Origin of the sequence: Haloquadratum walsbyi J07HQW2 (assembly GCF_000415985.1) — an archaeon.
In the GTDB taxonomy this organism is placed as follows: Archaea; Halobacteriota; Halobacteria; order Halobacteriales; family Haloferacaceae; genus Haloquadratum; species Haloquadratum walsbyi_B.
This window is the reverse complement of the sequence record NZ_KE356561.1, coordinates 2,118,000-2,175,670: the sequence shown is the minus strand read 5'-3', so window position 1 is coordinate 2,175,670 and position 57,671 is coordinate 2,118,000. Positions and strand designations below refer to the sequence as shown.

Annotated in this window: 50 protein-coding genes, 1 tRNA gene and 2 pseudogenes (1 of these 53 only partly in view); 25 read left to right on the top strand and 28 right to left on the bottom strand. The window is 46.7% G+C overall.

Annotated elements, in window-relative coordinates; translation table 11 throughout:
* The 3 genes from J07HQW2_RS10195 to J07HQW2_RS10185 all read right to left on the bottom strand — a co-directional run.
* Positions 1 to 1,513, bottom strand: partial view of a DEAD/DEAH box helicase gene (locus tag J07HQW2_RS10195; RefSeq protein WP_021055416.1) — the 5' portion only. It extends 1,013 nt beyond the left edge of the window; the window shows 1,513 of its 2,526 coding nt (coding positions 1–1,513); its start codon is at positions 1,511 to 1,513; its stop codon lies off the left edge, out of view.
* An 85-nt stretch (positions 1,514 to 1,598) separates the two neighbouring features.
* The gene (locus tag J07HQW2_RS10190) at positions 1,599 to 2,636 is read right to left on the bottom strand and encodes a Brp/Blh family beta-carotene 15,15'-dioxygenase (RefSeq protein WP_021055415.1); all 1,038 of its coding nucleotides are present in this window, start codon (positions 2,634 to 2,636) and stop codon (positions 1,599 to 1,601) included.
* Complete coding sequence (locus J07HQW2_RS10185) at positions 2,627 to 3,385, bottom strand: lycopene cyclase domain-containing protein (protein ID WP_021055414.1); 759 nt, start codon at positions 3,383 to 3,385, stop codon at positions 2,627 to 2,629. Before J07HQW2_RS10185 ends, J07HQW2_RS10190 begins: the two co-directional genes overlap by 10 nt.
* A 425-nt stretch (positions 3,386 to 3,810) precedes the next feature.
* On the opposite strand from J07HQW2_RS10185, the gene J07HQW2_RS10180 reads away from it, so the two are divergent.
* Positions 3,811 to 4,551, top strand: coding sequence for a bacteriorhodopsin (locus J07HQW2_RS10180; RefSeq protein WP_021055413.1), 741 nt, complete (start codon positions 3,811 to 3,813; stop codon positions 4,549 to 4,551).
* A gap of 170 nt (positions 4,552 to 4,721) precedes the next feature.
* Here J07HQW2_RS10180 and J07HQW2_RS10175 read toward each other — a convergent pair whose 3' ends face one another.
* Together J07HQW2_RS10175 and J07HQW2_RS10170 are read right to left on the bottom strand one after the other, a co-directional pair.
* The gene (locus J07HQW2_RS10175; RefSeq protein ID WP_021055412.1) at positions 4,722 to 4,964 is read right to left on the bottom strand and encodes a ferredoxin; all 243 of its coding nucleotides are present in this window, start codon (positions 4,962 to 4,964) and stop codon (positions 4,722 to 4,724) included.
* A 361-nt stretch (positions 4,965 to 5,325) separates the two neighbouring features.
* Complete coding sequence (locus J07HQW2_RS10170; protein WP_021055411.1) at positions 5,326 to 5,682, bottom strand: hypothetical protein; 357 nt, start codon at positions 5,680 to 5,682, stop codon at positions 5,326 to 5,328.
* Positions 5,683 to 5,893: 211 nt separating this feature from the next.
* Between J07HQW2_RS10170 and J07HQW2_RS10165 the strand changes: the two genes are divergently transcribed.
* A complete protein-coding gene (locus tag J07HQW2_RS10165) occupies positions 5,894 to 6,658 on the top strand; it encodes a bacteriorhodopsin (protein WP_394324612.1) in 765 nt (254 codons plus the stop codon).
* 330 nt (positions 6,659 to 6,988) lie between these two features.
* Entirely contained in the window at positions 6,989 to 7,243 is a 255-nt protein-coding gene (locus tag J07HQW2_RS10160) for a hypothetical protein (RefSeq protein ID WP_303704072.1), read from the top strand.
* 44 nt (positions 7,244 to 7,287) lie between these two features.
* Here the strand turns inward: J07HQW2_RS10160 and J07HQW2_RS10155 are convergent, their stop codons facing one another.
* Positions 7,288 to 9,546, bottom strand: coding sequence for an AAA family ATPase (locus J07HQW2_RS10155; protein ID WP_021055408.1), 2,259 nt, complete (start codon positions 9,544 to 9,546; stop codon positions 7,288 to 7,290).
* The gene (locus tag J07HQW2_RS10150) at positions 9,546 to 9,692 is read right to left on the bottom strand and encodes a hypothetical protein (protein WP_303704071.1); all 147 of its coding nucleotides are present in this window, start codon (positions 9,690 to 9,692) and stop codon (positions 9,546 to 9,548) included. The genes J07HQW2_RS10155 and J07HQW2_RS10150 overlap by 1 nt, the downstream gene beginning before the upstream one ends.
* Positions 9,693 to 9,934: 242 nt before the next feature.
* On the opposite strand from J07HQW2_RS10150, the gene J07HQW2_RS10145 reads away from it, so the two are divergent.
* The 6 genes from J07HQW2_RS10145 (at position 9,935) to cgi121 (ending at position 14,813) form a co-directional block, all read left to right on the top strand.
* A complete protein-coding gene (locus J07HQW2_RS10145; RefSeq protein WP_021055406.1) occupies positions 9,935 to 10,177 on the top strand; it encodes a hypothetical protein in 243 nt (80 codons plus the stop codon).
* A 220-nt stretch (positions 10,178 to 10,397) separates the two neighbouring features.
* Positions 10,398 to 10,595, top strand: a complete 198-nt coding sequence (locus tag J07HQW2_RS18455) for a hypothetical protein (protein WP_303704070.1) — start codon at positions 10,398 to 10,400, stop codon at positions 10,593 to 10,595.
* 124 nt (positions 10,596 to 10,719) lie between these two features.
* A complete protein-coding gene (locus J07HQW2_RS18450; protein WP_021055405.1) occupies positions 10,720 to 11,268 on the top strand; it encodes a transposase in 549 nt (182 codons plus the stop codon).
* 54 nt (positions 11,269 to 11,322) lie between these two features.
* The gene (locus J07HQW2_RS20015; RefSeq protein ID WP_021055404.1) at positions 11,323 to 11,556 is read left to right on the top strand and encodes a zinc ribbon domain-containing protein; all 234 of its coding nucleotides are present in this window, start codon (positions 11,323 to 11,325) and stop codon (positions 11,554 to 11,556) included.
* 312 nt (positions 11,557 to 11,868) lie between these two features.
* Entirely contained in the window at positions 11,869 to 14,319 is a 2,451-nt protein-coding gene (locus J07HQW2_RS10135; protein WP_021055403.1) for an ATP-dependent DNA helicase, read from the top strand.
* The gene (cgi121, locus tag J07HQW2_RS10130; RefSeq protein ID WP_021055402.1) at positions 14,316 to 14,813 is read left to right on the top strand and encodes a KEOPS complex subunit Cgi121; all 498 of its coding nucleotides are present in this window, start codon (positions 14,316 to 14,318) and stop codon (positions 14,811 to 14,813) included. Before J07HQW2_RS10135 ends, cgi121 begins: the two co-directional genes overlap by 4 nt.
* Positions 14,814 to 15,022: 209 nt before the next feature.
* Here cgi121 and J07HQW2_RS10125 read toward each other — a convergent pair.
* A tRNA-Gln gene (locus J07HQW2_RS10125) sits at positions 15,023 to 15,095 on the bottom strand.
* Between the two features lie 111 nt (positions 15,096 to 15,206).
* On the opposite strand from J07HQW2_RS10125, the gene J07HQW2_RS10120 reads away from it, so the two are divergent.
* Together J07HQW2_RS10120 and J07HQW2_RS10115 are read left to right on the top strand one after the other, a co-directional pair.
* Positions 15,207 to 15,788 (top strand): IMP cyclohydrolase, encoded by a 582-nt coding sequence (locus J07HQW2_RS10120; protein WP_021055401.1) that lies wholly within the window; start codon positions 15,207 to 15,209, stop codon positions 15,786 to 15,788.
* A 250-nt stretch (positions 15,789 to 16,038) separates the two neighbouring features.
* Positions 16,039 to 16,698: a metallophosphoesterase family protein gene (locus tag J07HQW2_RS10115; protein ID WP_021055400.1), complete on the top strand. Its 660-nt coding sequence runs from the start codon at positions 16,039 to 16,041 to the stop codon at positions 16,696 to 16,698.
* A 72-nt stretch (positions 16,699 to 16,770) separates the two neighbouring features.
* Here J07HQW2_RS10115 and J07HQW2_RS10110 read toward each other — a convergent pair whose 3' ends face one another.
* On the bottom strand, positions 16,771 to 17,949 hold the full coding sequence (locus J07HQW2_RS10110) for an aspartate kinase (RefSeq protein WP_021055399.1): 1,179 nt from the start codon (positions 17,947 to 17,949) through the stop codon (positions 16,771 to 16,773).
* A 535-nt stretch (positions 17,950 to 18,484) separates the two neighbouring features.
* Between J07HQW2_RS10110 and J07HQW2_RS10105 the strand changes: the two genes are divergently transcribed.
* Positions 18,485 to 19,033 carry a hypothetical protein gene (locus J07HQW2_RS10105; protein WP_021055397.1) on the top strand — a complete coding sequence of 183 codons (549 nt, stop codon included), beginning with the start codon at positions 18,485 to 18,487 and terminating at the stop codon, positions 19,031 to 19,033.
* 60 nt (positions 19,034 to 19,093) lie between these two features.
* Here the strand turns inward: J07HQW2_RS10105 and J07HQW2_RS10100 are convergent, their stop codons facing one another.
* Positions 19,094 to 20,707 (bottom strand): DNA-directed DNA polymerase II small subunit, encoded by a 1,614-nt coding sequence (locus J07HQW2_RS10100; protein WP_394324611.1) that lies wholly within the window; start codon positions 20,705 to 20,707, stop codon positions 19,094 to 19,096.
* A gap of 204 nt (positions 20,708 to 20,911) precedes the next feature.
* On the opposite strand from J07HQW2_RS10100, the gene J07HQW2_RS10095 reads away from it, so the two are divergent.
* Entirely contained in the window at positions 20,912 to 21,886 is a 975-nt protein-coding gene (locus J07HQW2_RS10095; RefSeq protein ID WP_021055395.1) for a S24/S26 family peptidase, read from the top strand.
* A gap of 138 nt (positions 21,887 to 22,024) precedes the next feature.
* On the opposite strand, the gene J07HQW2_RS10090 is transcribed toward J07HQW2_RS10095, so the two are convergent.
* The gene (locus J07HQW2_RS10090) at positions 22,025 to 23,605 is read right to left on the bottom strand and encodes a Cdc6/Cdc18 family protein (RefSeq protein WP_021055394.1); all 1,581 of its coding nucleotides are present in this window, start codon (positions 23,603 to 23,605) and stop codon (positions 22,025 to 22,027) included.
* Between the two features lie 1,064 nt (positions 23,606 to 24,669).
* On the opposite strand from J07HQW2_RS10090, the gene J07HQW2_RS10085 reads away from it, so the two are divergent.
* The 5 genes and pseudogenes from J07HQW2_RS10085 to J07HQW2_RS19600 all read left to right on the top strand — a co-directional run.
* On the top strand, positions 24,670 to 25,311 hold the full coding sequence (locus tag J07HQW2_RS10085; protein ID WP_021055392.1) for an Era-like GTP-binding protein: 642 nt from the start codon (positions 24,670 to 24,672) through the stop codon (positions 25,309 to 25,311).
* A 5-nt stretch (positions 25,312 to 25,316) separates the two neighbouring features.
* Positions 25,317 to 25,718, top strand: coding sequence for a DUF2073 domain-containing protein (locus J07HQW2_RS10080; protein ID WP_048075619.1), 402 nt, complete (start codon positions 25,317 to 25,319; stop codon positions 25,716 to 25,718).
* Positions 25,719 to 25,814: 96 nt separating this feature from the next.
* Positions 25,815 to 26,795 (top strand): OapC/ArvC family zinc-ribbon domain-containing protein, encoded by a 981-nt coding sequence (locus J07HQW2_RS10075; protein WP_021055390.1) that lies wholly within the window; start codon positions 25,815 to 25,817, stop codon positions 26,793 to 26,795.
* Between the two features lie 313 nt (positions 26,796 to 27,108).
* On the top strand, positions 27,109 to 27,906 hold the full coding sequence (locus J07HQW2_RS10070; RefSeq protein WP_021055389.1) for a DUF7089 family protein: 798 nt from the start codon (positions 27,109 to 27,111) through the stop codon (positions 27,904 to 27,906).
* 323 nt (positions 27,907 to 28,229) lie between these two features.
* Positions 28,230 to 29,338, top strand: a pseudogene (locus J07HQW2_RS19600) (IS200/IS605 family accessory protein TnpB-related protein); the annotation flags it as partial.
* Positions 29,339 to 29,476: 138 nt separating this feature from the next.
* On the opposite strand, the gene J07HQW2_RS10060 reads toward J07HQW2_RS19600, so the two are convergent.
* The gene (locus J07HQW2_RS10060) at positions 29,477 to 30,055 is read right to left on the bottom strand and encodes a DUF7090 family protein (RefSeq protein WP_021055387.1); all 579 of its coding nucleotides are present in this window, start codon (positions 30,053 to 30,055) and stop codon (positions 29,477 to 29,479) included.
* Between the two features lie 192 nt (positions 30,056 to 30,247).
* On the opposite strand from J07HQW2_RS10060, the gene J07HQW2_RS10055 reads away from it, so the two are divergent.
* Positions 30,248 to 30,928 carry a class I SAM-dependent methyltransferase gene (locus J07HQW2_RS10055; RefSeq protein WP_021055386.1) on the top strand — a complete coding sequence of 227 codons (681 nt, stop codon included), beginning with the start codon at positions 30,248 to 30,250 and terminating at the stop codon, positions 30,926 to 30,928.
* 47 nt (positions 30,929 to 30,975) lie between these two features.
* Here the strand turns inward: J07HQW2_RS10055 and J07HQW2_RS10050 are convergent, their stop codons facing one another.
* Entirely contained in the window at positions 30,976 to 31,902 is a 927-nt protein-coding gene (locus J07HQW2_RS10050) for a sulfurtransferase (protein ID WP_303704065.1), read from the bottom strand.
* A gap of 254 nt (positions 31,903 to 32,156) precedes the next feature.
* Here J07HQW2_RS10050 and J07HQW2_RS10045 point away from each other — a divergent pair, with 254 nt between their 5' ends.
* Positions 32,157 to 33,023 (top strand): sulfurtransferase, encoded by an 867-nt coding sequence (locus J07HQW2_RS10045; RefSeq protein WP_021055384.1) that lies wholly within the window; start codon positions 32,157 to 32,159, stop codon positions 33,021 to 33,023.
* Between the two features lie 547 nt (positions 33,024 to 33,570).
* Positions 33,571 to 34,230: a hypothetical protein gene (locus tag J07HQW2_RS10035; protein ID WP_021055382.1), complete on the top strand. Its 660-nt coding sequence runs from the start codon at positions 33,571 to 33,573 to the stop codon at positions 34,228 to 34,230.
* Between the two features lie 76 nt (positions 34,231 to 34,306).
* On the opposite strand, the pseudogene J07HQW2_RS10030 reads toward J07HQW2_RS10035, so the two are convergent.
* Positions 34,307 to 35,599: pseudogene (locus tag J07HQW2_RS10030) on the bottom strand (RNA-guided endonuclease InsQ/TnpB family protein).
* Between the two features lie 248 nt (positions 35,600 to 35,847).
* Complete coding sequence (locus J07HQW2_RS10025; RefSeq protein ID WP_021055379.1) at positions 35,848 to 36,141, bottom strand: DUF7553 family protein; 294 nt, start codon at positions 36,139 to 36,141, stop codon at positions 35,848 to 35,850.
* Positions 36,142 to 36,310: 169 nt separating this feature from the next.
* Between J07HQW2_RS10025 and uvrB the strand changes: the two genes are divergently transcribed.
* The 4 genes from uvrB to J07HQW2_RS10005 all read left to right on the top strand — a co-directional run bounded on the left by uvrB (position 36,311) and on the right by J07HQW2_RS10005 (position 41,290).
* Positions 36,311 to 38,413, top strand: a complete 2,103-nt coding sequence (uvrB, locus tag J07HQW2_RS10020; RefSeq protein ID WP_021055378.1) for an excinuclease ABC subunit UvrB — start codon at positions 36,311 to 36,313, stop codon at positions 38,411 to 38,413.
* A gap of 394 nt (positions 38,414 to 38,807) precedes the next feature.
* Positions 38,808 to 39,914 carry a sulfite exporter TauE/SafE family protein gene (locus tag J07HQW2_RS10015; RefSeq protein ID WP_021055377.1) on the top strand — a complete coding sequence of 369 codons (1,107 nt, stop codon included), beginning with the start codon at positions 38,808 to 38,810 and terminating at the stop codon, positions 39,912 to 39,914.
* 3 nt (positions 39,915 to 39,917) lie between these two features.
* On the top strand, positions 39,918 to 40,355 hold the full coding sequence (locus tag J07HQW2_RS10010; RefSeq protein WP_021055376.1) for a universal stress protein: 438 nt from the start codon (positions 39,918 to 39,920) through the stop codon (positions 40,353 to 40,355).
* Between the two features lie 383 nt (positions 40,356 to 40,738).
* Positions 40,739 to 41,290, top strand: coding sequence for a 2'-5' RNA ligase family protein (locus tag J07HQW2_RS10005; protein WP_021055375.1), 552 nt, complete (start codon positions 40,739 to 40,741; stop codon positions 41,288 to 41,290).
* Here J07HQW2_RS10005 and J07HQW2_RS10000 read toward each other — a convergent pair.
* The 13 genes from J07HQW2_RS10000 to glyS form a co-directional block, all read right to left on the bottom strand.
* Positions 41,277 to 42,638, bottom strand: coding sequence for a cytochrome P450 (locus tag J07HQW2_RS10000; protein WP_021055374.1), 1,362 nt, complete (start codon positions 42,636 to 42,638; stop codon positions 41,277 to 41,279). The genes J07HQW2_RS10005 and J07HQW2_RS10000 overlap by 14 nt on opposite strands.
* A gap of 39 nt (positions 42,639 to 42,677) precedes the next feature.
* Complete coding sequence (locus tag J07HQW2_RS09995; RefSeq protein WP_021055373.1) at positions 42,678 to 44,873, bottom strand: ATP-dependent DNA helicase; 2,196 nt, start codon at positions 44,871 to 44,873, stop codon at positions 42,678 to 42,680.
* Between the two features lie 290 nt (positions 44,874 to 45,163).
* Positions 45,164 to 46,066 (bottom strand): ornithine carbamoyltransferase, encoded by a 903-nt coding sequence (gene argF, locus J07HQW2_RS09990; protein WP_021055372.1) that lies wholly within the window; start codon positions 46,064 to 46,066, stop codon positions 45,164 to 45,166.
* 166 nt (positions 46,067 to 46,232) lie between these two features.
* On the bottom strand, positions 46,233 to 47,534 hold the full coding sequence (locus J07HQW2_RS09985; protein ID WP_021055371.1) for a [LysW]-lysine hydrolase: 1,302 nt from the start codon (positions 47,532 to 47,534) through the stop codon (positions 46,233 to 46,235).
* Positions 47,531 to 48,670 (bottom strand): aspartate aminotransferase family protein, encoded by a 1,140-nt coding sequence (locus tag J07HQW2_RS09980; RefSeq protein WP_021055370.1) that lies wholly within the window; start codon positions 48,668 to 48,670, stop codon positions 47,531 to 47,533. The genes J07HQW2_RS09985 and J07HQW2_RS09980 overlap by 4 nt, the downstream gene beginning before the upstream one ends.
* Positions 48,667 to 49,566 carry an acetylglutamate/acetylaminoadipate kinase gene (locus J07HQW2_RS09975; protein WP_021055369.1) on the bottom strand — a complete coding sequence of 300 codons (900 nt, stop codon included), beginning with the start codon at positions 49,564 to 49,566 and terminating at the stop codon, positions 48,667 to 48,669. Before J07HQW2_RS09975 ends, J07HQW2_RS09980 begins: the two co-directional genes overlap by 4 nt.
* 2 nt (positions 49,567 to 49,568) lie before the next feature.
* A complete protein-coding gene (argC, locus tag J07HQW2_RS09970) occupies positions 49,569 to 50,624 on the bottom strand; it encodes an N-acetyl-gamma-glutamyl-phosphate reductase (protein WP_021055368.1) in 1,056 nt (351 codons plus the stop codon).
* A 2-nt stretch (positions 50,625 to 50,626) separates the two neighbouring features.
* Positions 50,627 to 51,538 carry a lysine biosynthesis protein LysX gene (gene lysX, locus J07HQW2_RS09965; protein WP_021055367.1) on the bottom strand — a complete coding sequence of 304 codons (912 nt, stop codon included), beginning with the start codon at positions 51,536 to 51,538 and terminating at the stop codon, positions 50,627 to 50,629.
* Position 51,539: 1 nt separating this feature from the next.
* The gene (gene lysW / locus J07HQW2_RS09960) at positions 51,540 to 51,719 is read right to left on the bottom strand and encodes a lysine biosynthesis protein LysW (RefSeq protein ID WP_021055366.1); all 180 of its coding nucleotides are present in this window, start codon (positions 51,717 to 51,719) and stop codon (positions 51,540 to 51,542) included.
* A 218-nt stretch (positions 51,720 to 51,937) separates the two neighbouring features.
* Complete coding sequence (argH, locus tag J07HQW2_RS09955; RefSeq protein WP_021055365.1) at positions 51,938 to 53,446, bottom strand: argininosuccinate lyase; 1,509 nt, start codon at positions 53,444 to 53,446, stop codon at positions 51,938 to 51,940.
* A 6-nt stretch (positions 53,447 to 53,452) separates the two neighbouring features.
* Positions 53,453 to 54,646, bottom strand: a complete 1,194-nt coding sequence (locus J07HQW2_RS09950) for an argininosuccinate synthase (protein ID WP_021055364.1) — start codon at positions 54,644 to 54,646, stop codon at positions 53,453 to 53,455.
* Positions 54,647 to 54,957: 311 nt separating this feature from the next.
* Positions 54,958 to 55,776, bottom strand: a complete 819-nt coding sequence (locus tag J07HQW2_RS09945) for a diacylglycerol/polyprenol kinase family protein (protein ID WP_021055363.1) — start codon at positions 55,774 to 55,776, stop codon at positions 54,958 to 54,960.
* A 6-nt stretch (positions 55,777 to 55,782) separates the two neighbouring features.
* Positions 55,783 to 57,591 (bottom strand): glycine--tRNA ligase, encoded by a 1,809-nt coding sequence (gene glyS, locus J07HQW2_RS09940; RefSeq protein WP_021055362.1) that lies wholly within the window; start codon positions 57,589 to 57,591, stop codon positions 55,783 to 55,785.
* Positions 57,592 to 57,671 lie beyond the last annotated feature (80 nt).

Here is a 57,671-nt window from a genome sequence, read left to right as displayed (position 1 = left end):
ATTCAGATTCCATCTTCTTTTCGCGTCGCCGTGAAATCCAAAAGTATGCTTCATCCCGCGTGTCCTCAGCAAGAAGAACAACGACGCGTCCCTCGGTCTGTCGACCTGTTCGACCCTTTCGCTGTATTGATCGGATCGCCGTTGGAACTGGTTCAAAAAAGAGTACAAGGTCGACCTCAGGAACGTCAAGTCCCTCTTCGGCGACTGACGTTGAGACGAGTACCTCAAATTCACCTGCACGAAATGCTTCAAGTGTTTCCTGTTGTTGACGTTGGGTCATGCCGTCAGAACGACCGGTGTCATTCTGTCCAACGAATCGTTGAACATCAAATGAAGCTGAAAGGAATTCTGTGAGTGCCTCAACTGTATCTCGTGATTCGGTAAATATAATTACGCGTTCACCGCCCTCAATACCGAGTGTTTGTGCAAGAAGGATTCGGGTGTGAGAAAACTTTGGATGCGTCCCATCAAATGACTCTGCAAGTTGCATTGATTGGCGAACCTTCGGTTCAGCAACAAGTCGCTGACTAGCTTTTGAGGCCCCTGATGACTGTGCCGCATTGCGTTGGCGTTCGAAATACTGACGAACGGATTCAACTGATTGCGTCTCAACGAGTTCGACAGCGCGGCGTAATTTCATGACCTCTGCATGTGTCGACATCCCAGCATAGCCATCTGAGTTGTCGGCGTCGATCAGTTTCTGCAACTTCCCTCTTATTTTATTCAATTGTTTTTGTGAGACATCAGGCTGAGTTGTGCTTGAGACACCAAGAGATTTCAGTTGTTGAAGTCGGTCACGAATAACATCATTGAGTGCATCTCGAATCTGGATGATATCATCAGGAAGTTCAATACGCTCCCACTCAACGTCGGTGGTGTATGTATATTCATCCACATCCGCATCACCTTCTGTCATCACCTCAACGGCTGAGACTCCGATATTGTTACATACGGTCACGATTTCTTCCTTATCGCCACCTGGAGAGGCGCTCATGCCTGTCACACGTGGATTAGTGGCATCATCGTGATATCGTCCTGCGATGTATACGTATGCATACTTACCGGTTGCTCGATGACACTCATCAAACGTCAAATGTGTGACTGAGTCGAGCGAAATCCGATTGCCAATAAGGTCATTTTCAATCACCTGTGGGGTTGCAATAACAATTTGTGCATCATCCCAGAGTGTTTCTCTTTTATGAGGAGGTATCTCTCCCGTGAATACAACAATATCCTCATCAGGAATGGTAAGCGCATTGCGATAAAATTCGATATGTTGACGGACAAGCGGTTTTGTCGGGGCAAGGAATAGTGCAGTGCCACCGACAGAGTTGAGTCGACTCGCTGTGACAAGTAGGCTGACAGTTGTTTTGCCAAGCCCTGTCGGGAGACAGACAAGAGTATCCGTTTCGCGAGCAGTTTCTGCGAGTTGAAGTTGATACAGTCGTTGCTCGATAAACGACGAAACAAGAAGCGGATGGTCCACATACGCGGGATCATCGGTGGCAGCCATCAATAGGGTATATATCAAGGAACAATTAACAGTTATCGGTTAAACGTATATTCGATGCTAATTGATATAGTCGGAGCTGAACATCTCACCAGATTGCCTGCACCCGGTCCATCCACGACACAATGACGACATGTGGAGCAGTAAGTGCTGCAATGCCAACTAAGTACAACGCAGCAAGGGATTCAATATCATCTGGTGGGCGCGGGACGAGAATGTATAATCCAAGGAAAAACAGGAGCGCAACGGCAGTGAGGGGTGCTGCATCACGAGTAAACCGCCGGATGGCAGGGCTAATTTGCGCTGAGTTGAGCGCTTGCCGGGATGGTTGATCAACAATCGCAACTCGGGCGATGTGACGAAGTGAGTGCCAGACACAGAAATAAACACCAACGGCGAAAATAGGTGGGAGAGTGATGAAGAAGACCCACAATAATCCGAGTTCACCGGCATCAATAAGATATGGACGAACGGTCGCCCCAGTGTAAACACGCCATGCACCGACCACAATAGTCGTCGCAGTGAGACCGACGAGAATAGCGGTAACGCCGCTACGAACCGGCGATGAGAACAGGAATCCAATTGATATGATGTCTATGCTGAAAAGCTCGATAAAGGCAACGAGGACGCGTTGATATGATGCTGGATGTGTAATAAGTGGAACGAGCATCGGCATCGCTCCTCGAGTGATAACCGAGAGTGCTCGTTCAGATCGAGTTGGAAGATGATCAGCATCAAGAAATGATAAAAGTGCATAGATGTCACCCTGTCCCCAGTGAAATAATGTCATGAATACAAATACAATGGCAGCACTGGTCGGGGCAAGGAACCACCAGCCAAGGTATATACCACCAATGATGAAGTATAATCCACCAACGGACAGCATCGATCTAATCGTAACTGTTGCATTAGCTGTTCGTGCCGGAACAAGATGATCAACGGCACCATGTGGTAATCCGAATAGAAGAAGACTCAGAGCAAATGGAAGATAACGCAACTGCGGCGAGAGAGCCGTAATAAGCGGTGCAAGGAGAATGCATCCTATCAGCATGAGCCAGACGGGAATGAAGATACTGCGCCCAAGTGTTTGCCGAGCGGTATTCGAGAGTGATTCAGTTACAGCCACTCACTGGACACCTCCGGTCCAATAGCATTTGGATGATGATGCCAGTAATCAATAATCCACTCAAATAGAATTAATCCATATGCGATGAGTATATTTGTTATAAGAAAGAATATGGCTTCTTCAATGGGGAGATCAAAAAGATCAATACCACTTGAGTATTGATCAGAGATTGTCCAGACACCAAGCGCAATGGCGATGCTATCAATCATCCATAAATATACTGTCGGGACGGCAACAGCAAGCGACCACTCACGCCATCGTCGAGCAAGATATCCACCACCAACAGCCCACTGAAGTGCCACAACCGGGCAAGCCCACACGAGAATTGCACCCAAATAAAATCCAGATTCGACTGTGAGAAGCATGGCACCAACGATAGCAAATCCAAGCCATCCAAGAGCACCGATTATTCGAGGTTTGCGATGAAAATCCCCATGACGGTATGTGGCATCAGGGGCAAGTGTTGTGACCCAAAGTCCGGTTAAAATCGGCTGAAGAATGAAGAATAGGTACTCACCAACCGGTGCCTTCCAGATGCGGGCAAATATATCATCCTGACCATACCACCACACGCCACGTTGGATTAGATAATTATCCCACGGTGTTGTGTATATCAGCGCGACGATAGTCATGAGTACGATTCCGACACGGACGGCTCGACGAGTCGGGATCGTCCCGAAGGCAAGGAGATACGCAAGTGGCGGGAATGTAAATAGAACATGAAATCCCGCATACGAGAGTCCGCTCACAGGTGGGTAATATAGTAACGGCAATTACGGATATGATGCATGAGTAAAATGTGAGTGGTTTGGACATAAATGTAGTGTTACCTGATGAGTCCGATTGAAATATATAAAATGATATTACTGATGTGCGCAGCATATATTAGTTAATATATTGAAATTGGGAGTTTCCTTCCGGTATACTAGAATACGCTTACCAGAGTATGCTGATTCCACTGATGTGGCTTTTATATCGCAATTAGTGAACAATCGTTATGTCAAATCTTTTATTATTTAGATATTCATCAGAGCAGGATTGCCGAAAGACGAATAATCAACGATTGATAGAATGGTATTTCTCATAATTTCACAATACTGAGGGATCAATCCTGACGAAGCATAGCGATCCGCCATAGCATATAAATCATGAGAGAATAGAATAGTATGTGGGTATGGCGACACCAGGCTCAGAAGCGACCTGGCTGTGGGTTGGATTCATCGGAATGCTACTCGGAACAGTATACTTTGCCGTACAAGGTCGAGGATCAACTGATCCGGAGCAACAAACTTATTATATTATCACAACGATAATTCCAGCGATTGCAGCGGCTGCATATCTTGCGATGGCGACAGGACTAGGTGTCATCTCGATGCCTATAAGAGGAGCTGCGGGCGTTGATATTTATTGGGCACGATATGCCGACTGGCTATTGACAACTCCACTTTTGATAATTGATCTAGCATTGGTTGCAGGTGTAAGAAAGCGGATGATTTACAAGCTGCTCGTCATCGATGTGATCATGATCCTCGGTGGACTCGCCGGTTCGATGATGCAACAGGGTGCTGTTATCAGAATTGCATGGTGGGCGGTGAGCACTGCGGCATTTATCATTTTGTTATATTACCTACTCGGTGAGTTTTCAAGACGTGCGAGAAACCGATCAACTGCGACTGGTGTAGTATTTAGGCGACTTCGTAATATTACACTCGGGCTGTGGGCATTGTATCCGCTTGTGTGGATTCTCGGAACGGGCGGTGGCTTTGGGATGATTACTATCACGACAGAAATAATGCTATATGTTGTCCTCGATATTGGGACAAAAGTCGGGTTCGGTGCTGTCTTACTTAATAGTCAGGACATTCTTCAGACCGCCGATCATCCTACATCAAAGGGCGATATCAAGTCACAGTGACGTTCGCGTCGGATGCAAGCCATAACTCACTTCAGTTTTATTATCATAGGCTAACTATTGTGACCCCAGATTAGCTACATGTGTTTAATAAACGTGAGCAGTGAACATGCAGCCTCAGTCGCACCACCAATCATGGCATGATTAATCATATCCCCTATATGCGATAATATTTAGACGATCTGTTCGCCGTCATCGTCGTACACTTCAATTGCATCAACTGGACAGACACGAGCAGCAAACTTTGCTTCGAATTCCGCATCCTCAGGAACCTCACGCTCAAATATTCCATCTTCAACTTCCTCAGCCTCAACTAGATCAGCTTTTCCAGCGTTCATATTTTTCTCGAATGCGTCCCACTCATTGACGCATTGAAACATCCCGATACACGTTTCGCGATTGTATCTGATTCGCATATATCCTATCGGCGATGTAGTAGTATAGTGATAACGCTGTCAGGCACGTGAGAAAACGAACTCAACATACTGATCTCTTTCTAAATCCTGTTTCATTCGAATCAAGGATCAGTGTTCATGTTATATATTGCATTTGTAATGAATGATTCGCATACTACCAATCTATCAAAAATAGAGAGTAGAGTACAAACAGCACGGTTCGATGTGCGAAAATCACATCAAAACTATCAGTAGTCTGTCAGCGACCATCTCAACAGGACTATCTAAGATATCATCAATCATAGATACCGAATTGAAAGAATAGTCGCTAGTCACGCTGTGACGTGAAATAATATAAGATACCAGGCCGATACTGACAGCGCTAGTATTTGTGGAAAATACGTCCACAATCAGCGCATTTTATTTTTGCACTGCGGAAGAATGGATTTGATTTGATAACTGGACCATGACAATCTGGACAAACACCGGTCGCATCGCCACTTGCAACTCGTGCTGAAAGATCTAATACGAGGTCTTCAAGCTCCTCAATCCGGTCACCTTGTTCTTTAACAGTGTCCTGAAGCGCCTCGACAGATGCCTCTTGTTCAGCCGCCGCTTCGATATCAAGCGTTGTTTCCGGTTCAGCTTCAGCTTCGGCTTCATCTTCAGCCTCTACTGTAGTGTCTGTCTGTGTCGTTTCCTCTTCGGATTCAATTTCTGTCGTCTCATCTCCGCTCATAATTCTTTCATGATTGATAACTGACCGCGGGTTCAGCCTCGATATTTGATAGTGCTCACTTTATTCCACATATGTGAGTTGTTTCAGTCTCGTAGTTTCAGTCTGCAACTTTATTGTGTGTATCAATCAAATTTGGTGTGTACTAGACTTAAAATTTGTTGCTGGGTCGGCGAATATTGTTAAGTGTGAGGAGCACATACTGACTATTGCAATGTCTCAGCTGGCGCTACAGATGAGCAGTCTCGGAGTAGAAGGCGAGGGCATATGGTTAGCCCTCGGAACGATCGGAATGTTGCTTGGGATGCTTTACTTCATGGCTGACGGATGGGATGTGCAGGATCCCCGTCAGAAGGAGTTTTATGTCATCACAATCCTCATTCCGGGAATCGCAGCTGCATCGTATCTATCGATGTTCTTTGGCTTCGGATTGACCGAAGTGACACTAGAAACCGGTCGTGTTGTTGACGTGTATTGGGCACGATATGCCGATTGGCTATTCACAACACCACTGCTTCTGCTTGACGTCGGTCTTCTCGCTGGTGCAAGTCAGCGTGATATCGGTGCGCTTGTTGGTATCGACGCGTTCATGATCGTAACCGGTCTTACCGCAACACTAGTTAAACTCCCTGTTGCTCGGTACGCCTTCTGGACGATCAGCACCGTCGCGATGGTGTTCCTCCTGTACTACCTAGTTGCCGTCTTCGGTGAGGCAGTTAATGATGCAGATGAGGATACGCAATCAACATTCAATGCACTTCGGAATATCATTCTTGTAACGTGGGCAATATACCCGGTTGCATGGCTTGTTGGAACTGAAGGGCTTGCACTCACCGGTCTTTATGGTGAAACGCTTCTCTTCATGGTTCTTGATCTGGTCTCAAAGATTGGATTTGGATTTATCCTCCTACGCAGTCGAGCCATTATTGGCGGTGGCAGCGAGCCAACGCCGTCTGCACAAGAAACTGCTGCAGACTAGCGACAGGCTGACGCTAATAATCCGCGAGTGCAAATATTGGTGGTGCCACATGTTTTCGTGGCTTTCACTGATACGAAGTCTCGATTCACTCCGAGTATAGCTTTTCAATTTTTTTATATCCGTTGTATAATCATATAAACAGCACAGCCTAACTAGATAAGATAGTGATTATCCATTGAGGCGAGTGCAGTGATTGATGCAATTGCACTAGTTATCCATGTTCTTGTAGATCAATATACTCGGTGCGCCATCTCAGAGGAACATAAGAGTATAGCGAGTAGTTTCAAGTGTATATGAATATATACTGTAATTGTTGGCTATCAAATGACCATGGATCAAAGTGATGGTGAAGCGGAACTCGCACCAGAATCATTAAATCAGCGAGCACTTACCGGATTAGTTTTCTCCGTGATCGTTGGCATTGGAGGATTATTCGCGTTGCCAGTAATTCAAACGATTCTTCAGTTGGAATTCTTTCCGGCGTTTACTGTTGTGCTCCTGATAGAACTGATTGCGACAGCCGGTGTTGTTCTATCAATGTTCCAACTACATCAGAAACAACAGTTTGGACAGGAGCGAGCATGAATAACCGACATTAATGCAGAATCTAGACACAGTTGTTCGTATGTTTAGGATTGGGTATCATTAAACGAGGCATATCGCTCTCTTGCGGTTGCAGATAATGATGGTCCAATGCGGTCGAGTGCAGCATCAACGTGGCGGCGGTGAATGCGCACAGCCTCAAGCGATTCAACACCTGCTGGAGTCGCATCCGGTGGAGTCGTCTGAATTGATTTCGTGTCCTCAGCTGCATCAGATTCGGCTGCACCGAGATGTTCCTCAAGCGCGAGCAGACTCGCTTCCTGTAGGACAGCACTAATATCGCTTCCAGAATATCCATCAGTTTTTTTTGCGATTTCATCAATATCGAGTGGCTCAGTCGGTCGATCGCGGGTATGAATACGGATAATTTCCTGACGAGCCTCAGGACCTGGAAGTGGAACCTCGACAACACGGTCAAATCGCCCAGGTCGGGTAAGTGCATCATCAATACGATCAGGGCGGTTTGTTGCACCAATAACAGTGACTTGCTCACGAGGATGAAGACCATCAAGCTCAGTCAATAGCTGTGATACAACGCGCTCTGTGGCGGAGGCACCATCACCTGCGCGGGCGGACCCAAGTGCATCAACCTCATCAAAGAAGACAACCGCTGGTGAACTATCTCTCGCACGAGTGAATAACTGTCGAACACGGCGTTCACTCTCGCCAACATATTTGTTGAGGAGTTCTGGACCATCAACAGTCAAGAAGTTTGCATCTGTTGTTGATGCAACTGCACGTGCCAGCATTGTTTTTCCAGTTCCTGGTGGTCCATATAGCAAAATCCCAGCAGGCGCATCAACGCCAAGTCGAGAAAGTGCCTCCGGATACTGAAGTGGCCATTCAACCGCCCGAGTGAGCTCGCGCTTTGGTGCTGCAAGTCCACCAATATCCTCAAATGTCGTTGAAGGAACAGAGCCGGTTGTTTCAGCAGCACTCGGTGTCGTTTCAGTAATCGCTATCTCAATATCCGGTGGAAGAATCCTGAATTCTGTCTGTTTGTTATCTTCGGTATCGTATCGAGCAAGTGCGGCTTCAATTGCACGTGCACGCAAATTAATTATATCAGCTGCAACATATCCAAGCGTCTGCTCAGCAACAGCAGTATAATCGATACGAGAGACAATCGGTGTATCATTGAATAGAATCGAAATAATCGCTGCACGGTCTTCTGGGGTTGGAGCAGTAACTGAAATTATCCGTGAGAGACGACCGCCACGGGTGAAAACCGGATCGATAGCATCTGCATCAGTACATTCAGCAACAACAGTTGCCGAATCAAGTTGTAGCGTTTTTTCAATCCATGCCCCAATCTGACGGGCAATTGCATCGTCATCCTCGCCAATTATCTCAAGATTGTCGATGAGAACAATTGTTGATGTTGAGTTACCGGTTGTAATCGCCGCTGTATGTGAGGCAAGTTCATCAGTGATATTGGATGGCGATTCTGAGGCGAGTGCTGTACAGTCAATTGTTCGAATTGTTGCATCGGCATACCACGCGCTGTGGCGGATAAGATGCGTCTTGCCAACACCAGATTGTCCCTCAATAAGCACACCTGAGGCTGCCGAACGATCATCGACATGGTATGTATCGGCGTGTATCAGCGGATCTGCGATAGTACGCCGACAGGCTTCAATGATATCATCATAGCCACCGATTCCTGCTGGTGGAATCGGGACTTGTTGCGGAGGCGTTGCGTTAGATGCCGGACCAGAGTCTAGTTGGAGTTCCGTCTTTTCTGTGATAGCAACAGGACCGTCTGGACGCGTTTTAGTGATACGAACTGGCAGCTCAAGAGATCCGTCAAGAAATACAGTTGGGATAGTGTCACCACAGACAAGCGGTCGGGTGTCGAGTGCCTGACGGACTGTCCGCTCGCCCCCGCTAATCGATAGTTCAGCGACTGGAGCGACGGTGAGTTGATATGCAGGCGAGACGGTGGTTGGCTCAACAGTCACGACATGATCAGTCTGGGAGTTTTGATCTGAATCTACAGCTCCGTTTGTATCGCTAGAGATATCAAGTGCTGCTGCAAGATTTGACGATACAATAATCGTCTCAGGACTAACCGTCGAGTCAGGACGAACTACCGCAGCGGTCATTCGACCATTGTTTGTCCGAAGTCGGACCACATCCGAATCTAACGGAGACGTGGAATCATCGACCGTGCTGTCCGCGGTGTCGCGTGCGCGAGCAGTCGAATCAATCAGCGGCCACCTGAGACGAACCGTATCGGGCGGGAGTTCCGAATCAATGGTAACTGTTGCGGCAACGCGTTTCATTAGTTACTGCTCATGCTATCAGGATATGGACTTCCATGGAGAAGGTACCGAACACCGCCGAATGCAAAGACTGCAACAGGACCTGCAAAGATTGTCAAATACATCGTCGTACCAACGGCATATCCGATAATATTTCCGAGAGCCATTACAACGGCGGCTGAAACGAGTGGAAGTCTGTCTCTAGGGTCTATCGATACCATGGAGTTTAATTGGTTCTTATTGAGAGACGAGACGGATTATAGTTGTTGTCCGTTTGGGCTCAACGAGGACATGAAGTCTTCAGTTTTTATCGAACGTATTTGATTAGCGATAGAGATGGGGTAACCAAAGATCGTTCCGATAACATGAAGCCGTCAACATCTATATGACTGCAATCATATCAGCAATTATGACAGATGATACGTCACAGCAGTCAACCATACGGACAGACGGAGGAACGTCGTCTATTGAGATTGGATTTCCAGCGGTTGCATTTGGATTACATGCAATCGTTGCACTTGCGCTTGTTCCATTTGCATGGGATGCTTTGCAAGCAGGGAACCTCCCACTTGTAGGGTCGTTAACGCTGTTATCGACACTGATTCTCATATTGGGAGTGGTGGTGCGGCGAATCGCAAAGCGGCGATTTTAACACTAACAAGGCTAAGTTCTCCTCCTCAAGAAGTCAGCTTCGCTGACGAATATGGAAGGGATACAGCCGTCCGATTATCACAACTATATCCTACTACAAATATATAATAATCTTGACAATCAAGCATATAATTGGATAGAATACCACCGCTCAGAGCACAAAGTGACCAAAACAATCTTCAACTACAGTGTACATCCAGAAAGCAAACATACCTACAATAGTGCTTTGGAATACGATTCAGATTGGGCGACAGGTATACGACCAAACCCTCACACAACAGCGCAAACCAGCATCACAGTGCGACAAACCGTCGTACACGACGATGCAGAACAAGCCCCCAGAATGGAAGGACAAGTGGACAGAGTCGAAAGGTGTCTATCCAAAACACTACAAATGGCTGTTAGACGTATCAAAATAACTGAGCCGGCTCTGGATGGACTGAAAGAACGTGGATATGATGTAGATGTAGGTGAGGTTAAGAACTCAAGTGGAAAGCACCATGAGAATACCGTAGCATCACGCACAACCAGTCTGGCTTTGACGTGGACAGTAACACGGAATCGACTGGGCATGCTATCGTTAACTTCTGGAATGTCAGTGATTTCCACTTAGATTATCACCGACCACTCAGAACACAGCAAAACCAAGCCGGTGAAATAAAGAAAGTCGTATTTAAAAACGAGAAAATAGGCGAACAGGTCATCTGTATAATAGTCGGACACGAAGCAAAATACCCAGAGCCACCAGCGATAGAAGAAATTGAACCTGAGGACACGGTGGGAATCGACATTGGTATGACAAAGTTCATTAACGATTCTGACGGGCGAACATTCGCTCCGCTTGACGGAAAGAAAGATAGAGAGCAGATTGAAACCCGTCATCGAGACATTTCTCGAAAAGAACACAAGTCAGACAATTGGAATAAGACTCAGCAAGACTTGGCGAGAGTGTACGAGCAATTAAACAATCATCGTGAAAAACTCGCATCGTGGTATACTCAAGAGTATGATGTCGTGTTTCTTGGGGATTTGAATGTCGGGTCGATGATGAGACAGATCGGTACCAGTCGGAATATCGCCTCAATGTCGTGATATAAGCTAATCCAAGCGTCTGAACGCTACGGTGAGAGCAACGGGTGTCACGTCATGAAAGTCCCGCCTGAGGAAACGACAAAACGATGTGCGAAGTGCGGTGGCGAATCGGACAAGCTATTATGGGTTCAAGAGCATTCCTGTCCGTCGTGTGATTACGAAACAAACAGAGATCAAAATGTTTCAATAGAAGCTCAGCGTCTTGGATTGGAAGAATTGGGGGTGGGTTTCGAATGTAGGGCTGGGACAGTCCGAATCAGAACATCTGTCGGAGACTGGAATATCTGAGGGGACCCGTCATCGGGACGAGTTGGTTTCAAATTCCGTCGTTGAAACAGAAACTATAATTTCAGAGCACGGAAGCCCTGTCCTCACCGGAGTGATAGCGGAGTAGGTCAGGGTAGTTCACTTCACTCAAGAGACGTTGGTAGATGCTATGGCGATCAACCAGAAATACATGTGATATCGAGGGGTCGTTTTATTCATTGTAATAGATCTATTACGCCTGTCAGGTATCTACGTGATATAATCAATCGAATTCTATTGAGTTGCATCGGATGACCAACAATGATTAATTGACAGTAATGCCAATAAACAGTAATGGAACCTGACGACGTCTCCGGATTGCCCCCGGGCGTCTCTGACAAACTTCGTGCAGAGGGCGTCACAGAGTTGTATCCACCACAAGAGTCAGCCGTCAACACAGGGCTGACCGATGGTGAGAGCCTTGTTGCATCGGTCCCGACCGCCTCAGGAAAGACGCTTATTGCTGAATTAGCAATGTTAGCGGCGATTGAACGTGGTGAGACAGCACTATATATCGTCCCGCTACGTGCGCTTGCTTCAGAGAAACGAACTGAGTTTGAGCGTTGGGAAGAATTCGGTGTCGATATTGGTGTCTCAACCGGAAATTACGATTCCAGTGGTGAATGGCTAGCTTCGCGAGATATTATTGTAGCAACATCTGAAAAGGTTGATTCACTTATTCGCAATGATGCGCCGTGGATCGATCAGTTAGGGTGTGTTGTTTCTGATGAGGTTCATCTTGTCAATGACCGAACGCGTGGACCAACGCTTGAGGTGACACTTGGAAAGCTCCGCCAGCGAAACAGTGATTTGCAAGTCGTTGCACTTTCGGCGACGATTGGAAATGCGGACGCTATTGCTAATTGGCTAGATGCATCGCTCGTCGATACAGACTGGCGTCCAATCGAGTTGCAGATGGGTGTTCATTATGGAAATGCGATTACGTTCAACGATGATAGCCAACAACCCGTTCCAGTTGAGAGTGGAGAACGACAGACACCGGCTCTTGTCGCGGATACGCTTGCAGGTGATGATGAGGATGACCAGGGATCGACGCTTGTCTTCGTCAATTCACGACGAAATGCTGAATCCGCTGCGAAACGACTTTGTGAGGTTACAGCACCAGTCTTGACAACTGAAGAACGAGCATCATTAGCAGAGATCGCGGCGTCAATTCGAGGCGTTTCAGATACTGAAACGAGCGAAACACTTGCAACGTGTGTTGAAGAGGGAGCTGCATTTCATCATGCTGGACTTGCAGCAGAGCACCGATCGCTTGTTGAGGATGCCTTCCGAGATCGACAGCTCAAATGCATTGCTGCAACACCGACACTCGCTGCGGGTGTCAACACACCCAGTCGTCGTGTTATTGTCCGTGATTGGCGGCGCTATGACAGTGAGTACGGTGGAATGAAACCACTTGATACACTCGAAGTTCACCAGATGATGGGACGAGCAGGTCGACCTGGTCTTGATCCATACGGGGAGGCAGTGTTGCTCGCTGGAGATAATGATACACGTGATGAACTATTTGATCGATATATCGATGCAGATCTCGAGTCGGTGCGCTCAAAACTTGCCTCTGAACCTGCACTTCGAACACATGTGCTCGCAACAATTGCAACCGGGTTTGCACGAAGTCGAACAGAACTTCTCGCCTTTCTGAAGAAGACATTATATGCAACACAGACGGACACAAATGGACGGTTGAAAACGGTTACAGACACTGTTCTTGAATATCTCAAACGTAATGAATTTATTACAGAGGATGATGAAACCCTCTCAGCAACCGGACTTGGTCATACCGTTTCGCGATTGTATCTCGATCCGATGAGTGCTGCAACGATTATCGATGGATTACAATGGGCTGCAAAAAACGAAACTGTACAAGTTAATGCTCTCAGTGATAGATCAACAGAGCATGCAGCCGATGGGTTTCAGCCAGCGAGTGAATTCGCTAAATCGGCAGGTGATACTGTGCATGAAGATGGTGATGAGCCAGCAGTAACGTATCCAACGGCATTTGGGTTGTATCAGCTCGTTTGTCGGACACCTGATATGTATGAATTGTATCTCAAGTCAGGTGATAAAGAGCGTTTTAGTCAGGTCTGCTATGAGCGTGAAGCTGAACTGCTCGAACGGACACCGTCTGAGTATGATGATGTTCGATTCGAGTCATGGTTATCGGCATTGAAGACCGGACGACTTCTCGAAGATTGGGCGGATGAGATATCTGAAGATCAAATCACAGAACGATATGATGTCGGACCCGGCGATATCAGGGGGAAAGTTGACACAGCGAGTTGGCTTCTTGGAGCGGCAGAACAGTTAGCTGGCGAACTTGGAATGAAGACGAAGCCGATTGCTGATGCTCGACGGCGTGTCGAGGACGGAGTTAAAGAAGAATTACTTGATCTTGTTGATGTCCGTGGTATCGGACGAAAGCGTGCCCGAAGGCTCTATGATTCTGGAATTGAAGATAGTGCAGCTCTTCGAACCGCTGAAAAAGGGATTGTGCTTCGGGCACTTCGTGGTCGGCGAAAGACGGCTGAGCGCATTCTTGAGAACGCTGGACGTTCGGATACTTCGATGGATGACATTGATGAGGCGCCTGGAGACTCAATTAATGCAGACGCAGATGGCGGGGCGAATGCGAACGTGGCTGAAGCCACAGCAGAGACCCAACAGAATCGCGATGTTGATGATGACAGTGGAAATCAGGCTGGACTTGGTGATTTTTCGTGAAATTCGTCTGTGGTGAGGTAGCGATTGATGATGTCAATAGGTTTGTCTCAGATATCGATACGATTGAAGAGATGGCAAATGTAGCAATACAGGTATTCGACGCTCGATACATTGTAGATCGGCAACATATTGAGCGGGCTGTTGAGTGTGCTGACCGCGCTCGACGCCGGGATAATAACATTGCTCGAGAACGCTCAGTTGAGATTTTACTGTACGCAGCGGGTCGACGTCAGATTACGGATGCACTTGATATCGGCGTCTCGACCGGTCTGAACCGTATTGTAGTAGTTATTACTGGTGATGATGAAACTGGAGCCGCAGATTCTATCGAATCGAGCGTAGTTGATGATCTTGATACTGAGGTGCTTGGGTCATACGACCCTGATCTGGTACAGTCATATTTCGATATTACTGCCAGTGAAATTGATACTGTCAGTGGTGACATTGAATCGATCGTCCTCGAGCGTGTTGCACTACTCGCTGTTGAGCGTTAAATATTATATATACAATCACCCTCTTGTTTCGATTGGAAGATCCGATTATATTTTATTGTGACCGGTTGTCATTCGGCTTTTGATTCGAGTCGAAATAATACTTCTGAGAACCATATTAAAAATGCCGAATCAACGCAGACAGGTAGCTGAATCCAAATATCTGTGATATGGATATATTGTAGTTATTCTGTGAAAATGAATGTTGAAAGTAGTCCCACCAAGATTCGAACTTGGGTCATTGCCCCCAGAAGGCAACAGGATTGGCCACTACCCCACGGGACTATTTCAATCATGAGTAATACTGGATTCTATATGAGTGTTGCGAAGCATTGAGTGATGCCGATACGATAGTAATATCAGTACATATTATTACACCGATTATCAATTGATAGTATGTACCTCGGTCGCTTCGTTATCATTGGGGAGAGAACCGCTGTATATCGGGTTTCATCGCGGTCATATCCAAATCGACAAATTATCTCTCGAGATGATAGATTGACCGTCGTTCCTACCTCAGAGGCACCACAAACTGATAGTCCATACATATCATACAATTGTATACGACAAGGCGGAGAGAGAGTTGTTATTGGGAACGGGTCACATGTTGATCCAATCGCAGAGAAGCTTGATCGAGGATATCCAACTAGAGATGCTCTCGCAGAAGCATTGTTAGCACTCGATTATGAGAAAGATGATTATAATACACCCCGGATCGCCGGAGTGCTCGGATCATCCGCATATGTGGGAATCATCCGTCAAGATGCGCTTATTATCAAATCAGTCTCAGAACCGACGCTTGTGAGTACATATGAAGCGGATGCCCCAACAAGAGCAGAATTATCACTCGAAAATGATGTTGAGGAGATTGCACAAAACGCATATGAATTAGAGTATGAACATCCGGTATGTGCTGCTGCAGTTACGCGTCAGAGTGAAACGGGGGATGTTGAGACTAACATCTACAATGGCAATTAACATACGCGCTAGGATAATGCAATACGCACAGAGCATGGAGCCTCAATTCTCATTATCACTCATTGTAATTATCTATTTAATTCACGCCTGATGATACGGATGTGACATCGTATAGCTACCAAATTTATTATTTTATGATACAACTGTTCGATAACTTATCGTATTTATTATGTGATTAGTATCACAGAGACCATTATTATAATTTCAGCGTTGGCAAGGCATTTTTGACTCATTAACTACAGAGTTATGTATGCGTATTGGGGTGATTTCAGATATCCACGCTAATAAGATAGCATTTGATGCGGTGCTTGCCGCAATGCCTCCAGTTGATCAAATCGTATGTGCTGGGGATGTAGTTGGGTATAATCCATGGCCTACAGCATGTATTAATAGAATTCGACAGGAGTCGATTCCAGCGGTAATGGGTAATCATGACCGCGCCGTTTCAGCAGGGACACAGTTTCGGTTTGGCGGTCAAGCAGCTGCCGGCGTTGAGTATACCATGACACAGCTTGATTCAGACGCGATTGAATGGTTAGGAGGTCGACCTACAACACGGACACTTCTTGATAATCGGGTGAAGATTGTCCATGGGCATCCAGATGATCCTGATCGGTATACGTATCCATCTGAATTTACTCAGTCAATGCTCGATACTGAAGAGGTGCTCATTACAGGGCATACACACGTCCAAGGACATAAAATATTCAATGATGGCATTGTCATGAATCCCGGAAGCGTCGGTCAGCCACGTGATGGAGACCCGGACGCCGCGTTCTCAGTTGTCGATCTTGACGATTGGTCGGTGAAACAACAGCGGGTGAGTTATGATATTGATGCTGTCGTCGAATCCGTTAGGGAAACAACGTTGCCTGACCAAATTGGCGAGCGTCTATATGATGGGCGGTAAAATGACTCAGTGAGCATAATACACTGAAATTCCTGATCACCCGCACTTTTCGATATGAATTATCAATAAATTCTAGAATTTATTCTGAACAATGGAAAGCGTCTCCTCACGGTCGTCCCAAGCAACAAAGACAGCAACAGATGTTGCAGAGGTAATGACATCACGAATGTTTATTCCAGCCTCTGCAATCGGTTGAACGATATCTAGGATAACACCAGGACGATTCGGGAGTTCGCCGCCAGTAACTCGGATGACTGCAACACCATCATCAACGGTAACAGATGATAGAGTCTGATCTTTGATAACCTTCGAGTGAAGTAGATTTTCTGCTTTAGCGGTTAGATCTTCAGAGATATAGAATGTTATTGAATCCATTCCAGACGCGACAGCATCAATATTGATACCATCATCGCGAAGCGATTGTGAAAGGTCTGCGAGAATACCTGCACTGTTTCGAATCGACCGACCAGCAACGGTGACGCATCCAAGTACATCTTCTTGCATATCGATGAGATTCTCAAACTCTCCTTCAATGAGTGTTCCGCCAGTAAGCAAATCACCGTGCTGATAATGCACAACCCGAACACCGAGGTCATCGTTTTTATATGTGAGCGCTGACGGCGCGACCACCTCCGCACCACGGAATGAAAGATTTCGAAGTTCATCAACTGTGATCTGTCCAACATTACGGGCACCTTCAACAACCCGTGGGTCCCCGGTCATCACACCCTCAACATCGGTGACGATGACAACCTCATCGGCATCAGTATAATGTCCGAGCATGACTGCTGTTGTGTCTGACCCACCACGACCAAGCGTCGTTGTTGTTCCATCATGTGATTCTGCAAGAAAGCCCGTTAAGACGGGAACAATATCGTCAAGATTGCTCGCTATCTCGGCGGCTCGGCGTTGTGTTTCACCAACATCAACCTCACCACGCTCATTCGTTATAATCGGCCAGCCATCGGTTCCTGGTTCAAGAAATTGCGAGTTTACACCACGCGCCGAAAGTGCACCCTTGAGCATCCGAACACTCGTTCGTTCACCCATCGAAACAATCTCAGCACGATCTTTATCGGCGGCGTCATAATGAATCTCATCAAGGAGATAATCGGTCGTGCTCCCCATTGCGGAGGCGACAACGGCAATTTCATGACCTGCATCGATTGCCGCCGCAATTGAGTCTGCAGCCCGTGTGATTCGATCACCATTTCCAAGCGAGGTACCGCCAAACTTTGTTACTATACGCATACATTGTACCCCCAAGTATCGATAGGTACTGTAGAAGCACGTGGGTCTGAGCGAGGAACTGTATCTAGAAATAGATATGACCGTGTTTGGGGTTGAATATGCACTTGCATTTGTGCCCATGACAATCTCAAAGATAATGTCGCTGTCGACATTCCATTAAGTTGTGTCAAAAAAATAAGAAGATAAGAAATGAAAAGTCTCAGATGCGTCAATAAATATCGTGGAATAGACACGTTCAAAAAGAGATATAACAGGTTATATGCCTTATACGAGCGTGATTTAAACGTATATTCCGACATCGATGACAGACGATCTTTGTCGGTGATATATTCATATGTGTTTGATTGGTGCTCAGACATAGCCTGGGATTGCGTGGGGGAGAATAAAGTATTGTCTGCTCTCCCAACCGTTGCCGAGTTCTCGCTCTCAGCTGAGTATATTGTATACAATGTTCGATGATCGTACGCTAATAGAGACACCAATCGCGCTACCTGCAAGTATTAAACACATTCGTGTGTAACGGTGTCATATGGATATGGACGTTCGGGATGCGGTTGAATCCGACGTTGAGACACTCGGTGCAATTGCCGACCTTCCTGCAGACGCACTTCGAAATGTTGTTCATGACCGAACAGTTCGGGTCGCAGAGCGACAGAGAGACGATGCTGAATCAGAGATGAGCTCTGGCAGTGACACAAATGAATCAGAAACCACTGATAATCAGGATCGCACTATTGAAGCTGGATCAAAAAACGGTGATGAACGAATAGCGAACGAGGGTGATACGATTGATGATGACGAATTTACTGGAGAAAAATCAGATGTAATTGGGTTTGTTGCCTTTGATGTCAGAGATGGGACCGTTCATGTTACACAGCTCGCAGGGGAGGCAACAATCGCTGAGACATTGCTTGCAGAACCTATTCGGTTTGCGGCGACCGAGGGGTTCGATGTTGAATTTGTCGTTCCAGTAAGTGAAGAAAGTGCAACCACTGCCGCAGAGGACGCAGGATTTGAAGCAATTGGTCGAGGACCACGGTTTGGAGATGAAACAACAACGCGATATCGATTTAATGCAGGGTAAATAGGGGCGCCACACTCAACAGCCTGTGATTACCCTATCACTAGTTGTTGATCATGTGTCTTAGACAAACTTCCGAACGGTCATTTCAAGCGTATCTAAGTCGATGATTGGCGCATATCCAACGTCAGGATCAATATTCACGGACCGTTGAAATGCTGTCTGTGCCTGCCAGCATCCAGAGTTCACTGCAAGCACATTGTGATATTTTCCCCATCCAAGTTTATGTACATGGCCGGTGTGAAATATATCCGGGATATTATCGATAGTCAAATGGTCACTATCCTCAGGTGCAAGACGCGTCCGCTCACCAAACTGAGGAGCGATATGCCGTTTTTTCAATAGCTGATACATTGCTTTATGTGGTTCATCATAACTCGCCTTCTCAGATGGGAGTTCAGCAATAACTTCATCGAGAGAAACGCCATGATACATCAGTATTTGAACATTCTCTATCGTCACAAGGGACGGATTCCCCGAGATACGTGCATCATGTGCTGACATGATCGAACGAAGTTCATCATCAAATCCAGGTTGTGGCTCAGCAAGTCTAACAGCGTCATGATTTCCGGGGATAAGCAGGATCTCCATATCGCCAGGGACAGATTTGAGATGCTCAGCAAACGCCTCATACTGCTCATAGATATCAACAATATCGAGTTCATCATCCTGGTCAGGATATACCCCAACGCCCTCAACCATATCACCCGCGATCAGGAGATACTCAATCGCCTCGGCTTCATCTGTATGAAGCCACGCGGCAAATCGCTCCCAGGCATCATAGACGAACTCTTGACTTCCAACGTGGATATCAGAAATCAGTGCCGCTTGAACATGTCTATCAGCAGTATTTGGCGTATGATTGCGAGGGATATCGGGAAAATGAATATCATTCGCAAAAAGAATCTCCCCATCTCCTGAGAGAGTACCCTCAATCGCAATACACTCATCGAATAACAGCTCATTAACGACATCAGCAAATGACCGGTCTTTCATGACAAGACAAGGAAATGTACCCGTTGTATCCTCGAGTTCAACGATCCAGTGACCGTTCTTTGTCGAGCGAATATCATTAACTAATCCGACAATTGCTGCGTCTGTGTTGCCAGACATTGAATCAATGGCTTGCGTGGGTCGGTGGTTTACACGGCTTCGGAGATGCGATGAAAGACGCTCATATCGATCTCGAAAAACCGACACAAAATCATCATATGAACCAGTACCTGTGCTTTGTCCGGTAATATCACCAATAATATCGAATGCGTTCGCAGATGTACCGGGTCGTGATGTCGATGGATTGTCTTTTGTGATCGGATCTGTAGATGAATCTAAATTGGGTGCTGAGTCAATGGAGCGTGAAGACGTAGACTCTGATTGAGAAGACCGCGTTTTTGAATTGGATGCACTCCGTTGGATAGTATCAGTGCTCATTGTCTCGGTGCTTGCCGTTTCTCCACCATCACTTACGCTAGAGTCATCTGTTGGTATTGATTCAAGCGCAGAGCGGACATCAACAGCAGTAATTCGAAGTGTATCATCCGCGATTGAATCAAGAACCTCTTTGAGCGCGGTATCAGGATGATTAGCACTCCCAAGAAGCGTCACAGCCTCGCGGTCTGCGTTATACCCGTGTTGTGCAAGTGCGGAAACAATACGTGCCGATAACTCCGTAGCCACGTCACTGCTGAGGAGACGGTATGTCAAAAACATATTGAACGTGATCATGATAGATAAGCGTCAGATATGCTGCCGAATAGTACGTATCCATCTCTTAGTTATATTGGTGCAATAGTTCTCCAGAAGGTCTGAATCTTAATATGCTTTACATCGTGATGTGTTGCTTCAGAAGTTTCAAACGCGACGATACCGATTATTGATTGAATGACGGATAACGCCGGAGACGACGAACCACCGGAACAACGGTATACAGAACATGCTACCGGTATTGATGACTCTGGCACAGAGGATAGCCCTACGGATATAGATCAGGATACGGAACAAAACACGAATAATAACGATGAAACTGAAATCCCCTTCCAATGGGGACCACAGTCTGATCGTGGTGCTGATGATGTAGCCAAAAAAGAGCGTCGTCAGAACGGTGCTGAGTCAGATAACCGTGATCAGAAGACAGAGGCTCCAACACCAGATTCGCGCTCAGAACATGATAATAGCCGTTATCATAGAGCACATCAAGAGCCAAAGCGTACCTCAAAAGCAGGCACAGTAACACGGATAAGACGAGGTGCAATCGCGACACTTCGAGAAACGATATACAGTATCATTGTTGTCGTTGCTATTGGGTTTATTTTGTTCGCAATCAGTGGCGTCTGGCCACCTATGGTTGCAGTTGAGAGTGGAAGCATGGAGCCAGAGATGTCGCGAGGTGATCTGATACTGGTGACCGAAACAACGCGATTCAGCCCGGGTTATGCGCACGAAGACACTGGCGTCGTCACAGCTGAAATAGGAAAGTCACGCGGATATCAGACATTCAGTGGAACCGGATCTGTGATTATTTATGATCCTCCACAGCGGGTAGGGTCGCCAATCATCCACCGAGCACATTTTTTTGTTGAAGATGGTGAAAATTGGTATGAGGAAGCAAACTCAGCGTATCTGAATGTTGATGGGTGTGATGAACTGCGGAACTGTCCAGCTCCGCATGCTGGGTTCATCACAAAGGGCGATGCAAATGCACGCTATGATCAAGCGACGGGGATTGCTGGTCCGGTCAGACCAATGTGGATTCGTGGAGCAGCACGACTTCGAATCCCTTATCTTGGGTATGTTCGACTCCAGTTAGCTGGAGCACTCGCGATTGTTCCAGTGTTGAAAGCCTCAAATATAACATAGCAGTACAGATATACACTTATTTGGAATATCGTCGTACACTGATTAGTGTATTACTCTGCGTGAACTGTCCAGATTCACGTCTCAGGATAATTAATCCGCTTTTCCTGCAGATTGTAATACGTATAGCTGAATAGTTATTTAATTATCAAATCGAGCCTGTATGAACGGCTGTGCATTTTCGATGTTTCCAAGCCGAGAATCTGATAATAAAACTGTTTCAGTCTCCTCAATCGGAACTGATAACGAAATCTCTTTTGTCCGACCGTATCGACCTTTTGAGACAACAATAGCGTTGACAATTCCAAGCATGTCAAGTTCTGAAATCAGGTCGGTGACGCGACGCTGTGTCAGCACATCAGTATCAAGCTCTTCGCACAATCTCTTGTATATATTGAACACTTCGCCGGTATTGATGCTGTGTACTCCATTTTTCTCCAGAAGAATCGTTGAATACAGAACAATCTTTGATTGTGTTGGGAGTGTTCGCACCACCTCGATGACTCGGTCAAGTTCTATTTTATCCTGTGCTTGTCTGACATGTTCTTCTTCGACAGTGTTTGTTTGGGTCCGTTCTGCGAGTTCACCAGCTGTTCGGAGTAAATCAAGAGCACGACGGGCATCACCATGCTCCTGGGCAGCGAAGGCAGCACACAGCGGAATAACATCATCAGTGAGTGCATCGTCCTTAAATGACGAATTGGCCCGATACTGGAGAATATCGCGGAGTTGGTTCGCATCATACGGAGGAAAAACAATTTCTTCTTCGCCAAGACTCGATTTGACGCGTGGGTCAAGAAAATCAGTGAACTTGAGATCATTAGAAATACCCATGATTGAGATGCGTGAGTTATCAAGTTCAGAATTCATTCGTGAAAGATTATACAGGGTATCATCACCGGATTTCTCGACAAGTTTATCGACTTCATCAAGCATGATTACAGCGACACGTTCTTTATAATCAACAGCGTCGAAGAAGGTTGAATATACTCGATCAGTCGGCCATCCTGTCATTGGAACCGATTCCATCCCCTCACGATCCTCACGGAGCGATTTGATTCGGTCATTGAGATCACGAGCTGAGTCAAACGGTGAAGCGAGATCAGCAAGATTAAGATACTCACCTGTTGACCCATTTGTCATCTCATTCGAGACCATGTCGTCGTCACCCACGTCTGTTGATTCTACTGTCGATGGAGCAGACTCAGAAAGATATTCCTCATTTGATTGAAGTGTCGTTAACTCATCAAGTCGCTCATCAACCTGTTTACGATTTTTTTCAATAAACTTATTCGCGAGCTGTGCAAGAACACGATACTGTGTATCAGTCACCTCACAGTTGATATATTCGACTTCACATGCAACATCGTATTTTTGTGACGTTGACTCTAATTCCTGGCTAACAAACTTTGCGCTGGCAGTTTTTCCAGTTCCAGTCTTTCCATAAATTAAAATGTTCGACGGAGTATCACCACGGAGGGCTGAAACAAGAATTGTCGCCATCTGATTGATTTGCTCGGTTCGATGCGGAAGCTTTCGAGGCGTGTATGATGGTCTAAGTACTTCTTTATTCTCGAATATTGGTTCACCGGAAAGCAAGTTATCGAACAGTCCCTGCTCTTGTTCAGGTTTAGATTGACCTATATCATCTTGAGGGACATCATCGGTTTGGTCGGTGGTGTCCGGATGATCAACGTTGTGGCGATCGTCATTGTGGCTCATATATTCATCAAAGTCAAGACCAACCGACTCTGTTGGTGATGCCGATATTGATTGGTTTGTTTTTTATCCGTATAAGATAATTCGAAATTGTCAAATGAAGAAGTGCTATGTGTTCTGTTGGTATGCATTTAGTGGTTCTCCTCCCCTGTTATACCCCTTGACTTCAGGTGGAGATTGTAATGACAGCGTCCGAATAAGGCGTTTTAGCCATTCAAACGACTAATTTATTATATCGGGTAGTCACACCGATATCTAGTTGATGCAATCGAAACGGATGGGTGCACGATACAAAAATCTATCTCTTGTAATTACAGATGAATATTAAGATGCTGTAATACAGTTGATGGCTGAATAATCATGTAGTCATCTACCGGTGCAAGTCGTATCAAATGTATCTTCTGGATAATTCTGTATAGGAGATGCCACGCATCTACCAGAGATCGTAAGACGTGCTTTCCCTATCTTTTATCATCTCATGCTGACGGTTACTGATCTGACGGTAATGTATCCTATCTAATTTATTTGTCGTAACAACCCCCCCACCCCTTCGTTTCAGGTGGAGTCGTAATAATGGGGGTGGGGGGTACTCTGTTGATTATAATTAATAACAGAAAACTTTATATCATATACTATATAACAATATCCGCACGGTACAGGATTAGTTTATTACTGTACGTCTATTATATATTTTAAGTATACAAAAGACGAAATAAATTATTGCAACTCTCCCGATCAGCAAGCCCGGGTACCTGTCCACGCCTCCAGTTGAAACGAAGGGGTGGGGGGGTTGAGATATGGACAGGTACGGTCGTCACGACAGTAGATGGAGCTAATACGTCAATAAACGCGTATCATCGGGTGTGAAATCGGATATTCCATTTTCCGTGCCAGTGAGGTATAAGACACTAACTATCATGTCGTAATCATATTTTGAAACCATATGCCGTTATATGTCATATTCAGTGTTCATGTCTGACGCAGTGTTTAAGTAACCACAACAACGTGCTATCGCCATACGCCACTTCGGAGCAGTTGGTACCACTCAAGCGGCGTGGGAGGACAGGATGGGATTGATTACAAACTTACGTAAAAATATTACACGGGTCGTTGACCGGCTCTTTTCGGATGCAGACCCGAAACGGATCGGTATTTACGGTCCACCGAATGCTGGGAAGACAACTCTTGCAAACCGTATTGCTCGTGATTGGACTGGAGACGCAGTGGGCCCTGAGAGCCAAATTCCACACGAGACGCGTCGCGCACGACGAAAAGAAGATGTTGAGATCAGTCGAGACGGGAAGACAGTCAATATTGATATTGTTGATACACCTGGCGTCACGACAAAGGTCGACTACAAAGAATTTCTTGAACATGATATGGAGAAAGATGACGCTGTCCGACGCTCTCGAGAGGCAACAGAGGGGGTTGCTGAGGCAATGCATTGGCTCCGAGAGGATGTTGATGGTGTAATATACGTCCTTGATAGCACACAGGACCCATTTACACAGGTGAACACAATGCTTATTGGAATAATCGAGAGTCAAGACCTCCCAGTTCTTATTTTTGCAAACAAGACTGATCTTACAGAATCAAATATTCAACAAATATCGAATGCATTCCCACAACATGAAACCGTACCGCTGTCAGCGCTTGAGGGAACAAACATGGATGAAGTATACGGCAAAATCGCGGAGTACTTTGGGTGAATACAATGCCAGAAATGACACCTGATGAAACCGAGGAGCCGCCTACTGATGGCGTCCAGATCGACATGATCAGTGGCTCTCGAATGGAAAATCTCACTAGCATGGAAAAAATCAGACTGATCCTTGATGGTGTCCGTGAGGGTAATATTGTTATTCTCGAAGAAGGACTCTCGCCTGATGAGGAGTCTCGTCTCATTGAGGTAACAATGACCGAAATCAGCCCTGATGAATTCAATGGGATCGAGATTGAGACATATCCACAATCAACCGCCAGTAATACTGGTCTCTTTGGACGATTAGTTGGAAATGAGTCTCCACAGAAACTCACAGTCATTGGACCGGCAGATCAGATTGAAACACTACATAAGGATGAAGATCTCATCAGTGCGTTCATCTCACATGAATAATTACACTTGAAACAGAATAAGAATAATCACACATTGCGTCATACAACGTCACGCTACATCGTACGAACAATCATTATAGGGACACTATTACACTAAATGCCACACGAATGTACAAACTGCGGTCGCGTGTTTCCTGATGGATCCAAGGAAATGCTCTCTGGGTGTCCAAACTGCAGTGGAAATAAATTCCAGTTTCGCCCTTCATCACAGGAACCTGAGTCAGGAACACAACCCAAACCAGAACTGTCCGGCTCCCACTCACAATCGCGATCAGATCAACAGACACACTCAGGAACCGGTAGTCAACCCGATACTCAACGGTCATCATCAGATGCTGATCCCGTTCCAAAGCCAGATACAACAGCGTACGATGGTGTAGGTGCCGAGTCACATCCAACAGCAAATACCTCTGTAGGTGAAGATCAAACACAAACCCAGACGCATCAATCGAACTCAGACTCCAATTTTGATCCGTGGCCACATACCAACGCAACTGAAGATAGTGAGGCAAATAACGCCGATACCAGATATACTGATCACTCGCACGTTGGTGACTCACACACAGAGGAAACGCGAACTGAAAATTCAATAGAGTCTAGTGATCATCTCGCCTCAAACACCACAAATTCAGAAGAAGATTCTACGTTACATCCATCTGAAGGAGATGATGAGGATGATGCACAGGCAAGTGCACGAGGAAATATTGTTTCACCCGAGGAACTTGCAGCCACAGAATCATCTTCAGACGCTAAACCTCACACACAACAAGAGGCCTCAGCATCGCCAGGTAAATCGGAGCTATCGTCTAGGAACTACTCTCAGATGTCTACAGATACGTCTCAACCATCCTCAGAGTCATCTCCTTCTGCTGATGATGATGGTCCGGGTCTCAGCGACCTTCGGACTGAACTAAATCAGCAATTTGAGAGCATCCGCATTGTCGCACCGGGACAGTATGAACTCAATCTGATGGAACTGTATGACCGATCAGAGTATATTATTTCACTGCAGGAAGACGGTCGATATATTATTGAGGTACCTAATGCGGGTGACGGATTATCGGATGATACTAATTAACGCACATATTAGATCAGTATCCATTAAGAACATTCTCAATGGTTAGTTGCTAATTATATGATTGTGTCTTAATAGCTCGACAGGCGATATTGAAGCATTTAGTAATAATGGCTGAATCCAACTAAGTATAAGTCGTGCAGGCAAGATTGTTCTTGTGACAATTGGCATATCAGCCGCTTTGAGAACCTTTCTTATATTTATTATTGCGTTTGGGTAGACAGTCATCAGTAATTCCTAATCGATCAATTATAATTGTTCAATTGAATTCATTGACAATCCGGGCGCTGAAAAACCTACGCCACAAATATAGGCTATGTTCGATTCTCGTGAACTTTCATCCTCTGTTGCAGCGGTTAAGGATACTTACGCTCCTGACGCTGTTGTCCTTGATGTCGAATCAGACTTTGAGACACTCCCACCAGCAATAGCCGAGGGGCTTGGAATATTCGTTGAGGGGGTTGCTCCTGCCAGTTATCCGGCAGAATGGCTCCCATCAGATGTTCCATCACCACTCACACGGTATGCTAGCTCAGAATTCACGATTGGCATGCCTGGCGACGGAACTGTCACGTGGACCCGCCAGACAACCCCTCCAACAATATTAATTAAACAACGAGCAGCAGGAACACCAACCCAGTTTCTTGAATTTCTTATTGCCGAGGCAATTGTTCAGATCGACACCGGGGCTCCCGAGCATTTCCTCCCGTTTTTTGAGTCAGCGTACACCGAACTAGATTCGGCTATTCCGCTTGGATCTGCAGACGCATATCAGGTGGCAGCTGCATTATATGATGCATGGGTCGGTCTTCAGACGCGATCAGTATTCAAATCCTGGGAGGGGACACACCCAGAAGTATACGATGCATGGGACGATGCAGGCAATCGACTTGATGGTCGACTCAAAGAACTTCCAGGTGCCGTTGCCCGAGGTGAAACAGCCTTTGCTGATGCGACTGAATACGCATGTTCAGCAGTCAAACACGACCTTGAGCTTCCAACACCATTCACCGCGTTAGACACTCAAGCATATCTTGAATATGACGCTGAATACGCTGTTCGCTGGGCGCGAAAAACGTTTGAAAAGCTTGATGAGAACGAGAATCCACTCTGAGTGACTTACTCATATAGCTCTAGTTACAATCATAATATTGTCGACTAGCCAGAATCAAGTGTCGTTGTGGTAGACGATGATTAATCTTTTAGAATTTAATTTCAATTGACATCCCCTCGTCTTTAGACTGGTGGAGGTCCGATTAGTATGTATCCTATGGAAGATACAAGACTAAACCCTGACCCCGCCTTTCGGCGCAGGGCGGGGATACAGCCGACAATTCCTCTATTCTATTGACCACGTTCGATGGCACTGCTAGATATTCCAACTCCCACGGTAGTTTTAGTTCACAATATCCCATGACTGGTCATGAACACAGTTCGATGCCGACGCTGAAGATAACCCGTACCCGTGCCTATCGAGCGACAATCGGTAATCTCTCTCAACTGAGCGATAACCACGACTTCGGTCAGTGTGGGTTCTCCGCGTCGACGTCGAAACTGTGGAACGTCGCCCGATACTACACTACACCCACTAGGACGAAGACGGGGAATCCCCGACGACAGCGAACTCAAATCTGAACTCAACGAACACGACCGATACAGTGGCCTCTATTCTCAGTCAACTCAGCGACTTCTTGAGAAACTTGCTGAGTCGGTCAGCAGTTGAGTTGGTACAACCCACGCCACGCCAACGCGGAGACGAGAACGCCAACCCACCCGACTCGGCTACCGCAAACACGGCAACGAACACCCACGCTTCATCATCCCGTCACGTGGAAAGAAGGGTATCAAGCACGCTCCAAACATAACAAGCTCCGCCCTCCGCTGTCCAAAGGATTCAATTACAACTCGTCACCGCCGATTCGGATTTCATCCTCTGTGAGTACGGAACACGACCGGACGTGAGTATCAAGAACATCCAGCACCAGCAAGTGTGAGCCGTCTGGAACGGCGACCGCCGGGAACTCCACTTTGTCTGTAACAAGGAGATTCCCATCGAGGACGCGTACGGCGACAACACGGCAGGTGTCGATCTCGGCATCACCATCGCCTACGATGACGGCGACGCCGAGTTGTATCTAAGGGAACGTTGTCAAGCAGGACAAGCACTACTTCAGCCGAGCCGAGATGAGTACGACACCGAAGGCAAGAACGGTCCGTCACGATGTGCGTTTCGTGTCCGTCAGAAGTTGTCCCGGTCGAAAGACCACTTCCTGCACGTCCTCGCGACACACATCGTTGAGAACTGCATCGCCATCGGTGAGTTGAGTGAGATTCGTGATCGTGAAGATGAGAACGATAACTGCGAGTCTCGGAACTGGGGTAAGCGTGGAAACAACAACAAGAAACTCCACGAGTGGGAGTTCAATCGTTTTATTACGTTACTTGAACACAAGACCGAAGAATACGGTATCCTCGTTGACCGGGTGTCTGAGCGAGACATGTCGAAGACGTGTTCGTGTTATGGGCGGAAGCGTGATGCGAATCGTAATATCCCAACTGTCGGGAATCCTCGCCGTTTACTTTACTGCGGGGAGGATATCAAGAATGTAACTGCGATATCGAGACAGGAAATTCCACTTACAGAAGCGAATATCAACTGTAAATCAGTAGGGTATTATGATCACTTAGAAGTCGACAGTAATGCATTCATCGACGCCAAGTTCAACGACCGCATCAAATCGTTCACGAAACCGCTCAATTGTTTCTTGTTCATGAACCTCTTTTGAGAGATGGAACAGTCCGACTGCATCATTCTCAACTAGTAATTTAAGTAACTTATCGCTCGCCTCATAGGCGCCATCGACATCAGCATAGTATGCTAGTTCGGTCACTGAATCAAGGCTCAATCGACACTTTCCATCATGTTTGTTTAAGAACTCATCTGTCCGATCAACAATTCCATCAAGATCATCCGGTGATGAGACATAATGAACACGGTCTGATTCCCGTCGTGAATATCCACGCTCAACTGAGAGTGCATCAAGAATAACAGCTCGTGACTCATCAACATCATAATACTCGAGTTTTTGATCAACCTCTCGGGCCGTCGTTCGTGTTGAGATAACAAGGAAATGATCAGTATCTGTCTTCAAGAAGTCTGTGTCAATTCGATCTGTTTCGCCGATACTTGGGTGTAGTAATAATACTCCAGTCCCACCAGGAATGGATCCTGGTGCATTCTCAATAGCGAGACCATACTCCATATCTGTAGCATTGAGTCCGCTAACTTAATTTCACTGGAGTCGTTCGCATACATAGTGTTGTCTCATTGTCGATTTGATAACCGCTAATTATACAATCAGCGTACAGAGCTCATCTTAAAGTATTCATGAACCAATATCAAATAAAAATCGACACCACCTTACAGAAATAGAAGTAATCGGTAATTACTGACAATGAGCATTCGACAGGAGTTCGACCAGTGGGCAAATACAGGACGGGATCGTGGGATGGAAGAGCGACATTGGCACACAGCGAAATATGCATTATCGCGTATGCCTATTGAACGTGGAGATACAATTCTCGATCTTGGCACAGGATCTGGATATGCCCTACGTGCCCTTCGAGAAACGCAGGACATTGGGTCAAGTTTCGGTCTTGATGGAAGTCCAGAGATGGTGCAGAATGCACGAGAATACACCGAAGACCCATCGCTATGTTTTATCAATGGCGATTTCCATCAACTCCCATTCGCTGATGAAGCCGTCGACCACGTCTGGAGTATGGAAGCTTTCTATTATTCTCAAGATCCGCTTCAGACACTCAGTGAAATTCGACGGGTGCTTCGAAGTGGTGGCACGTTTTTTTGTGCAGTCAATTTTTTCGATGAATCACAGCACACACACAACTGGCAAGATAGAATTGGCGTCAACATGCAACTATGGAATCAGACGCAGTACCGGGAGAAATTCCGTGAAGCTGGATTATATATCGCCGAACAAGATACAATACCCGACAACGAGACTGAAATACCACCAGCCGATGATTTTCCAACAGAGAGTTGGGAGTCTCGTGAAGCAATGATCGATCGATACCGAACGTGGGGCACACTCTTAACAGTGGGTATTGCCCCGTAAGCAGATACGTCACTGTCTACATCCGGAACGTATCGCTGTGAGCGTAGTCAGTCTGCGTCCTCAGTCTCAATTGCTCCATCACGAGCTCGCCAATCACTAAGACTTCCCTCATAAAAATCAATATCCGTGTACCCGAGTGAATGCAAAATCATGTAGGTATGACTAATCCGACGGGCTGTGTTACAGTATAATACGACATGTGTTTCAGATGTTATGCCAATGGAATTAAACACATCTTTACACTTACCTGGGGACTTCAGCCCTCGTGTCTCATCGTCAACAACCGCTCGCCAATCAAGATTAATTGCACCAGGGAGGTGACCAGATTCGTATTCTGAGCGGTCACGGGTATCGAGTAACACAGCTGTCGGGTCATCAATTGCGGTCTGCACTGTCTCATATCCAACGAGTGGCGATGATGATACGTCCGACTTAGCAGTTGCTTGGTATGCAGATGAGTTCGCGCTCTCAACACCTGTCCCAGATATTGTTTTATATAGCTGATTCCACGCACTATAGTCCCCATTGAGTAAATGGAGGTGTTCTGGTGGATGTCCATATACCTCTGCTGTGAGGAGAAATCGAGCAGCAAAGACCCCATGCATATCATCATATGCAACAATATCGTCAGTTTCAGTGATTCCAGCTGCTGTAAGAATATCTTCCCAATTTTCACGTCCGGGTAACATCCCAGTATCGCCTGTTTCATTTCGAAATGAATCAAATGGAATATTCACCGCCTCTGGAATATGCCCAATCTCCTCGAACTCCCATGCGTCTCGGACATCAACAATCGAAAGTTGGTCCGGGATTATATCGACACCATCATTCGTGTTATCTTGGGGTCCGCCGCTATCATCGCGCCATGACTTCGTTGCTGACTCCGACTTTGATACTGATGTTAGTGTGACCTCTGTTGTTGCATCAATCTGTTTGACGAGCCATGACATATCGACGACGGCTCTTGTTTCCATACCTAAATGCACCATCTGGAATTATTGAACGTGCTCAATTTAATCCTCATGACTGATTGTATTTCCACTCTCGTCAGAGAAACAAGAACATGTTGCTGGTAGTTACTGATATTTTTAATTTCGCCTCCTCGCTCCGTCTATGTTAGTGTGAGTTGTATTTATAATCCAGCAAAAAAACCCGGTTAATCGGAGGATTGGCAGGACACGCCGTCGCTGTGGGAATTAAACCAATACAGCACATACCTATAGATGTAATGACAACTGATGATTATGCAAAAGACGTACTAGTATCGCCCGAATGGGTCACAGACCGACTTGATGAGTTCCAAAGCGATGATCCCGAGCATCGCCTCATTGAGGTAGACGTTGATACCGAAGCATACGATGAAGCGCACGCCCCTGGTGCAATTGGATTTAATTGGGAAACACAACTTCAGGACCCAACCACCCGTGATATTCTGAATAAGGAGGATTTTGAAGCACTTCTTGGAGACCACGGGATCTCAGAAGATTCAACGGTTGTTATTTATGGTGATAATTCGAATTGGTTCGCTTCATACACATATTGGCAGTTTAAATACTATGGTCACGATGATGTCCGATTATTGAATGGCGCCCGTGACTATTGGCTTGATAATGACTATCCAGTAACCGATGAGGTCCCAGACTACTCCGCTGTTGAGTATGAAGCACGAGGTCCATTTGAGTCAATCCGTGCATACCGAGATGATGTTGATAATGCCATTGACCAGGATCTTCCACTTGTCGATGTTCGATCCCCAGAGGAGTTCTCCGGTGAGATCCTTGCCCCGCCAGGACTGAATGAAACCGCACAGCGTGGTGGTCACATCCCAGGCGCATCCAATATTTCTTGGGCTGACACAGTCAATGATGATGGGACATTCAAATCTGCAGAAGAACTTGAATCAATCTATGCAGATTATGACATTGATGGTTCAGAAACGACTGTTGCGTACTGCCGAATTGGTGAACGCTCCTCAATTGCTTGGTTCGCACTTCATGAACTGCTCGGTTATGACGAAGTCGTGAATTATGATGGCTCTTGGACCGAATGGGGCAATCTTGTTGGCGCACCGATTGAGACTGGTAGCGCGGACTAATTCGGTCTCGACTCAATTCTGAAATCTAATCTGTGCGTTCGGGATCACTTTTGCACCATCAGCACAGTCGTATGAACTGAAGCCTATACTTTCCTATCTTATCCAAAACGCACCGGTACTCATACTCTGATATCCAGTCACTGACTAATGACCATGTCAGAAACACTTCGATGAATGGGCGGGGTGTGCTGCCAGTGAAATGGACATGACTGGACACTCAACGATTTAACCGCTTACAGGCTAACTCCATTTCCTCAACGAGCGAACAAAGCGTAGTGGAGTGAATAGGTCTGAGTAGTTCACGTGACAGTCACGTTTTTTATACAGTAAATAGCCACAACTCGACAGTTATGGTACCCGAGCGATTGGATTACTACGAGTCCAGCCGTGTCAATAAGCTAGTATCTGATGAGTACAACGACAACATTGGAACTGCTTCGATTCGCGGTCACTTAGTGCAGGCTACACAGATGAATAGCTTACAATTAAAAAGTCCTGATGGCAACGATGGGTACAAACAGTCGCATCTCGAATTGGCGGCTATATGATGGATGCCTCAGACCTTGCAGCGACACTCCGAGATGACCACGAAACGGCGTTTTCTCGACTCGGTTCCTCAAAAGCAATGTATGCTATAACTAATGGCGAGATGGATGGTGCAGTCGTTCGCGCTGCAGCAGCAGTCAATGCAGATGCAGTTTCAACGGTCACTGACGCATGGAGTGAGTCTGAGAATTCAACTGAAGATCATCACACAGATGAAATTGATGAAATGGATCCGGATACACTATTTACCGTTATCGCGACTGATGCGGGTGAACGTGCTGTTAATCTTGACCCTGATGTATCACAAATAGAGACAGTTACTGATCCTCAGTTGTATGATGTCTTAGAATCAATGGAGATGACCCCTTCTCGACTCGGTGGACTTCTAGCACGTTCACTTGTTATGCTTGAGCAGGTTAGTCAAATGATTGGATTCTTTGTTGGAAACGCTGAGCCAAAAACGGCTGGTGAGTTCCGTGATCTCAAAAGTGCGATTGAGTCTGACCGTGACCGTGTAATCACAGCACTGAATTCGACCTGTGACAGTGACACCGCATGGGAGCGTGCACAAAGCAGTGCCGATGCAGTCATTGACGCAGCATATACTGAATATGTCGACTCGCTCGAGCAGATGGGAATCAAGCCAAAGAATGTCTGTTAATATTAGCATGCTATTTTGACATCCTCCTGCGCCTGAACTGAAGACGCAGGAATCCCAAGCGGTGGGAGATTATGGTTTACAGTATCCCTTCCCTTCCCTGTTCTCTCGGATTAAACGACCCGCTCTCGCGGGCGAACAGGAACACTCCGGGCTGTGCCAACCAGCCGTTACTCATATCCCCAGTCGGGGGACTCTGAGTTATCTGTCGGCGAATATTCACCGCACCGTTCACATCTGCGTTCATCGGTACACCGCACGAATCACAGACGTATAGCCCACGCTCAACACGGTTGCTGTCGCTGATTTGACCACAACATGAGCATGTCTTACTGGTGTGTTCCTCATCAGTCCGTGTTACCAGTATGCCGTGTTCTTCAGCCTTGTACTCCAACAGATCGGTGAATCGTGCGAACTCCCAACCGTGTAACTTCTTGTTGCCTGCGTGCCCCCAGTTGCGGGACTCACCACTGTCATCCTCACGAATATCACTGAGACTGAGATCATCAACGGCTATCTCTGCTACACCCTCTTCGACGCAACGTTGGACAATATGCTTGCTGAGAGTATGCAGGAAGTGGTCTTTGCGTTTGCGTCTGGAGAGTTTTTACTGAGCCTTCCGTTTCCGTGCACGTTTTGACGAACCGGTCTCGCCTTCGGTCTGGTACTCCTTGCGCGTGAAATAGTGCTTGTCTTCTTTCAGTATATTGCCCGGATACAGTTCACTTGCTCCGCCTTCGTAGTCAATGGCAAGATAGTTCTTGATACCGAGATCAATACCAGCCGTCTGATTACCGGGTGTATCTTCAACTGGTATATGTTTGTTGCATACGATATGTAGTTCCCACATATCACCATTCCAAACGCCACGCACTTGCTGAATGTTCTCAACCGATACATCAGGTCGTGTCTCGTACTCTGCAAGAATGAAGTCAGAGCGACCTTGTTTCAGGTTGGAACCTTTTGAGAGGCACAGTTGCTCGTGTTTGTCATCGTGTTTGATAGCTTTCTTCTTCCACGTCACGGTAGAACGTGGATGTCGGTCGCCATGTTTTCGGAAACCTGGTGGATTATTACCATCATCAGAGTTGTACCACCCAGTGAACGCTTCAGCAAGCTCTTCAAGAACTCGCTGACTTGACTTGACTTGACTGAATGTAAATCAGGATACCGCTCGTGAGTCTTTAACTCCGATTTGAACTCGGTTTCGTCGGGTATCTCACCGTTCACCGTCATCATTCCACCATTGTTCGCTGTAGTAGCGTGCGACGTTCCACAGTTTTGATGCAGAAAACCCGCACTGATCGAGATCATCACGAACTTGTTGGTGGTTCGTAATATGTGCAACGTAACTGCGGGTTGTATTCAGCATCTTTTCTGTACATTACATGTTATGAGATGAAAAGTATAGACACAATTCGGTATATTGAATATCCAAGTCTGCCATCGACTGTGAAAAACCGAAATAGTTGTCGGATTCATCCTATTCTGTCCTGCGGCTACAGACGCAGGTATTCTCCTCGAATCTGTATAACTCGCTCAGCGGCTGTTCGAGTAATCTGTTGCTTTAGAATCTATGTGATTTCTTTTTTCACCGAATTTATATTAAATACGATACAGTCAATGATCACTCATATCAGAGTCACCACGGAGTGTCGCAAGGTCAGATTTGGCTTGATCGACATGATCAGTAACATCCGCTGAAATGTTATCTGTATCTTCAATCGTTTCTATGAGCGTTTGAAGATTACCCAATCGTTCATTAATCTGACCCTGATTTATTTCCTGATTGCGCGCCGCCAGTTCTGCGATATCGTTTGACTGCTCATATAGCGTTCGTTGAATAGTCCCGTCCGCAGCTTCGCTTGCTGTACGGAGGTTTTCACTCGCACTCTGCAGTTGTTCTCGGCTCATACAATATCATATATCATCGTAGCTCAAAGTATTTCGGGACATTACGATTATGAGATATGGAATTTCTAGTAATTATGATCATTGAGCGGTATCATATTCACATGAACTGAATTAATCTCCATCGTATTGACCAACTCGCTCAAGTATATCGACCTATAAAAAGCTCACAATGAGTAACACCTCCGAGTCGGGGCCGCTCTCGCCTGATCGACCGGCGGTTGACCGCGATTTCCGTGTTGACGCTCCTTTTGACCCAGCGGGCGATCAACCGGATGCAATTGATACGCTTGCATCAGGATTTCACTCTGGGATGGACGAACAAACCTTATTGGGTGTCACAGGATCTGGAAAGACAAATACCGTTTCTTGGGTCGTCGAAGAATTCCAGCGACCAACGCTTGTCATTGCGCATAATAAGACCTTAGCGGCGCAATTATACGAAGAATTCCGCGAGTTATTTCCAGATAACGCAGTAGAATACTTTGTCTCATACTACGATTATTACCAACCGGAAGCATATGTGGAGCAGACAGACACCTATATCGATAAAGATCTCTCAATAAACGAAGAGATTGACCGACTTCGTCATTCAGCGACTCGCTCACTTCTCACGCGTGATGATGTCATTGTTGTTGCGTCAGTCTCTGCCATCTATGGACTTGGTGACCCGGCGAACTACACTGATATGGCTCTCAGATTCGAGGTTGGTAATCAGATTAATCGGGACGAACTCCTTGCACAACTTGTCGATCTAAATTATGAACGCAATGATGTTGACTTCCAGCAGGGAACTTTTCGCGTCCGTGGTGATACCGTCGAAGTATATCCGATGTACGGTCGCTATGCTGTCCGGATTGAATTCTGGGGCGATGAGATCGACCGATTATCAAAACTTGACCCACTTACTGGGAATGTTGTCTCTGAGGAACCAGCCGTACTTGTCCACCCTGCAGAGCATTATTCGATTCCTGAAGAGAAACTCGAATCAGCTGTTGGTGAGATTGAAACGCTAATGAACGACCGGATTCAATACTTTGAGCGTCAGGGTGATCTCGTCGCAGCACAACGGATTGAAGAGCGAACGACATTTGATATTGAGATGCTTCGAGAAACAGGATACTGCTCAGGCATTGAGAACTATTCAGTTCATATGTCCAGTCGAGACTCTGGTGACCCGCCACATACGTTATTAGATTACTTTCCTGATGATTTCCTGACCGTTGTTGATGAATCTCATCAGACGCTTCCACAGATTCGAGGACAGTTTGCAGGAGATAAATCTCGTAAAGATTCTCTTGTAAAGAATGGATTCCGCCTCCCAACAGCATACGATAATCGCCCGCTTACCTTTGAAGAGTTTCGAGAAAAAACTGGAACGAGACTGTATGTCTCAGCGACGCCCGGTACATATGAGCGTGATCACTCCGAACAGATAGTTGAGCAAATTGTCCGACCGACACATCTTATCGACCCTGCAATCGAGATAGCAGATGCAACCGGTCAGGTTGATGATCTACTAAATCGAATCAACGAACGCGTTGAGCGTAATGAACGAGTCCTTGTCACGACACTTACAAAACGAATGGCGGAGGACCTGACTGAATTTCTTGAAGAAGCCGGTGTTGATGTGGCGTATATGCACGATGAGACTGATACGCTTGAACGACATGAGCTCATTCGTGACCTTCGGCTTGGCTCGATTGATGTTCTTGTTGGGATTAACCTCCTTCGTGAAGGACTCGATATCCCGGAGGTATCACTTGTCGCCATTCTCGACGCTGACCAGGAAGGATTCCTTCGATCTGAAACGACGCTTGTGCAGACAATGGGTCGCGCAGCGCGTAATGTCGAAGGGGAGGTGATCCTCTATGCGGATGAAGTCACAGACTCGATGTCAGCAGCAATTGATGAAACTCGTCGACGTCGACAGATCCAACGAAAATATAATCAGGAACACGGATATGATCCGCAGACTATCGAAAAGTCAATCGGTGAGACAAATCTCCCGGGAAGCGATAGTGATTCCACAACAACAACGACTGAAACTCCAGTTGATAAAGAGGAAGCGCGTGCACAGATTGAGACACTTGAAGAACGAATGGAATCAGCCGTTTCAAATCTCGAGTTCGAACTTGCTGCTGATATCCGTGACCAGATCCGTGATCTCCAACGTGAGTTTGGATTGAAAGATAATGAGGCTAAAGATGGAAAAAGCGGGGTTAACCCTGGACAAGACCCACTCGCATCGCCATCATCCAACGATACGAATTGATGATTGTGCGTACACGAAGAGACGACACAGAACCTTTTTATTGGAGGTAAAAAATGTTGCTTCTATGGCATTTTATACTTAATTATCAGTAATTATGACACGAACGAAAATGAATCGTTCAGACGGGTCTTATGATCATATAATAGATATATTCCGCAGATATGAAGTTTTATTTTGATGAATCGAAATAATATATTATGGTACGACATCATTTATTGTCTGCCCAATTCAGCAGTCTTCGACAGCATAACGCGGATGAGAGGATGACATAACATGCCACAGAGTATTGTTTTTCGTTCAAGATCTTTCATATCGAATCATCATCCTCGGTTAGCATCATTAACAGTAAAATAGCTTTTTTCGACAGAAATTACATTAGATTCATTTTAGATTCATGAGTTCCGTCTCATACAATGGTATTCAGAAGTCGTTCCTGCGATACCAGCATATATTCGTCCTGATTGCACCGATTGCATTTATTACAACGGTATTCCTTGTTGCCCCGACGCCAACGAATGTGGGCATTGAGTACTGGCTTCAATACTGGTGGCTCTTCCCAGCCTTCCTTCTTGGTGCGACAATGGTCAATACTGTCGGGATCAGCGGCTCTGCGGTATTTGTCCCGTTTTTGATCTTTATTTTCCCAATCTTCGCTCACCCACTTGAACCTGAAACGCTTGTCAAAGTCGGATTAATTAGTGAAGCATTTGGGCTCTCAAGTTCAGCTGTTGCGTTTATTCAATATGGACTCGTTGATCGTCGACTATCAGTCGCACTTGTTGCTGGCGCAATTCCATTTGTTGTTGGGGGCGCACTTCTGTCATTCATTATTCCGGAGCCATTGTTCCATGGGCTCCTCGCAATTGCGTTGCTTGCTGCTTCATATCTATTGTTCCAGACTGATCTTGAACACGAACATGACGATGACGCATCCGGTGAGAACGGTGCTGATGAACAAAGTGTAGACCGTACGGCGTCTGATGGTGGCGTTTCATCACTACCGAACGATGAAGATAAACTTGGACCCGCTGGCGTCAGCACAGATAAAAATGGACAGGTCACACGCGTTGATCGTCAAGGTGATAATTATCAATATACCCGTGCTGGGTACGTCCGTCGATTCGGGAATTATAGTATTGGTGGAATCTTCCAGGGACTAGCCGGATTCGGTGTTGGCGAGCTTGGTATTATCTCAATGCTTGGAACAAAGGTTCCAGTTCGCGTTGCTATCGGAACAAATCATATTGTCGTTGCGTTAACAGCTGTTCTTGCCTCGATTGTGCATATCTTCGGTGGGGGTTTGGTTGGCGGACATAGCATCAGTCTTGCCTCAACACCGTGGAATATGGTCATATTTACTGTTCCAGCAACCGTCCTTGGCGGACAAATCGCTCCATACGTCTCGAATGCGCTCAGTACAGATACGATTAAAACATTTGTCGGGGGATTATTCGCTGTTATCGCTGTAGCACTACTTATGATGGCTACTGGTGGGATCTAGTTCATGTATGAGACAATTCTCTTACCGACAGACGGGAGCACCGCTTCATTGATCGCAGCCGATCACGCCGGGTCACTGGCTGCTCTTGCTGATAGTACCGTTCATGTTCTTTCTGTCGCTGATGGACGTAGTCGGTTCAATAGCCCAAGTAGTGGTGTTGCCCCTGACGCGTGGGAAAACGCTGAACATGAACATGCGACATCAGCAACTGAAGATGCAATCGAGCGAATGCCTGATGATACCGACACCGAACAAACAGTTACTCAGGGAATCCCACATGAGTCGATACTTGAAATAGCTACAGACGAACCAGTTGATGCTGTGGTGATGGGAACACACGGTCGGACCGGGCTTGATCACTATCTTGTGGGAAGCGTTACGGAAAGAGTTGTCCGGCATTCACCGGTTCCTGTCATCACTGTTCGCGAGTCAACAGAGTGATTAGACTGACATTGATAAACAATCCAGTCAAGCGATTATCTGGTCTGCCTACCGATCAATCTTGATGTCCTATTCGGGCAGTGACCCGCATCGAGATATATCGACCCGACCATGATTTCAGATGATTTCGGATCCATGCGAATAAACTTTGATTTAATTCTGAGTTTGTTTGTTTTGGTGACTCTTCAGATCCTGGCGGTATACGCTGATGAGACATACTTGTGATTAGCAGAGTCGGTAGATAAAATTATAACGGTTATTTAATTTAAATGCCACTCTAATCACCGCCGCGGTAATGAATAGATGACTGAGAGTTAGTCGGAATTGAACTGAACATCATTTGAACGGTGAGGCTTTTTGATTGAGTCATATATAATCTATTAATGTTTAGTCTCAATATTCCGCTTCCACCCAAGATATCACAGCTCACGAGTAGTCTTCACGCTGAGCTGATGGCCTTTGACAACCGACGAGAGCGGCAGACGCTCGTGCTCAAGCGATTCGAAACGGACACTACCACGCCACGTGGCGGACAAATATCTGCAGACATCTCACTCCCTGTGCTTCGTGAACGACTTCGCCCGATCCTCACATCATCGACTACCCCAAATCAAATTGAGGTATCGATCACCGGCATTGATTTCTTTGAGAATCCACCAGGAGGGACTGCTCCTGTTGTCTATCTCGCTGTCGAGAGTCAATCGCTCATGACACTACACAATTATCTATGCAAATCATTTGATGCTATTGCTGGTCTTGAGGGTAGTGATTATGTTCCACACGTAACACTCGCACGTGGCGGTGAGACCGCAGATGCAGTACAGTTTATCAAACAACGATCAATCGACCCAATTAAATGGAGCGTCAATACGCTTCAGATATGGGATAATCGATACCGCGAAAATGCTGCTCAAATCAATCTTAGCGCTCGGTGACTCGCATTCCCATCGGCTCATCAGGATGCATCGTCAACGATCCTCGAAGATCAAATTGACGATCCCGAACGTAATCTAATTCATACTCCTGTGCAACAGTTCCTAAAATGAGCTTTGCCTCTAGCATTGAAAAGTGCTTACCAATACAGTGACGTGGTCCTCCTCCAAACGGGAAATACGAAAATCGTGGTCGATCGGCTCGACGCTTTGGACGCCATCGATCTGGGTCAAACGCCGTTGGATTATCATACCACCGCGGCGACCGATGCACGACCCATTGTGGTAACATAATTGCTGATCCGGCTGGGATTCGATATCCCCCGAGTCTCACATCGACCTGTGGTTCACGGAAAATGACATATACCGGTGGATATAGCCGCATCGCCTCCTGTAAGACACGTTCGATGTAATCGAACGATCGAGTATCAGACATTGTTGGCGTCTCCCCACCACAGACTGATGCAATCTCTTCATATACTTGGGTTCTCACTTCTGGATGCTCCGAGAGAAGATACCATGTATAAGTCAGCGTAAGCGCCGTGGTATCATGACCAGCCAATAACATTGTCATCATCTCATCTCGAAGCTGTTTATCTGTCTGCTCACCGCGTTGCTTTGCTCGGAGCAAGATAGATAGTAAATCCATTGGGTCGGCGTCATTGCTCGCACCGGGGTCAATATCTGCATCCGTCTCAGTCCCTAACCGTTCAGAGACAATCTCATCAATTACATCTTCAAGTATTTCGACTGACTCATGATATTCTCGATTTTCCTGTGTCGGCACCCAGTCTGGAATAATGAATCGAAGCGGATCCGGCTCAAAACGTTTTCCAAGTGGTTCAAGATTCTCCTGAACCGCTGTTGTTTGCTCATCAGTCAATGATGAACCGAACATAGCTTCAACAATAATTCGTACCGTTACGCGTGCCATCTCAAGATGAACATCTCTGATATCCCCAGCCTCCCACTGATTAATCATCCCTCTTGTGTGGTCGGTCATTGTCTCCGCAAGCGACGTGATTCGCTTTGGGCTGAAAGCTGGCTGTGCGAGTCGTCGTTGTTTCTGCCATGTCTCACCCTCACTCATCAGTAACCCATCCCCAAGGAGTGTTCCGATAGCATCATCTTGGAAGTCTGGTTTTTGATATTTCGGGTCATCTGTGACCAATACACGCTCAATGTCTGCCGGATTTGTCAGCATGTACGTATCAAGTGGTCCAAGACTGAATCGCACCACATCACCGTAAGCGTCTGCGACGCTTCGAAGGAAAGTGAACGGGTCGCTTGCATACTGACGACTATTGCCAAACACCGGCACCCCGTTTGGGCCCGGCGGTTGTGTACTCATTATATTTCGCTTTGTCCTGAAGCGGTATCAGCTGTTCGGCTAGGGAGACGGTGATGGTACTGCTCCATCATATGCATCAAGATCATCATAGAAATTTAATAGCGCAAACTGCACTTTTGATGGATCAACATCGATTAACTCCGCACGCTCTTCAGGTGGGAATTGACCTCGAACGCCGTATTTTCCCATCTCGGCGCTTTCTTGTGTATACCGCTTATCGATAAGAAGACGCACTCCATAGTCTGATGGTGAACGAATAACTCGACCAAGTGCCTGCCGTGTTTTCCGAATCGTTGGAATTTCAATTCCATATTGCCATCCGGCGTTTTTTTGACCGCTATATGCCCGATCATATGCGTTCTGGACCGCTTCAGCCCGCTCAGAAAGATGTGGATACGGGACCCCAACGACGGCAACGGTCCGTGCATCATCATCATCGAAACTCACGCCTTCTGCGAGCGTTCCCCACAGTGAGGTACAGAGCACAGATCCACTATGATCAACAAACGACTGTCTGAGTGGTTCTGTCTCAGTGCCTGATTCATCGAGCATCACTGGTTTGAATACAGCGTCGTGTTGCCTGAGTTGCGTTGCATACCGTTCGGCTTCTGCGTACGATGGGAAGAAAAACAGTGCATTTCCAGGCGTGAAGCGTGCAGCATCCGCAAGTGTGTCTGCGATAATCCTTTGAGTATCGGAATCGTTCCGTGCTGAGCTAAACAATGCTGGTGTTTTAATCGCAAGCGTTCGACGATTATCTTCCGGGTACGCCAGATCATACGCCATCTGAACCGGATCTGATAGCCCGAGCACATCTTCAGCGACGTCGAATGGTCGTAATGTTGCCGACATTAACACACTCGAGTGAACTTCATCAAATAGATCTGCAGTAACACTTCGTGGAATGCATCGATATAATTCTGCGCGGGCGTACACCTCATTCGTCCCTTCATCGCGCCGAACTGAAATTATTGGGTGGGTATCGACGGTATCATTATCTGTCATCCATGCATCAAGGAATGACGCTGCTTGTAGTGACTGACACTCTTTTCGTGTTGCTGTCTCCCCATTTTTGTACGCCGTTTCATGCTGTGAATCAATCGACTCAGCGAGTTGCCGTGCAAGATCAATTTCAGTATTAATCCCACGACCCTCGTACTGTTTGAGAAACTCAAGTGTCAAATCATCTCGCCGATCAGTATTCGTAATCGTGAGATCATACCACTCTGATGTAACCTGCTCACGTTCACCAAACCCAAACGAATCATCGGAGGTCCTTCGAAGTGCTGTGAGGAACGCCTCAAATACATTTGTTGCAGGTTCAGCACGTGAATCCTCACAGTCGTTAATTTCGGTTAATGCCTCCTCGAGCGTGTTTTCTGTCAGCGTCCGTCCGGCGTGATCACGCGCGGCTGATTCAATATTATGAGCCTCATCAAATACAGCCACAATATCATCTGGGTCACGACCGAGCCATCGGAAAAACTGCTCACGAATCGCTGGGTCAAGTAGGTGATGATAATTGCAGATAACCAGATCAACACCCTCAATACCCTCTTTTAGAAGTTCATATCCACATAGCTGACGTTCATCGGCATATTCATACACCTCTTCAGCTGTTCGGACGTCGTCAAATAACCATTCAAAAAATGCGTCAGTTGAGTCTGTTTCTGTAAGATTATTATGATAATATTCACAGATATTTCCTGCAGAAAGATCCTCAATTTCGGATGTAACTGACTCAAGTTCATCCGTCACCGCAGTTCGCGCTGACGCGGCTCCATCGTCTCCCTCACGAATCTCATCCAGCAATGCTGTCGCTTGCTCACGAAGTTGTGTACGTTCGCGCTCTTTATCTACAAGACTCCGCGTTGTGTCTCGAAGTGTTTGACACTCCTGATAATCAACATCAATATGACACATTGATGATTTGCCTTTGAACACCACAGCGCGAATTGAATCCACGTCATTGTGAACAATAGCCCGTGCGTCCGAGACAAATTGCCGCATCTGCTGGTGGACATTCGTTGTGATGACAACTGTCTTGTCAGTTCGTCGAGCATATTCAACCGCCGGACACAGTGCAGAGAGCGTTTTTCCTGTTCCAGGTGCTCCTTCTAAGAGAACGTCTCGTTGCTCATCAAGTGCTTCGGCAATCTCACCCATCGCCGAGCGTTGGTTTGGATATGGCTCTTCATACGGAAAGAACCGTTCGTAGTCACCAGTTGTCGACACACAGAATGTTGTCTCTTGATTAGATTAAAACTCTCGCACAGATCATTCTCGCTAAGATGGTAACGTTTCTGTGTATTTTATATTCATAGACTCCTGTTACCATTACTGAAGAACTTGCATTTCAGTGTCAAGGCTGGACTACATTGTAGTAATCGACCGTGCTGCATCCTGAGCGCACATAACTGTCATTATCTCCGGGGTATATACTCTCAACTTTAAACTCAAATGCTTGATATGCGTGGCTTTGATTTTGGCTTTGAATTCATGCTCAGTTTCAGTGATTCATCGCATTAATTCTTGGACAGTAACTCAACGAGAAGTCCTTTTTGTGCGTGTAGCCGATTTTCAGCTTGTTCCCAAACAAGCGTTTGAGTGCCTGTTAATACCTCATCTGTGATTTCTTCACCGCGATGTGCTGGAAGACAATGCATCACCTGAGCGTCGCTATCTGCTAACAATGATTCATTAACCTGATATCCCTCGAAAGCTGCTAACTTTTTATCGCGTTGTTCTTCTTGTCCCATCGAAATCCACACATCGGTGTATACGACATCTGAACCATTTACAGCAGCCGCCGGGGTATCAGCAACCGTTGGTGGCTGACCAAGTGCAGCCGCCTGTTCCAGCACTGACTGGTCCATTCCATATCCTGGCGGAGTGACAATAGTCAAATCAAGCCCGACCATCGCCGCGCCGATCACGAGTGACTGTCCAACGTTGTTCCCATCTCCAATCCATACCACCTGCACATCATCAAACCCGTCAAATTCCTCTTTAATTGTCAAAAGATCTGCAAGCGTTTGACAGGGGTGTGCATCGTCAGTAAGTCCATTAATTACGGGAATATCGGCATGAGCGGCAATTTCAAGAAGGTCATCATGATCGAATAATCGAGCCATCACGACATCAACATAGCCTGAAAGAACTCTTGCAGTATCAGACAATGGTTCACCATGTCCTAACTGAATATCGTCAGGCCCCAAAAAAATTGCATGCCCGCCGAGTTCTGTCATTCCTGTTTCAAACGAAATCCGTGTCCGTGTGCTTGGTTTCTCGAAAAGCATCCCAAGTGTTCTATTGGGGAATTGTGTATCATCATTGCCGCGTTTGAGTGCAGTTGCCTGACCCAGAATACTCTGTAGTTCAGCTGTGGTTAGATCATCAATATCAAGAAAATCATTTGAATTGGGCATTTATATCCTCTCTTTTTGCATTTGTTCTTGACTTCAGTATTTAATTATGAGCTCGGGTGCAGCTTACGGTGCGCTATTCAATCGCAAAGTCAGTATTAGTATTATTACCGTTGTTGTGTCATGCGTTGATGTTAGTGGCTTCATCGACTCGACAATGATTTCACAATCATGCTCTGGTCAGCTCTGGGTCTATCTCAGCAGGGTTTTGTCCGCTATCTATCTGATGTCGATCCGTTTCAGACTCTGTATCTGGGTCTGTTGCAGTGGATGTATTTGACTCTGAATTTGTGAGTCGATCACAGACATCCACAAGCACCGAGATTGCACCATCGTATTCTGCGAGATCAAGATGTTCATTCGGTGCATGGTCAAGATCTGAATCGCCAGGACCATACGTTGCCATCGGGCAATCCCAGGCTCCAGAGAAAATATTCATATCACTCGTTCCAGTTTTCCGTAGCAACCGTGGTTCACCACCAGCCGAGCGGATTGCAACGCGAAATGCTCGTGCCACATCTGTTCGAGGGCTTTTCATGACCGGTGGAATCGGCTTTTCCCAATGGACACTCCCATCGCTCAATTCGCCTTCAGCTACCTCCCGAACATCTTCGATTGTATATTTCGGTGGCACACGGAACTGGACATCAACAGTTGATTCAACGACAAGCCCATCCTCAGTTGGACCGCCATCAAATGCGACTGGCTTTGTGGTGACCGTCTCGAACACGCCATCAGCATTTTCAGTATCTTCGGATTCAAAGAATGAAGCAACGCTTGACCACCAATTTACCGCTGATTGAATTGCATTGTCATCTGGTCGCGATGAGTGACCAAGTTCACTCGTTGCAACATATTTCCCTGAGAGCATTCCGCGATAGCCGAGGGTGATTCCATCCCACCCAGACGGCTCACCATTGATGACGATCTCCGGGGGTGTACGGTTCTCAACAAGATGCCATGCGCCAGCAGATGTCGTCTCTTCACGGACAACTCCAGCAAAGGAAACATCAGTTTTGACAGCAGTAACAGCCATTGCTGCTAACGGTCCGGTCGCATCAACACTTCCTCGACCCCATAGTACTCCGTTTTGAACCTCAACAGGTATATCTCCCGGGACAGTGTCGATATGTGATGTCAATAATACACTATCATCAGCTGGTGCACGGACATTCCCGACTGAATCAATCCACGCGTCGCGACCATGTGATTCGAAGAATCGGCATAATCGCTCAGCTGCTGCTGATTCATCACCCGAGGTTGATGGAATTGATACAAGATCAGCTAGGAGTGTCTGTGTATCACTGAGTCCATCTGTCAACTCCGGCTGCACATCGAATGCATTGTGATTCGTCGTGAATGAGGTACCACCATCGGTAACGATAGTCGCGTTATTGATGATCTCATTCTCCTCGGTTGTGTGTGCATGGGCACAATCATCAGCACGAGCATGGTCATCGACGTTATTCATCCAAGTACCTCGATAAATGACTCAACGAATGTGTCAGCGTGCGTTTTATCAATATTCAACGGGGGAAGCAACCTCACGACTGTTCGACCGGCAGGAAGTGCAAGCACTTGCTCAGATAGCGCGAGGTTCTTTAATACTCGATTTGCCCCGCGTTTCACTTCAACACCAATCATCAATCCCTCGCCACGAATCTCGCGGACTGGGAGATCATGGTCTTCAACTGCATCCGCAATCGACGCTTGTAGATGTTCTCCAATCATAGCAGCGTTTCCTGGAACATCTTCTTCGACGATTGTCTCAAGAGTTGCATTTGCTGCTGCACAGACGACTGGTGTGCCGGAGAACGTTGACCCATGGTCACCACTATCTTCTGCAATCCAGTCACGAACGAGCGTTGCCCCTAATGGCATACCATTAGCGATTCCTTTTGCAGTCGTTAGAATATCTGGTGTCACCCCAGCCCCATCGGAGGCCCATAGCGATCCAGTTCGACCAACGCCTGTTTGAATTTCATCGAATACAAGCGCCGCGCCTGTGTCCTCTGTCGCCTCGCGAGCACGTCTCAGATACTCTGTTTCGGCTGGATGGATTCCTCCCTCACCTTGTACCGGCTCAAGGAAGACTGCTGCAGTTTCTTCATCAATAGCTGCCGTCAGTGCTTCTGGGTCACCATACGGAACAAAGTCAATACCACCGGCAAGTGGTTCAAACGGCGCTTTGTATTTATCTTTCCACGTCATCGCCAGTGCTCCCATTGTCCGTCCGTGGAATCCACGTTTCGTCGCAACAATCTTTGACCGCCCGGTAGCCGATCGTGCGAACTTCATCGCTGCTTCATTTGCCTCGGTTCCTGAATTACACAGCCAGACGTTCTCAATGTCTCCAGGTGCGAGTGTTGCGAGTTTCTGATAAAGGTCAGTTCGTGTCTCAACGGGGTATGAGGCTTGTACGTATGTCAAATCAGCTGCTTGCTGTTGGACAGCCTCAGTCACTGCTGGATGTGCGTGACCAATAGATGCAACAGCGTATGAAGCGCCAAAATCAAGATACGCTGTTCCATCGCTTCCATACAAATATGCCCCTTCTCCAGATTCGATTTCGATTGGTTTTTCAGAAAATACAAATCCGCCAGTCATTGTGTCTGCTCCTGATTGTCAATTACGTTCATCTCCGATTCAACTGCGTTCGTGTCGATATGGGTACCACAACCGGACAGCGCAGCAGTAATTGGGTCTGCCACGTTTGCATCTGCAATTATCACAGTCGTTGCACCGCTGTTGAGTGCTTCCTCAGCAGCCATTATTTTCTTTCTCATAAAGCCTTCTGCAGCGTCATTTAGTATATCCAACTCTGCTGGTGTTTGGACTGATTCGATGAGTGTCGACTCATCATCAGGGTCGCGATATACGCCGGCAACATCAGTAAGTGCAATTAATTCTCCATTGAGTGCTCCAGCAATCGCTGCAGCGGCACGATCCGCATCAGCATTAACTGCAACCCCATCATCGGCAAGCATCGGAACTGTAACCACCGGTGTATAATTATCTTGTAGTAACGTTGTTAGTAGTGACGTATTCACTGTCTCAATCTTCCCTGAATGGTCTCCACGCTCGATTTTCTTTCGTCCATCCTCAATAATACGAACCGCTGACTTCCGAGGACCACAGAGCAATCCTCCATCGACACCTGATAATCCTAATGCATTGACACCTGCAGACTGCAGGGCAACGGTAAGATCCGTATTAATTTTTCCTGGAAGTACCATCGAGAACACTTCCATTGTCTTCTCATCCGTGAACCGCCCAACAATCCCTTCGGGTGTCTCGACGTATCTTGGCTCTTCATCGAGTGCTTCAAGCGTTTCATCTACAGCTGTTGACCCTCCATGAACAACAACGATATCTCGCCCATCAGCGACAACTGCGGCGATATCTTCAATTGCATCAGCTGGATCTACCGCACGAGCACCTCCAATTTTCACAACGACCGGGACGTCTGAGTGAGCCAATCCGGTTGTGTCCGTCTGTTCCATTGTTAGGGTGCTCCCACCGGATGTAATCCTGTAAATTCGAGTCCCACCGTCTCATCAACTCCAAGCGCAATATTCGCTGCGTGAACTGCCTGTCCAGCAGAGCCCTTCATCATATTATCAATTGCTGAAAAAACAACGAGTCGGTGATTGCTCGGGTCACGTTCGAATCCAACCTCAGCGTAATTACTTCCGGCGACTGATTTCGGCTCTGGATATCGATAAACACCGCCACCGCCTGCGACTGTCCGCATAAATGGTTCCTCAGCATACGCATTGCGATATGCACCCCACAGGTCGCTATTTGAGACAGGATCAGATGGAAATACGTGACAGGTCGCACTTGCCCCTCGGGTCATCTCAACTGCATGTGCGGTGAATGACACCGAGAGCCCAAGAAACTGCTCAATTTCAGCTTCATGTCGATGCCCTGTTGGCGCATACGGTCGCACAACACCTGATCGTTCAGGATGACTTGAGGCATCTCCACCCCCAGTCCCACCCTCCGAGGAGCCAACTTTCAGATCAACAATGACCTGCTCGTCACCGGTAAGAATATTTGCATCAAACAGTGGGTTCAAGCCAAGGATTGTTGCTGTTGCATTACACCCGCCGGCAGCAATCAATGATGCACCAGCAAGATTCGATCGATTGATCTCTGGAAGGGCATACTCTGCATCCTCAAGATACTCTGGACAGGCGTGTCCGTCATACCATTCATTATACTGCTCAACTGAATTTAATCGAAAGTCCGCCGATAGATCAATGACGGTGTCGGCGGCTGCAGTAAATGTGTCAATCTGCTGCATTGAAACGCCATGCGGTGTCGCCGCGAAGAGCACATCAACCGATTCAAGATCGCTCGGATCGGTAAAACGTAGGTCAACTGATCGGAGGTTTGGATGTACATTTCCAATAGTTTTATGAGTTTTTGACCGGCTTGTCGCTTGGACAACCTCGAAATACGGATGCTGTGTAAGCAGTCGGAGTAACTCCCCTCCAGTAAATCCAGATCCGCCAACAACAGATGCAGTATAACTGTCAGTACGTGTTTTGTTCATACTCATGTTGCCTCCGCATCGCCAATCATCTCGCCGGTATTCTCACGATTAGTGGTATTACCTGATGTATCAACATCTGTCTCCAACCAATCAATGACCTCTCCCGGCACGTCAGTATTAACAGCACTGTTGAGCGCTTTGAATTCGACGGTGTGATTGACCTCATGTACTGTGTAATCACCATTACCAGTCTCCATCAGGTCAACTCCAAGAAGCCCACCTCCGACAGCTGCTGATGCATCTGCAACTAATTTACGAGCCCTATCATCAAGACTAAATGAGGATGCTTCTGCTCCCTTCGCAGCGTTCGTCAGCCAGTGATCCGCAGCGCGTGTCATTGCAGCAATTGGCTTCCCATCAGCGGCAAGCACACGAATATCTCGACCAGGCTTTGGAACGAACTCTTGAATATAGAACACCTTATGCTCATAATTACCGAGTGTGGACTTATGTTCAAGAATAGCCTCCGCAGCAGATCGTGACTCAATTTTTGCCATAAGTCGCCCCCAAGAGCCAATAACCGGCTTTAAGACACACGGATAGCCAAATCGTTCGATAGACTCCATTGCACTGTCGGTGGTGAATGATACCTCTGTTCGCGGCGTTGGGATACCTGCGGATTGTAATGCAAGGCTATTTTTCACCTTATCTGCACACACATCTGCTGTTTCGGCGCTGTTGATGACAGGTATATCATGTGCCTCTAAAAACTGTGTCGTGTAATAGCTCCGACTTGTCGCCAAACAGCGATCAAAAACAACATCGACATTACTGACCGCTGTTGGTGGGTCAGCGATATCGAACTGCTCATCTCGGATGTCGATTTTCTTGACCTCGTGTCCACGACTCCGCAGTTCAGACAACAAGAGCTTCTCATCCTGTCGAATCCGAGAATAGAGCAGTCCGACTTTCATTTTACTCGCCCCAATCCTCTTCGAGTTCTGGAGCTTCTTCAAGTGTTAATGGGTCAGTAGCGACAATCTCAAGCTCGGCTCCTGTTGCGGGACTATCAACAATTTCGCCAACCTCCGCATCGGCTGGGATTTCGATTTCCTCTCCACTGAGCGGATCTTCTCCAACGATGGTTTCTACCATGTATACTACTGTACCAGGAGGAGACTTAAACCCATCGAAACTGTTAGATAATTTACAGTAACTCAGAGGTGACTAACGACATCATATAGGCACTCAGACCGCTTATTTGAAATCAGTGTCAAATTTCATATGTTATATATCCCCAATGGGGACGTCGCAGTCCTGGTGGACCATCGACTGTGTTGATCAAGAGTCCCCAGTAGCTCTGAGAATAATACTCAGACATACTGTTGTACCTCCTGGTCCAACAACGTACTAGCACTGTCAATTTCATTGCGACGTGTTTTATATTCGGCTACGTGTGTCGCATGATTGTTCTCGTATGTTTCGATTGCGGTAACGACAGCCGTTGCCGCTGGTCCCCCCTGAGAATCTCGAGCACTGACATTCATCGCTGGATCAAGAACGTCAATAATCGTTTCCCGATCAACGTATGTGAACAGTGACTCACCAAGGGCGTCCTCAGCGGCATGATTTAACATCTCAATTGTCGGTGTTTCACCGTCTGCACGGTCGGTTGCAATTGTAAGAACCTCATGTGCAGTTCGAAATGGAATCCCTGTCATTGCTAACGCATCCGCAATCCCTGTTGCTGTTGAGAACCCATCTCCAGCAGCCGCTTCAAGCGCTTTTTTATTCCACTGTGCTGTTTTGATTGCGCCACCAACAACTGCCGTTGTTTCGGTTATATCATCAATTGCACTCCAAACGTGCGGCGTTGCACGCTGAAGGTCACGATTATACGCTCGCGGTAATCCCTTCAGTGTCGTCAACAACCCAGTTAATTCTCCTGTGATATCTCCGGCGACTGCCCTGACAAGTTCAAGTGTATCTGGGTTGACCTTTTGTGGCATAATCGATGATGTCGAGGCGTATTCATCTGCAAGTTCGATATATCCGTTATTTGCAAATATTATGAGATCCTCAGCTACTCCAGACAGTGTTATTGCGTGCGCTGCAAGTGCGCTAAGAGTCTCTATCAGGGTGTCCCGACCAGCGACAGCGTCCATCGTATTCTCAAGGATACCATCGAATCCCAGTAAGGTCGCTGTTCGCTCACGATCAATATCGAACGGCGTCCCGGCAAATGCAGCAGCACCAAGTGGTGATGTATTTACTCGATCGTATACATCAAGCAACCGAGCCGTGTCACGTTCGATTCCGGCAGCATATGAGCACAACCAGTGTCCAACAGTTATTGGCTGTGCTGACTGGAGATGAGTATATCCTGGCATTAGTGTTTCCGTGTGGACTTTTCCAGCCTCAAGCAGCACTTCTCGTAAGCCTAATGTCGTATCGATTGTCTGAAGAAGATCTGATCGAAGCTGATATCGAATACACGTTGCAACCTCATCATTTCTGCTTCGTGCAGTATGCATCTTTCCACCTGCTGGACCGACCCGGTCGATAACAGCTGTCTCAATCGCTTCATGTACATCTTCACCCTCGGAAAGTGCATCATGACCCGCGGTTTCAATCGAATCAAGAGCAGTGAGTATTATCTTTCCGGTCGCTGAGTCGATAATATCCTGCTCAATCAACATGATAACGTGTGCACGGTCAACTGCAATGTCAGCAGCAAAAATTCGCTCATCAGCAGCAAGACTTGAGAGGAACCCACGAGCTGGACCACCGGTAAACCGTTTACGACGGACAACACCTACATTTTCTGATGACGCTGTTTCGTCAGTGTTGCTCGCAACGTTCGGTGGGTTCTCCTCACTCATGATTAATTACTTTTCGCTGGTCTCAGTAGCTGCATTCGCGATGCGACCCTGATAACCATGATATTTTGCAACGCCTGTTGCATCTTGTTGTGTTATCTCGCCAACTGAACTTGTATTGAATGATGCAGCATCCGCGGAGTATGCAGCAGAGACAGACTCACGACCCACTGGACGTGCTCGTCCGCCCTCAAATTTGATTGTCACCGTCCCGGTCACTCGCTGTTGGGTTGCATCGATGAATCCCTCTAATGCGTCCATCAGTGGGTGATTGATGAGCCCCTCATACCCTTTCTGTGCCCACTCATTGTCGATATCACGCTTGAAATCTCGTTCATCTTTCGTGAGAACAAGCCCCTCAAGTGCTTCATGTGCGTTCAATAATGTTGTTGCAGCGGGATGTTCATAATTTTCGCGCACTTTCAGTCCAAGCATACGATCCTCCATCATATCTGTCCGCCCAACACCATGCTCTCCTGCGATTTCATTAAGTGTCTCAACAAGTTCAACAGGGTCGTACTCATCACCGTTGAGCGTCACCGGATATCCGGACTCAAATCCGATAGTGATCAGTTCGGTCTCAGTAGTATTCGCGGGGTCGACTGTCCACTCATAAACATCCTCAGGTGGAGTGTAGTTCGGATTTTCAAGCTCTCCGCCCTCAATCGACCGACTCCAGAGGTTTGTATCGATTGACCAGACACCATCATTCCCAGCTTGCACCGGAAGATCATGCTCAGCAGCGTACTCTTGTTCCCACTCGCGCGTCAGCTCAAGTTCACGAATGGGTGCAATAACGGCTAAATCCGAGTTTCGCCACACAGCCTCAAACCGAAGTTGATCATTCCCTTTACCCGTACAGCCGTGTGCGACTGCATCGCAATCCTCAGCCGTAGCCACAGATATAATCGATTCTGCAATTATCGGACGAGCAAGCGCTGTCCCAAGAGGATATCCTTGATATGTCGCGTTTGCTCGGACAGAATCAAAACATAAACTGACAAACTCTGTTGTTGCATCAACAACATGCAGGTCGATTCCATGTGCATCGGCTGTCGCCTGTGCCTCCTTGAATTCGGCTGCTGGCTGTCCAACATCAACAGTGACACCAATTACTTCATCGTACCCGTACTCTTCCTTGAGAAGTGAAACGCATACTGTTGTGTCGAGCCCGCCAGAGAATGCGAGTGCCGCACGTGTCATATATGATCATCTCAGACGCTCTTTCGTATAAAATACACGGTTTAATATTGTGAATGAAAAAGATAGAGATGTCTATAGATGGTATAACGATATCTAAACGATTTTATCAAGATACGGAATGAAAATATATTTGGGCCTAAATGGCCCGTCGCCGCTGTCGAATCTGACCAATAACGTTGTAACTCATGGACACAATAGAGACCCCCTCCATTGGGGTGAAGACACCCAGCCAATGCCAATCCATTGTTTCATAATTCAATGGCACTTACTAAATCTTTTCGAGAACGATATCAAATTACTATTCTGCATCACTAAAGTAAAATAACCGGACCATATCCGCATATAACTAATATAATGCTTGCTCCGTTCGCTGCTATCAGTGGGATCGAAACGTTATCATCGATGACGTAACCACCAATAACCGGCTTTATTCCGTCCGCAACTGTCGCCCCAGTAGCAGCGACGCCAGCAGCAACTACCCCTTTGATTCCTGCTGCCGGAAAAAGAAACACCATCCCAATTATGAAACACACAGTGAACATCGTAACGAGTGTACGCGGGCGTTTTGATTCCCCGGCAGCCCGCGTGGTGCCTAACAGCCCAGAGATTGGATCCCCGAGCGTTAACATCATCATCGCTGGAACCGCAATCAGGGGAATAAACACGATGATGACTACAGTGCTACTGAATGCGTATAATGCATATCCAGCAATATTGTGCTCTTCGTACGACCGTGTAAGCTCATCATAGATGTGCCAATCAAGCCCAACAAGAAGTCGAACCCCCTCAAGTAAAGCCGCCGTTACTGCCCCACCAATCATAATTATCTCAAATGCTGACCAACTAATTATATCAGCGACGTATAATATTGGCAGCACCGTACCACTTACATGAACAAGTCGACGTTTTAGTTCATTACCTGAGACCGATATCACATTGACATCATCGCCGTGATGAAATGTTGATAATAAATGGTCCGTCGCTTTTGTGGATATCTTCATTTTATTTACTTGAGTGAAGATCGATTCAACCTGATCAGCTTCTGAAGATGATTCCGCACAGACGTCTGACTCTGTCTGCGTATCAGTGTCAACATCGCTGCCTACCGGTTTATTGGAATTTGGTGTCACGACCTATTACTCGGTTTTATTCGCCCACTCAACGCCATCATACGTATTACTGAGATTTTCGAATATCACCTCACCAGATTGTACAGATTGAATCAACTCAGCGACCAATGTGATTGGTGCTCGAATCTGTTGTCCCGTGTCTCGCTGACGAACTGTCACTGTATCTACTCCTTCGTCCTCAATCCCATCACGATCGACAGTGACACAAAATGGTGTTCCAACTTCATCCTGTCGTCGATATCGTCGACCAATGCTCCCAGAATCATCAGAAATAACAGTTAAACCTGCTTCCCGAAGATCACTCACAACATCCTTGGCTCGCTCGACAAGCTGTTCAACATTTGAGACAAGGGGGAAGACTCCGACATCAGTCGGTGCAACATTTGGCGAGAGTGATAGATACGTCCGGTTTTCATCACCAATCGTGTCCTCTTGATAACCGTGTGCCAAAAGCGTGTAAACTGTCCGGTCGATTCCAAAGGAGGGTTCAATCACATGTGGTGTAATATGTTCACCGTTTACGGTTTGCGTCTCTATATGAAAATTCGTATCATCAGTATCGACTGCAACTGTATCTCCATCAAGTTCAATCTCGACAGTATCTCCACTGAATGCATCTGGATCTCGTTCAACAAGTGTCTCAAGCGCTGTTTTAATATCACCTGCTTGGGCACCAAACTTTGGTCCAAGCACACTCATGTCAGGATCAACGACAGCACGTTCAACTGTTTTTGACTCTTCATATTCCTGGAAGATGCTGAAGTCATCATCACCATACTCAGCATGCTTCGAAAGGTCATACTCTCCACGATAAGCGAATCCCGCGATTTCAATCCAATCCTCATCAACCTCACTTTCAGCGTCCCAGCACTCAGCCGCGTAGTGTGCTCGCTCACCGCTCAGATGTTGCCGAAACCGAAATCGGTTGGTATCGACGCCAATTGCCTCATACCACTGTTGTGCGATTCCAATGAAATATCCGATCCATCTATTACCAATAAGACCTGACTCAACTGCCTCGCCCACGGTTATCTCGATATATCCGCCATTCTCGTTTTGTTGTTGCTGTGCTGGATATAGCGTCACTGCAACATCGGCAACATCGTCAAGCGCCGGCGTGTCACGTTCTGGGTCAATAAACTGCTCTAACTCCGCTTGAGTAAACTCTCGTGTCCGAACAATCCGCTTCCGAGGTGAGATCTCATTACGATACGCTCGCCCAATTTGTGTGACACCGAATGGAAGTGTATTTCTTGCATACTGTTTGATCTGTGGAAACTCAACAAAAATCCCTTGTGCGGTTTCTGGGCGAAGATACCCTGATGATGTGGATCCTGGACCAATATTGGTATCAAACATCAAATTAAACGACTCAACCGGTTCACCGCCAAGTGCCGATTGACATCGTGGGCAGACGAGATCATATTCGACGATTAACGCCTCAACTTCATCAATCGGTAGTGATTCTGCATCCTCAATGTCCGTCGTATCTTCAATAAGATGATCTGCGCGGTGAGCCTTCGTACAATCAGGACACTCAACGAGCATATCATCGAATCCATCAAGATGTCCTGATGCCTCAAATACCGGTTCAGGCATAATCGTTGGTGCTTCAATCTCATAGTTACCTTCACGGACGGTGAATCGGTCCCGCCATGCAGCCTCAACATTTGATTTTAATGCTGCCCCCTGTGGACCGAAGGTATAAAATCCAGCAACACCGCCGTATGCGCCGCTTGATCCGAAAAAGAACCCACGGCGTTTTGCCAACTCCGCAAGCCGTTCACCCTCCGTCTGTCCCTCCTCTGTGCTCATCTATAGAGCCTCCAAAAAATCAGTATCAATGTCATGAATCATGCCAATAAGCCAGTTTTCCTCAAATAATCGGCGTTGCT

Bases quoted from the DNA above. Each gene is read 5' to 3' on its own strand.
- J07HQW2_RS10180 (WP_021055413.1), top strand. From the start codon at position 3,811: ATGGCGACACCAGGCTCAGAAGCGACCTGGCTGTGGGTTGGATTCATC.
- J07HQW2_RS10175 (WP_021055412.1), bottom strand. From the start codon at position 4,964: ATGCGAATCAGATACAATCGCGAAACGTGTATCGGGATGTTTCAATGC.
- J07HQW2_RS10170 (WP_021055411.1), bottom strand. From the start codon at position 5,682: ATGAGCGGAGATGAGACGACAGAAATTGAATCCGAAGAGGAAACGACA.
- J07HQW2_RS10165 (WP_394324612.1), top strand. From the start codon at position 5,894: ATGTCTCAGCTGGCGCTACAGATGAGCAGTCTCGGAGTAGAAGGCGAG.
- J07HQW2_RS10160 (WP_303704072.1), top strand. From the start codon at position 6,989: ATGGATCAAAGTGATGGTGAAGCGGAACTCGCACCAGAATCATTAAAT.
- J07HQW2_RS10155 (WP_021055408.1), bottom strand. From the start codon at position 9,546: ATGAAACGCGTTGCCGCAACAGTTACCATTGATTCGGAACTCCCGCCC.
- J07HQW2_RS10150 (WP_303704071.1), bottom strand. From the start codon at position 9,692: ATGGCTCTCGGAAATATTATCGGATATGCCGTTGGTACGACGATGTAT.
- J07HQW2_RS10145 (WP_021055406.1), top strand. From the start codon at position 9,935: ATGACAGATGATACGTCACAGCAGTCAACCATACGGACAGACGGAGGA.
- J07HQW2_RS20015 (WP_021055404.1), top strand. From the start codon at position 11,323: ATGAAAGTCCCGCCTGAGGAAACGACAAAACGATGTGCGAAGTGCGGT.
- J07HQW2_RS10135 (WP_021055403.1), top strand. From the start codon at position 11,869: ATGGAACCTGACGACGTCTCCGGATTGCCCCCGGGCGTCTCTGACAAA.
- J07HQW2_RS10120 (WP_021055401.1), top strand. From the start codon at position 15,207: ATGTACCTCGGTCGCTTCGTTATCATTGGGGAGAGAACCGCTGTATAT.
- J07HQW2_RS10115 (WP_021055400.1), top strand. From the start codon at position 16,039: ATGCGTATTGGGGTGATTTCAGATATCCACGCTAATAAGATAGCATTT.
- J07HQW2_RS10110 (WP_021055399.1), bottom strand. From the start codon at position 17,949: ATGCGTATAGTAACAAAGTTTGGCGGTACCTCGCTTGGAAATGGTGAT.
- J07HQW2_RS10105 (WP_021055397.1), top strand. From the start codon at position 18,485: ATGGACGTTCGGGATGCGGTTGAATCCGACGTTGAGACACTCGGTGCA.
- J07HQW2_RS10095 (WP_021055395.1), top strand. From the start codon at position 20,912: ATGACGGATAACGCCGGAGACGACGAACCACCGGAACAACGGTATACA.
- J07HQW2_RS10090 (WP_021055394.1), bottom strand. From the start codon at position 23,605: ATGAGCCACAATGACGATCGCCACAACGTTGATCATCCGGACACCACC.
- J07HQW2_RS10085 (WP_021055392.1), top strand. From the start codon at position 24,670: ATGGGATTGATTACAAACTTACGTAAAAATATTACACGGGTCGTTGAC.
- J07HQW2_RS10080 (WP_048075619.1), top strand. From the start codon at position 25,317: ATGCCAGAAATGACACCTGATGAAACCGAGGAGCCGCCTACTGATGGC.
- J07HQW2_RS10075 (WP_021055390.1), top strand. From the start codon at position 25,815: ATGCCACACGAATGTACAAACTGCGGTCGCGTGTTTCCTGATGGATCC.
- J07HQW2_RS10070 (WP_021055389.1), top strand. From the start codon at position 27,109: ATGTTCGATTCTCGTGAACTTTCATCCTCTGTTGCAGCGGTTAAGGAT.
- J07HQW2_RS10060 (WP_021055387.1), bottom strand. From the start codon at position 30,055: ATGGAGTATGGTCTCGCTATTGAGAATGCACCAGGATCCATTCCTGGT.
- J07HQW2_RS10055 (WP_021055386.1), top strand. From the start codon at position 30,248: ATGAGCATTCGACAGGAGTTCGACCAGTGGGCAAATACAGGACGGGAT.
- J07HQW2_RS10050 (WP_303704065.1), bottom strand. From the start codon at position 31,902: ATGGAAACAAGAGCCGTCGTCGATATGTCATGGCTCGTCAAACAGATT.
- J07HQW2_RS10045 (WP_021055384.1), top strand. From the start codon at position 32,157: ATGACAACTGATGATTATGCAAAAGACGTACTAGTATCGCCCGAATGG.
- J07HQW2_RS10035 (WP_021055382.1), top strand. From the start codon at position 33,571: ATGGATGCCTCAGACCTTGCAGCGACACTCCGAGATGACCACGAAACG.
- J07HQW2_RS10025 (WP_021055379.1), bottom strand. From the start codon at position 36,141: ATGAGCCGAGAACAACTGCAGAGTGCGAGTGAAAACCTCCGTACAGCA.
- uvrB (WP_021055378.1), top strand. From the start codon at position 36,311: ATGAGTAACACCTCCGAGTCGGGGCCGCTCTCGCCTGATCGACCGGCG.
- J07HQW2_RS10015 (WP_021055377.1), top strand. From the start codon at position 38,808: ATGAGTTCCGTCTCATACAATGGTATTCAGAAGTCGTTCCTGCGATAC.
- J07HQW2_RS10010 (WP_021055376.1), top strand. From the start codon at position 39,918: ATGTATGAGACAATTCTCTTACCGACAGACGGGAGCACCGCTTCATTG.
- J07HQW2_RS10005 (WP_021055375.1), top strand. From the start codon at position 40,739: ATGTTTAGTCTCAATATTCCGCTTCCACCCAAGATATCACAGCTCACG.
- J07HQW2_RS10000 (WP_021055374.1), bottom strand. From the start codon at position 42,638: ATGAGTACACAACCGCCGGGCCCAAACGGGGTGCCGGTGTTTGGCAAT.
- argF (WP_021055372.1), bottom strand. From the start codon at position 46,066: ATGCCCAATTCAAATGATTTTCTTGATATTGATGATCTAACCACAGCT.
- J07HQW2_RS09985 (WP_021055371.1), bottom strand. From the start codon at position 47,534: ATGAATAACGTCGATGACCATGCTCGTGCTGATGATTGTGCCCATGCA.
- J07HQW2_RS09980 (WP_021055370.1), bottom strand. From the start codon at position 48,670: ATGACTGGCGGATTTGTATTTTCTGAAAAACCAATCGAAATCGAATCT.
- J07HQW2_RS09975 (WP_021055369.1), bottom strand. From the start codon at position 49,566: ATGGAACAGACGGACACAACCGGATTGGCTCACTCAGACGTCCCGGTC.
- argC (WP_021055368.1), bottom strand. From the start codon at position 50,624: ATGAACAAAACACGTACTGACAGTTATACTGCATCTGTTGTTGGCGGA.
- lysX (WP_021055367.1), bottom strand. From the start codon at position 51,538: ATGAAAGTCGGACTGCTCTATTCTCGGATTCGACAGGATGAGAAGCTC.
- lysW (WP_021055366.1), bottom strand. From the start codon at position 51,719: ATGGTAGAAACCATCGTTGGAGAAGATCCGCTCAGTGGAGAGGAAATC.
- argH (WP_021055365.1), bottom strand. From the start codon at position 53,446: ATGAGTGAGGAGAACCCACCGAACGTTGCGAGCAACACTGACGAAACA.
- J07HQW2_RS09950 (WP_021055364.1), bottom strand. From the start codon at position 54,646: ATGACACGTGCGGCACTCGCATTCTCTGGCGGGCTCGACACAACAGTA.
- glyS (WP_021055362.1), bottom strand. From the start codon at position 57,591: ATGAGCACAGAGGAGGGACAGACGGAGGGTGAACGGCTTGCGGAGTTG.